This window comes from Butyricimonas sp. (assembly GCF_019423355.1).
GTDB lineage: Bacteria > Bacteroidota > Bacteroidia > Bacteroidales > Marinifilaceae > Butyricimonas > Butyricimonas faecihominis.
On sequence record NZ_JAHZBP010000007.1, the window covers coordinates 230,685 to 278,445 of the forward strand.

The window sequence follows — 47,761 nt, forward strand, 5'->3', positions numbered from 1 at the left end:
GTATGGAGAAATACCAGTTCTCGGGGGTCGAGATTAACGGTTTCGCTTCCCCTGAGGGAGGTTTGGAATTGAATACCCGCCTAGGACAGAAACGTGCGGAACGTTTGAAGGAGTATATCCAAAGCCAGATGCCGGATTTGACAAGCGATGATTTCATCCTGATCAACGGGGTGGAGAACTGGGATGGGTTGCGTCGTTTGGTGGAGGCCTCCGACATGGAGTACAAGGCGGAGGTTTTACGGGTACTGGATCTCCCGTTGGAACAGGGTCGTAAACGAGAGTTGCTGAACCTTGAAGGTGGCAAGCCTTACCGTTACATGTTGAAGACGTTTTACCCGGAGTTGCGTAACGCTTGTTACATCTCGTTGATTTACGACGAGCTGGCAGACAAGGGGGCTGACGCGATCAACGCGGCCGTGAAGTTGATCAACGAGCAGAAGTACGATGAGGCCTTGAAGATGTTGGAGGCTTGGGAGAATGATGACCGGGCTTACAACGCTATCGGTGTTTGCCTGATGATGCGGGAACGGGAGGAAGAGGCTATCGTCTGGTTCGAGAAGGCGATCAAGGCGGGTCATGCGGAGGCCGCGAAGAATCTGGAGCAAATTAAATGACATGGAAGGATAATAAATACATACATAGTCTGAATTTTTGAAATTAAATCTGAAATTATGAAGTTAAACAAATTAGTATTGGTTGCATTGTTGGCTCTAGGAGCAACAGCTTGTGACAAAAATGATGAAAACGATGCATTGACGGCCGGAAAGAAAAGCGTGGTTTTGAAAATTGATGGAATTACATCTGGTTCTCGTAGCACTGGAGCTGCTTCAGGAGAAACCGATAAAAAGATCACGTTAAGCAACGTAGCAATCTTCTTTGCAGGGGATGACAATATTTACAAGGTTGAAACTCTTGAAAACACGGAAACTGAGAAATGGGAAAAATTAATTGGGCAAGAGGGGGTGGAGTATCATAATTTACCAAAAGACGTAAATGCGGTGTATATTGTTGGTAATGTAAAAGAAGATTTGACTAAATTGGGTAGTGTTCAAACTTTGAAAAAGCAAATACTGGATATTGAGGGCGAACAAGCTATGGATAACATCACGTTATTTGGAGAAGATAAAGAATTGAAATCTGTAGGTGCATCACATTCGGGAGAAGCACATGAGGAAGAGCTCACAATGTATAATGCGGTGGTGAAATTGACTCCTCGCGTAGCCCGTATCGAGATTGGGAATATCACTTGTACCGATTTAGGATCTGAATTCTCAAAATTAGATTTGAAGGTTATTGGTTTGTTAAACTTTTACGAGAGCGTACAATTGGATGGAACGAATCCTACATTGTTAATTACAGAAGATAACGTACTCGAGCCGACTCCTGATGCTGTGGCAGAAGAAGGTGAATATATTTTTGGTAAAGGTGACAAAACTTGGGGATGGGATGAATTTTCTGCTTCGTTAGACGACACTACACCGTACAACCCGATAATAGACGACGAAAAACAAATAGAAGGTAAATTCGTTTACAATTTTATCCCGAATGATGATCTTAAAGTTAGAATGTATTTTAACGCAACTACAGCAACAGGAGTTCCTCATTCTGATAACACGCTTACTGCTAAATTTGCCCCGCAGAATGGATTCCAAGCCGGATACATATACCAGGTGGATCTTGAATTTACAGAAAAAGATCTGAAACCGTGGGATCCAAATGCACAGATTTGTGTAAACGTGTCAGTAACGGTTAAAGACTGGGAAATCACTTCTTTGGATCCTATCTACGAATAATTTCAATTGAGAACTAATTGAAAAATTCATAATGATAAAGGGGAGTAAAGGGGAGAACTCTCTCCTTTACTCTTGATAAAGTAAAACATACAGATATGAAAGTGATAAAAAATATTTTATTCATGCTACTGGCGGTAGGGATGTTTGGCAGTTGTATCAAGGAGGATATGGATGATTGTCCGAAGTACGGCGTGAACACCTTGTCGTTGAGTTACAAGGGCGACGGTACTACCGAGATTTTTAACGATAAGATCGAGAAAGTGGTCCTGTATGTTTTCGATCATAACGAGCAACTTGTAACAACGAAGGAATTGACCTCAGAGGAGGTAAAACAACGTAACACGACGTTGCCGGAATTAGAACTAGGCTCCTATCGAGTGGTTTGTTTCGGAAACATGGAAAAATGTCAAGTGAATGACTTGACGTGCGGGGATTGCGACAAGATGTATTGTGCGGCCCCGGAATACTTTAAAGGAGAAACAATTTCTGGGAACGATCCTCTTTACTATGCCTCATTGCAGTTGATGGTAACGGAAGAAGATCAACATCAAGTGGCCAACTTTGAAAGTTCCCACTATAACGTGGCGGTAGAGGTTGTTAATTTGCACATGGAAGGAGGCGTTCACCCCACGATCGAGATGTGTGGTGTGTCACCTTACACGACTTTCGAGAATGTGGCGGGGGGAGAGCCTGTTGATTATGTACTTGGATGTGAAAAAAATGGAGGGCAATTTGATGCCCTATGCAATATAATGCGCCACACGAACCACGAGGGAGTGAATTTGTGCGTGAAAGATAATGAAGGCAACGAGCTGGCCAAGGTTAGTCTGGTCGAATTCTTGACAGCCCACCCGGAAATAGATTGCTCGAAAAACGAGGTAACAATCGCTATACGTATCGAGTTCAAGTCCGTGGGTGTAGAGGTGAGTGTGCCGGATTGGGCGATAGAAGATATTAAACCTGAATACTAAAATGAATTTGAGGTATGAATAAGATATTAAGAAGACCAGTTGCAATTGTTTTATTGGCAGGGATACTTGTTACATGTTTTTCTTGTGTCCGGGATAAAATAGATATGGCGCAGCAAGATGGTGATATAGACTTACATATAACCATTAAACAGTCAGAAGAAAGTAGGTTAGGGCGTGCTAAAAGTGACCGTGTGGATCGAAATCGTATCGAGGATATGAATATTGTGATGGCAAAAAGCGGGACGATAATGGATATTCTTTACATACCAGCGAATTCATCTGCTGTTGCTGCGGGAGATGAGGGAACTACAGGACTCGTGTCTGGAAGTTTGCCGGCAGAGGGAGGAGAACTTCGTTACCATATAGCTAAGGATCGTGTTGCCGGAGATGAGATTTATGTTGTGGCCAATTATCGACGGACAACAGACGACGAACAAACCTCTGATGAAGGAGACCTTAGCGTTTATTTTAAAAAAGGAACTGTGACCACGATTGAGCAGTTAAAAGCGATGAGGCAAGGAACGCGTTTTGTCAGTGGAATTCGAACCTCTACTCTGTTTGGAGAAGCGGTAAAAGTTGGAGATGATGCTCACGGTGGAAGTAGTTATTCGGTTAGCTTGGAACGGACGACAGCGATGATTACAGTGGAAATTAGAGAGGAGGAGAATGAGGGGTTGAAGGCTGGTGTCCGCGTGATTCCACGACAGATATGCTTGCATAATGTTCCGCGAGCTTGTCATATAGGAATGAATAATGCAATAAACAGTGCCTATACGGCAGGAAATGTGGGGCCGAATGACATCCCGTTACAAGAAGATGGGCTACTCCAATCTATTTCTTGGGGAGAAATCCGAGGTGGCGATGATGTTATAACCGTTTTGGGAGGGCATGGTAATGAAGAGGAGGTATTACCTCTATTTATGTTTGAAAATCTTCAAGGAAAAACAGAGGGGAATAGTGAGGAAGTAACAAAAGATCCTGAGAAAGGTGAGTTAAATCCTTTATTTTGTACTTATTTAGAAATAGAGGCTGATTATTACTATATACCAAGTGATGGTGGTAATCAATATGCGGGTCCGATAAAATACAGACTTTATCTTGGGGAAGATATCTATAACGATTTCAATATATATCGAAATAAGCATTATCAAGTTACATTAACACTAAAAGGGATGGCGGGACTTGTTGAGGACGGTCAGTTCGATAAAGATGGGAAGCCTATTGCAGGAGCGGAAGGTGGTGCTAGTTGGAGGATTGAGAGCGAGGTATCGACTGCAGGTTTTATCGGTGGAACGACAAATGTTGACGTGAGTGGCTACGAGGTTAAAATTCCGTTTGTGAGAGAAGAGGGGAAAGAATACGTGATTTATTGTACGGAAAATGCTAGTACATCGTGGTTAATGACACAATGTTCTATTGATGGACAACCTCTTGATGGTATGCAATCTCCGACTAAAGATTTTCCTGCGGTACCTAAACAAGATGCTAATGGGCAATGGTATATAGAGATGTTTGCAAAGGCTTATATTCATGATGACTGGAAAAAACTTAGTGACATTGAAAATTGGGACTTGGAAAAATGGATCAACGAAGGGTATCGAGAACAGGATCTTATCTTGGCCGAGAAAGGTGGTAAGGAAGTCAGTAAAATTGCATTGCGCCAATGGTTACCTTTGCCTGTGATGGAACCACAGAAAGATAAAAATGGAAACCTTATTGAAATAACTAAGCCTTGGGATGCGAATCTTTATTTCAGTCGAATTGATGTGTACGAGGGAAAAATGCTTCCGTGGGGACCGAAGGTTTATGACGATTGGAATAATGAAAATTTAATAACAAGTGGGGATAAGTTTGGAACGTTAGCAGCTGGTGGGGATTCTCAAACATATAGTGCTGCTTTTGGTTTCCATAATGTTGTTGCAATGTATGTGACGGATCGTTTTGGAAAGAGGTATTTTGCATATGAAAACCCTCAAAGTGCTATGGAAGTAGCGGCGTTTAGGGGTGGCAATAGTACGGGTAATTCTACGAAAGTAAATGCTCCTTATCCGCAAATGGATTATTACGGTTTACCCTCAAAAGAAGAATGGGATAAAATCAAACAATATGGAGTTGAAGATTGGCGTTTCCCGTTCTCTGCAACAGAGTATTGGACATCAAGTATGGATGGTACTAAAAGTTATACTTACGATTACATTTTTGGCCAAGCAGAATTGCGGAATAGATCCGAAAAACATAGAGTACGTTTGGTATATCATAAGAATGATAGGTGGACTGCTCCTTCCTCTACAGACTATTGGAAAAATTAATTCAGTGGTTTACAGAAGTTTATGCTTGAGTTTATAAAAGGGAAAATAAATATACTACAATAAAGTACTTTGCAAGGAAAATCTGAAGGGTCGTGCTACTACTCAAAATAGAGTTTGGCACGACGCTTTTTTTGAGTAGTAATTCCATTTGACGATACAACCTGTAGGATTTTTACATTTTAGTATGTAAATTGAGAAATATTGGTAATAGTTATTCACAGCTTTATCAAAAAGATGAAGAAGGCTCTCTTGAAAGAAATTGCTAAAGTAGAAATGACGAAAAAAGAAAGTCTTGACATGAAATTATGTGCCTACGTAGAATTATTAGATACGATAAAAGAGATGCATATCAATAATAAAAAGCAATTAGAGAATTTGAAAAGTATTCAAACTTTCAAGTGTTAAAAATGGTAAACTTTGATTTAGGTTTTTAGATAGAATGGCTCTTTGATAATTCATTATTTTTAGTTTGATTATTGAACGTAATTTCGACATAAAGATTATTTTTCTTTATATTAAGTCTAAATAAATATTGGAATATTTGATTAATGTACTATATTTGTTCTTCGGAGATATTATTCTTGATATGGATTATACGAATACGGGAATTTTAGTATCAGCTTTAAACGAGGGAAATGTACTTGCTTTCGAGTATATCTATAAGACTTATTATAAAAATCTACTGAATTATGCTAGCCGTATTTTGAAAGATGTAGAGGCCTCAAAAGATGCTGTTCAGCAGGCGTATTATCGACTTTGGGAAAATCGTTCGATGTTAACGATTACGATTTCCCCGCGAGCATATTTATATCGGGCCGTGTATAATAATTGTATAAATTCTATTACTCGGAAGGATATGATTCGGAAGTACGAGGAGGAACAGTTGAAAGAATTGTATTTTTCGACCATCGTACAAACCCCGGAAGCCGAGTTGCTGTTGGAACGTTCGGAGATTGAAAAGGCTATAATGACTTCTGTCGGGGCGTTACCGAAGAAATGTCAGGAAATATTTATGCTGAGCAAGGTGGAAGGATTGAAAAACAGGGAAATTGCAGAGCGATTAGGTGTTTCCTTGAAAACGGTAGAGGCTCAGATGACCATAGCGATCAAGCGGTTACGTAAAGATTTAGGCTGGTTGCTTCAAATTTTTATTTTTTTTCGATTAGATTTTTAGGGGTAAATCGGGAGTTGTTTGTCTAAGGGGTATGAAGGATAAAATTATGAATCATACTTCGGGAAATATAGATGAATTACTGATCCGGATTTTGGATGATACTGCAATGCGTGCGGATGTGCGAATGTTTGCGGAATGGATTCGTGCGGAAGAGAATCGAAAGTATTTTGAACAATATAAAAAAATATGGCACACGACGACAGGTGTTCAGTGTGATGACCAAGTCGTGGAAGAGGGATGGCAGGACTACAAGCAGTTTATGCTGGCTTTGCCGGAAAGAAAAAAAAGAATGGTTGTTTTGCGAAGAGTGTTGCGATATGCGGCGATCGTGGCGGTGATCCTGTCATGTGTCTATTTCTTTTTGAAACCGACTGGAAACATGGATGATCAAGCAATCGCCTATGTGGACATAACGATTCCGAATGAACGGGGGGTGATGTTGACTTTGGCTGATGGTGAAAAGGTGGTTGTGGGAAATGAGAAACGGGGAGTGATATACGAGAAAACGGGTAATGTAAATATTAAGCAAGAGGGGAGGAATGAATTGGTGTACGAGGATGTGGAAACATCGGAGAACCGAGATGTGAAAGAAGGAGCAATGAATGAGATCACGGTTCCGGCAGGAGAGCGTATTTCGATCATTCTTTCTGATGGAACGAAGGTTTGGTTGAATTCGGAGAGTGCTATTCGTTATCCTGTACGATTTGAAATGGGGAAAAGAGTGGTAACGGTAAAAGGGAACGTGTATTTTGAAGTGACGAAGGATGTGGATAGGCCTTTTTTCGTGGTGATGAAGGATATGGAGACGGAGGTTTTGGGAACTTCTTTCGAGGTGAATACCTATGGTGATCGTGGTGAGATTTATATGGCTTTAGTGGAGGGATCTGTCCGGGTAAGATCGGGTAATCATGTTGTAATAGCGAAACCGAATGAGCAGATTGCATTGGATCTGGGATCACGTGAAATTTCTACCAAAGAAGTGGATGCAGCCCGTTTGGTTGCATGGAAGGATGGCGTGTTGGTGATTAAGAATGAACCCTTTGCGGATGTGATACGCAAATTGGAACGTTGGTTCGGGGTGGAAATTGAAAATCAGTGTTTACATTCAAGTGCGTTGTTATTTAGTGGGGTATTTGAACGAAGTGAGCTTGAGATTGTTTTACAGACAATATGTGCAAATTTAAATATTAATTATATGATTGATGGAAACCGTGTTATATTGAAGAACTAAAAAAGAAAAGAGTACCAGATGCGACCAAACATATAGATACTCTTTACTGAAGTAGTTTAATAATTATTATTATCAACTAGTTTTTACAAATCTATGAAAAAAATCAAGAAGTATTGTAGGAACCGGATAAAAATTTTAGACCCAAGATTTTTGTTGGTATCTACGTTAGTAGGAATTTTATTTTGCGTGTCAACTGCCGGATTCGCTCAACAGACCGGACGTCAGTATGTGACATTGGATTTGAAAGGTGTTACTCTCTCCGTGTTGTTCGAGGAGATGATGAAACAGACGGATTACAGGTTCTTTTTTAATGATGCTCAAGAGAAGAGTGTGAAAGAGGTGAATATTTCCGTGAAGAATGTTCGAGTGGATAGCGTGTTGAACCAGGTGTTTAAGAATAGTCGCTATACCTATCGAATCATTGGAACTCAGGTAGCGATTGTGGATAAACCCGTGCAATTACCCGGGCAGAGCGTGCGGCGTACGAACGTGACGTTACTCGTGAAAGATAGCGTGGCAGGAATCCCACTTGTGGGCGTCGCGTGTATTTTGAAAGAATTGGGTATATACGCTGTAACGGATATAAACGGTGTCGCGGTTCTGAAACAAGTTCCATTAGGAAAAACGGAATTGGAACTTCAGATTTTAGGATATGAAGATTACAGGAAGGGAATAAATGTGGAGGTTGATTTTTCCTTGGAAATTCGTATGGTTGAAACTTCTTTGGCGTTGGATGAGGTGAATGTGGTGGCTACTAAAAATGAGGCGGGGCAGGCTACAAGTTCTAAGATTGGGCGGCAGGCGATTGATCATTTGCAGGCTACGAGCCTGGCGGATTTAATGCAGTTACTACCCGGACAATTGTTGAGACAGAATAGTGATATGACAAGTCCCGAACAGTTTTATTTGCGGACGTTGAATGCGGACAAAAATAATGCTTTCGGGGTATCGATAATGGTGGATGGCATTCCGATGTCGAATGATGTGAATTTGAATTCAAACGAGTTTAATGTTGTAGGAGGTGGTTATGACTTGCGGAAAATCGGGACCGATAATATTGAATCGGTAGAGGTGATTCGAGGTGTTCCTTCCGTGGAGTACGGAGATTTGAGTGCGGGGGCCGTGATCGTGAAAACTAGCGTGGGGAAAAGCCCCTATCAGGCACGGGTGAAAGTGAATCCCTCGATCGTGCAGGCCTCTTTGGGCAAAGGATGGAGATTGGGAAATGACGGTGGCTTTTTGAATGGTAGTTTTGATTATTTGAAATCCTCGGGAGATCCCCGTAAGAAAACAAATTCGTTTGACCGGATCAATGCTTCTGTCGCTTACATGAACACGTTCGGGGTATGGCGTATGACAACCCGTTTCGGGTATTCCGGTATTATTGATAATATTCAGCAAGATCCGGATGAGGTGGAAGATGGAACATATACTGAAAATAAAGATTATACATTGAAATTCAGTCATGAGGGGACTTTTTCTTTTAACAAGGCATTGAGTAGGACATTGAGGTACAATGTGGGGGTTACGACGGGGCATTCTGATTATTTCACGTCTAAAATCGTGTCCAGTTCCACGGGACGGGCTCCGATTTTTACGGCCAAGGAGGAAGGAATTCATGAGGCGATATTGTTGCCGGCTTCGTACGCGACTTCCGGAGGTACGATAGGTAAGCCTTTGAGTGTCTTTGCCAAAGTGAGTAATGATTTCTTCGTGAAGGTTGGGCCGTTGAATCAGCGTTTTAACTTGGGAGTGGAGTATCGTTACAGCAAGAATCGCGGGAAAGGGGATTATAACACGAACGACGCGTTGCCGCTGAGACCAACCAGCGCCCGCCCGAGAGGATTTAACGAGATCCCGGCCTTGAATCAACTGGCAGCTTATTTTGAGGATAATATCATGCTTAATATTAACGAGTGTCCGATTACGATACAAGCAGGACTTCGATACACGGTGTTACAACCGGGGAAGAGTGAGAGCGTGTGGTCGTTATCTCCGCGAGTGAACTTATCTTTCTCTCCACTAAAATGGTTGGATGTGAAAGCCGCTTATGGAAAGAATGCCAAGACTCCGGGATTGACTCATTTGTACCCGGATTTGAAATACGTGGATCGGATGATCGTAAATTACGGAACGGGTAATCCTGACGAGCAATATATGTTGTACGATACGAGAATTATACATGTAAATAATTCCAGTTTGAAAAACTCAACGACGACTCGTTACGAGGTGGGATTTGATGTAAAGTTGCCTAAGGATAGGATGGTATCAATATCTGCATTCCGGGATAAAAATGATTTGGGATTCGGAAGTTTATCCAAGTATGTGACGTATGCTTTTGATTATTATGATACTTCTAACGGTGGAGTTGTCCCGAATCAGGGAGAAGGAAAGCCAACCGTGGATTACACCAAGCCTTATAAACGGGATACGGTGATGACAACCACGGGAGAGACGGGAAACACGAGCGGAAGTGTGAATGAAGGAGTTGAGTTGGAAATCAACTTGGGTAAAATCAATCCCATTCGGACGGATCTCTACTTGAGAGGAGGTTACACCCGTTCGGAACTTTATTCATCGGCTCCTTTGTATTCTCGTCCGGTTGGGTATTCCGGGGATGTGGATGTTTCTCCTTTAAGGATGGTTTATTCGTCTAAGTTACAAAAGGATATTGACAAACAATTCAGTACTCAGTTACAAGCTGTTTGCCATATTCCCAAGTTAAAAATGGTTGGTTCTGCCACGTTACAGGTTATCTGGTACAATTATTCGAGATCTACGAATCCGAAACGGGTACCCATGGGATACTTGACTAATAAGTTGGAATATCATGAAATTACTCAGGATATGTGGAATGACCCGGAGTATCGGGTGGAAGGATATAAGTTGCAGGATCAAATTATAGAGCCGACCGTGAAAGGAGCAACGAAAGAGCCTGTGCTATGGTTGATGAATTTCCGATTGACAAAGAGTATATCTGATTTTGCCGGTTTTTCGTTTTACGTGAATAATTTGCCTTATTATGAGCCTTGGCAACATAATAATCAGTCGAAGACTTTAGGCGAACGAAATAAAAACACGTTTGCTTTTGGCGTGGAACTTTCTATTAAATTGTAATGTTGATTGCTATGAAAATAATAGATATATTTCGATATTTAATCGTTTTTTGTGGGCTTGGCGGAGTGTTTACAGGATGTATGCCGTCGACAGATGATATTGAGTCGGTGCAAAGGGTCGAGATTAAGATTAGTCTGGGACAAGATGATTTTATAGATACTCGTTTTGCTAACAAGGAAGTTGTGATTCGAGGGACAGAAAGTTCCTATAAGGCTGTGACGAACGAGGATGGGGTGGCCGTTTTCCAGAATCTTTTGCCCGGTGTGTATAGTTTAGCCGTTTCTTACGTGTTGCCCCGGGAGGAGTATGATAATATGGTGGAACCTCCTATTGAAGCAAATGATGTGTTGCTCAACGGGACATTACCGGGTTTGAGAATTTACGAGAATTATAGCGGGGAATTGACTTTGCAGGTGGGAATACGTCAAAGTTTGATATTTAGTAAAATTTATTATTCCGGTACGAAGAATGCGAATAATAAGAATTATGACGTGGATCAGTACATCGAGTTGTATAATAATTCAGATCAGACAATCTCAACGGAGAATGTGCATATCGCTATATTGGAGACCGAGAGTACCCCTTGGTTTGCAGATGAAAAAGAACAGTACATTTATGCAAAGGATGTCTTCAGGTTGCCGACTCGTGATTTGGGACCGGGCGAAAGTATATTAATTGCCCGGCAGGCGATAAATCATACAATAGACGCTCCTCTGTCATTGGATTTAACCGTCGCGGATTACGAGGTAAAAGCGATCAATAAACCACAGAACAGTCTGGTTGAACAGTTACCGCATGTTTACAAGGCATACCCGAATATAGATTGGTTGAATATGGTGGTTGGCGGTGGAAATCAGCTGGTGCTATTCCGATATGAAGGGGATGTGAATGATTTAGAGAAAAAACAAAAACCGGATGCCAAGCCTTCTCAACCTTGGTATTTACAGATTGCAACAAGTACCATTTTGGACGGGGTGGAATGTTTGAAGTATAATGCGAAGGAAATTGATCTTTCGAAAAAGAGGATGCCGGCGAGAATTGACGCTTCATACCAGACTTTGTCCACGGCAGCGGGGAGAACCGGTGAAAGTATCGAGAGAAAGGTGGCAAGAGTGGAAGAAGATGGACGTGTCGTTTTGCAGGATACCAATAATTCTCTGGAAGATTTCGTGTGTACATCCGACATTAGGCCTTTGATCTACACGAAACCAGAATTACAACCTCAGGAATAATTAAAATAAGAAAGTGATGTATAAGAAATATATATACTTGTGTTTTGCACTCTTCACGAGTGTGGTTGGAAGAAGTCAGACTTCGACAGACACGATGAGTGTGGTTACTCCGGAGATGCAACAATTGGAGTTGGTGCGACAATTGTGGTTGCCTACTCGCAATGCTTCCGGATTGGGATTTGATCCGGTGGCAAATCACGGGAACGCGTGGTTTGGTGTGTTCCATTCTTCCGGAGATTATCATAAAGCTCAAGAAGGCAGTCGGATGAATGGATTGAATTTTTTTGCGGAACGTTATACTAAAATTGCTCGTAATCTCTATGTTTGGGGAAGTTTCAAGTTCACGATGGATCGGGAGAGCGAGCGGGCATGGTCGGATGTGATCTTGAAAGAATATACAAGTCCTTACCAATATGGAGGGAGTGTAAAGGGAAGTTATGATAGGCAATTGTTCGATTTGAAAGTGAAACTTGCAACGGGGAGCCTCGGACGTTTTACTTTGGGAGTGGGGTTGGATTATTCCGTGGGCGATTTGTCCCGGTTGCGAGATCCGCGTTCCCGGGTTATGTTAGCTGATTATGCTGTTATCCCGTCAATGACTTATCGGCTTTCAGAGAGGCATGCGTTAGGATTGGATTTTTATTATCGTTTCCGGAAACAACGTTTGGATAATATAACGACCGTGCAAAGGGAGAAACAGTTTGAATATTATTTGTTCGAGGGGTTGGAAAATTATTGGATGACAACGGAATTGGGGAAGGTGGCCCGTCGTACCGTGGCAGATGTCGTTGGGGGAGATTTACAATACAAGTTAACGGGGGAACGTGGGTCTTGGCTGGTTTCTTTGGGGTACGAGCGGTTGATGGAAGAGGTCGTGGACAATGAGCGAAAAGAGCCGGGAGATTATAATGCTCGGAAAGTGACTTTTTACTCGGGATATAAAAACGAGCGGGTGAATGTTCTTCATGCTTGGGATCTTCAAGCGAGTTATGTCGGGGGACAAGCAGAAGAGTTTGTACAGGAGCAAGTAAACATTACTCATGACAACGGAATGGTTTCAAGCAAATGGGTGACGTTGTATAATTTCGTGACGTATAAAGATGATGTTTTAAATGTCCGGACTAATTATACTTTTTACAAGGGAGATATTTCGGGTAAAGATTATAACTGGCTTGTGGGAGTAAATGGTGAATATGAATATTTGAAAGATCATTACTTGCTGCCTGAGTCTACGCGTGAGATTTCTTCTTTGCGTGTAGGTCTGAAGGGTGCGGTTCGAGTAGTAAATAAAAATGCACGTAAACTTTGGGTGCATGCAGGTTTGAAGGGTTCGCTACCGTTGGAAACCAAAATGAACTTGTCTAAAGAGAATACTTTTACTGAAAATGTTTTGCATCCGGATTTGAAATATTTCGATGCCAAGACTTTAGACACGAAAATAGATGTTCAATATTCTTTTCCGATGAAATTGAAAAAAACGGCCTTGACCGGATATGTAAAAGCGTATGCTGGGAATATTTTTACCGATAAATTCGGATCTCGTTTTAATGGAGGCATATCTATTGGAATATTAACTCTTTAATGGCGAGGTGATGTCCGAGGTGGATGATGTTTGAAAATATCATTTAGTATTTTGTGTCATGATATGTATTTAAAATGAATAGAATGAAGTTTTTGTGTGAATTCGTGCTTATTTGCGGACAGTTGATTTGTGGTTTGTATGCTTGGGCCGGAGAACCTTTGAGAATTGTAAAGCAGAATAATACTTATTTTTTGGAGGTGGCGGATTCTTTATTAGGGAGGGACTTGCTTTTTGGTTCTCGGGTGGTGAATTTGAGCGTGCAGAAGAATATATCGGCAGGGCAGACCATGAGTGACCCTATCGTGGTGCGATTCGTTCCGAATGGGAAATACCTGAATATGGAAAGAAGAATCTCTAATGCCGTGTGGGATGAGGCGGATGTTGCCGCAGAATTGATTGCACGTAATCATGTGATTCCGGTAATGCAGGTTTTTGATCTTGTCCGTCGGGATGAAAGTCGAGGAGTTTACGTGATAGATGTGACTCGTTATTTTAATGATGAGATTAGCGAGTTGTCGCCATTACCCGGGGGAATGAAACAGGGGAAGTTGGAGTCGAAGGCTTCCGGTATCGTCCGTTTTTCAAACCACGAGAACCGGGTTAATGTAACGACTCGCTATGCTTATGTGGGAGGAAAGACTCCTTTGGTTGTAACAATTAATTACACGTTACTTGTGCTTCCCAAGGAACCTATGAGACCCCGTTACGAGGATGAACGAATGGGATATTTTTCAAGTGTAAAAACGGTCTATAATACGGCAAAACGAGTGTATCGTCCGAAATATGTTTCCCGTTGGAGAATTGAACCTCGTCCGGAGGATGTGGTACGTTATCAGGCGGGAGAGTTGGTGGAACCCGCCCGTCCAATTGTGTTCTATTTTGACCCGGCAACACCGGAGTTGATAAAGAAGTATGCCCGGTTGGGAATATTGGATTGGAATAAGGCGTTCGAGGCCATTGGTTTTAAAAATGCCATACAAGTGCGGGATTTTCCCGGGGAAGATTTTAATAGTGAAGATTTAACGGTAAGTTGTTTTCGCTATATCCCCACGGAAGAGGCAAATGCTGCCGGTCGAATTTGGACTGATCCCCGTTCGGGAGAAATCATTCAAGCAGATATTTTGTGGTACCATAACGTGGTGCGTTTATTACAGGAATGGCGTTTCATACAGACGGCAGCCGCAGATCCTAGAGCGAGAAACAAGGAGTTGAGTGAAGAGATCATGGGAGAATTGATTCGGTATGCGGTGGCTCACGAAACCGGGCATACGTTAGGAATGAAACACAATATGAGAGCCTCGTTTGCTTATCCGGTGGATTCATTACGTTCGCCTTCTTTCACACGAAAATATGGGACGACAGCGTCGATAATGGATTATGCCCGAAATAATTATGTGGCGCAGCCGGGTGATTTTGAACGAGGAGTGAAAATGACTCCCCCGATTTTGGGGCCTTTTGATTATTTTTCCGTGCAATGGGCTTATACTCCAATATTTGGCGTGAAGACCCCGGAAGAAGAGCTCCCCGTGTTGGACCGGATGTTTCGGGAAAAAGGACATGATCCATTGTATTTATATGCCAATATGGCCATGGGACCAGTCGTCCCGGATCCTTCCGGGCAGTCTGATATGCTGGGGGATGATTTATTAAAGTCATCGACTTACGGGATATTGAATTTACGGTATATCATGAGTCACTTGATTGATTGGTGTTCTGACGAAGGAGGTTCTTATGACCGGATGATCGAGATGTATGATGCAGGTGTCAAACAATTTTTCAAGTATATGAATAATTGTGCCTCTTATATTGGAGGGGTCTATTATTTCCCGGGAACCGTGGGACAGTACGAGGCTCGCCACGTGGAAGTGGATAAAGAACAGCAAAAGAAAGCGGTACACTTTATTATAGATGAATTACAGGAGAGCGAGCAGTGGTTATGCGACCGGAGATTATTCGGTTTGATCGGGAATAAAACCGAGACGTTGATGAACCGTCAAGGGGAAATGCTGGCAACGCTGGTATCTCCGAATCTTTTGAGTCGATTGATAGGTTCTGTTTATCCTATCGAGGAGTATTTGCGGGATATATCAACGCATTTATTTCCGGATAAAAAATCATGGAGTGAGTATGAAAAGAATAGGCAAATTGCCTATGTGCTGGCATTGAAGAAAATCAATGACGAAAAGGGAGGACCGGGAAAGGCAAATGATTATTTAAAAAGAACAGCGGTGCATGTCGAGATCGTGCGATTGAGTAAAAAATTAGAACGTCAAGTAAAATATTCCGAACATATCGGATTTATAATGGATTTATTAAAGAGATAAGGTTATGTATAGAACGCTATTGTTAGGATTGATTGTATTAATGGTTGCGGTGGGGCGAGTGAAAGCGGATGAGGGGATGTGGTTACCGATATTATTGAAAGAACAGAAATTCGCGGAGATGCGTAAAAAGGGATTAAAGCTATCTGCCGAGGAGATATATAGTGTGAATCAGGCTTGTTTGAAAGATGCGATTATCGGCCTTGTGTCGGAAGGACCTGATAACTTGAGGAGTTTTTGTTCCGCTAGTTTTGTTTCGGATGAAGGGTTGTTGATTACGAATTTTCATTGCATCATGAGTTATATTGAACGCTTTTCAACACCGGAGAATGATTTTTTGAAATACGGGTATTGGGCGTCTAAGAGAGAAGAGGAAAGTTTGTGTAGAGGTTTGATGGTGAAACAATTAGTACGTATGGAGGATGTGACCGACCGGATTATGGAAGGAACGGAAGGATTGAGTGGAGCGGAATATTCTCGTAAGATTGATGAGAATGGGAAGAAATTGGCGGAAGAGGTCACGAAAGGGAAAAAGTTGGAAATGCGGGTGCAAAGTTTGTTTGCCAATAATCAGTATATCATGTCGGTGTATCGTTTGTTTAAAGATGTGCGTATGGTGGCTGCCCCCCCAATGTCAATCAGTAAATTCGGAGGTTTGAGTGATAACTGGAGTTGGCCTCGGCATACAGGTGATTTTGCATTTTTGCGGGTGTATGTGAATGACCAGAATGAGCCTAGGGCTTATAACCAGAAAAATGTGCCATATAAAACGACGAATTATTTAAAGATCTCATTGAAGGGAGTGAAAGAGAATGATTTTGCCATGGTGCTCGGTTACCCGGCCTCCACGAAACAATATATTCCATCTTTTGGTTTGGAGGCGATCATTGAGAAAGAAAATGCGGCAAAGGTGCAGATTCGTGGGGAGAAGCTAGCTATTTTGAAACAGGAAATGGAAGCTGATCCCGGATTGAGATTGCGTTATTCTACCCGGATTTCGTCGATTTCCAATTCTTATCTGAAGTGGAAAGGTGAGATTCAAGGGGTACGCCATATGAATTTGATCGAGGAAAAGAGGCGGGAAGAGGAAGCGTTTCAACAATGGGTGGAGGCGTCTCCTGAACGTAGGGCGAAGTATGGAACCGTACTGGAGGATATGAGGGAGGTGTACAAGGAGCTTTCCGAGTATAATTTAGCCAACGACTATTTTTCGGAAGCCGGGTTAAATGGTGCGGAAATTGTACCTTTTATTGGAAAATTCGAGAAATTGGTTGCCATGTATAATGGCCGGAAACCAGTGAAAGAAGCAAGTCAAAAAAGTGAATCCAATCGTCTTATTGGGCTGACAAAACAGTTTTTCGGCAATTGGTCATACGAAATTGATCGTAAGACTTTCCGTAATATGTTAGTGCGTTATTATGAAGGGATGCCCATGAAATTTCATACGGAAGTTATGGAGAATGCGATGAAGCGATATGGCGGGGATGTGGAAAAATTGTCTCAAGATTTGTTCGCTAATTCGATTTTCACGAAACAGCAGGATTTATTAAACTTTTTGATGTCAGATAAAGAGAACGGTGTAAAGGTGATCACGGAAGATCCTTTGTATCAGTTATCCATAAATTATTATCGTGTTTTTGTAGAGCGAATTTCACGTCAGCGGGGAGCGTGGCAGATGAAAATGTTACCCTTGTATAAGGTTTTTCAAGAAGGTATGCTGGAGATGAAACAAGACCAAGTACTATATCCGGATGCAAACGGTTCATTACGGGTATCTTTCGGGACGGTAAGAGGATGTGAACCGGAAGATGGATTATCATATCGTTATTATACAACTATGGATGGTATGTATGATAAGTATTTGAATAATCCCAATGATTCGGAATACTATCTTCCAAAGAAAATGCGGGATTTATATCAAAAACAAGATTATGGTCGTTATGGCGATAAAGATGGACGATTGAGAGTTTGTTTCTTGACCGATGCGCATACTACTAGTGGAAATTCCGGTAGCGCTGTCGTGAATGCTAAGGGTGAATTGGTGGGTATTAATTTTGATCGGTTGTGGCAAGGGGTTGCTTCCGATTATCGCTATAATCGGGATATTTGTCGAAATATTGTCGTGGATATTCGCTATATTCTGTTTGTATTGGAGAAATATGCACCTTCATCTTATGTATTTGACGAAATTCATATTGAATGAGTGTATAGTCCTAAGTGTAGGTTAAAATAGAAAATTCAAGGTAACAATACGAATCGTTTTCATAAAAAGTCATATTGTCCCAGTAAAACGTAATTTAACGTGAGTTCGATATAATAAAGCATATTTGCCTTATTCGTTAAGAAAAAGGCCGGGAATATACTGGTGTTCCGCTACCCCGGAAGCGCCGGAATAGGTGATGTATCTCTTATCCCGGCCCTTTACCGGGGATATAGTGGCCCGAAATTTTATTTCTGAGCGTGAATAGGCTTGTTATTGGCCCGCTTGACGGGATATTTGAGTATGTTATTTTTGTTTTCTATCTGTTAAAATGGCGGCGATAATCGGGCGAGCATCGGGCGACAATCGGGCGATGGCGCCTAACAGTCACCCAATAGCCGCCCTGCCGTCATGTAACAGGCAGGGATATCCCCGGGAAAAGGGATGCTAAACCCTGTTAATTTTAGATTTAATGATTTTAGATTCCAATCTAAACTTCTTTCATTTTTAGTTTTAGGGTACAATCCCTCTTGTGGAGTCGTATAGGAACGTGAGAGAAAAAAAATTGGGATTTACACACTTTTTGAAACACTATCAAGAGTAACCTCATTCTAGCAAAAAATGCCGGGGTTACTTTTAAGTTACTTTCTCCACATGCAAATGGGCATTATTCAGTCAAAAATTGGTGGGGATAAAAGAAAAAAGTCTTGTAAACCCGATGATTTACAAGACTTAGGCATTTTTTTGTCGCCTTTTGACGTTTGTTCCGTGGGCGCTGAGGGATTCGAACCCCCGACCCTCTGGGTGTAAACCAGATGCTCTGAACCAGCTGAGCTAAGCGCCCGTGTTGCTTGATTGCGGATGCAAATGTAGTGCAATTTTTGAACTCTGCAAAGGATTGATAGATTTTTTTCGAAAAAAATGAAGTTACTGGTAAACTTGAAGACGAAGAGATATTTTTTTTAATGAAATTGTGGTATTTTGGAATTGTAATATGCTGTAAGTCATTATTTATAAATTTATTAAATCTATTTATAAAAACAATCAATTTGATTTATATTGTTATATGTTCTATATTTGTATCAAAAAAATAAGAGAATAGTAATAAATAAAAATCAAATAATATGAAAACACTAAATTTAATCGGATTAGACAAAGAGAAATCAAAAGAGTTAGTAAACCATTTGAATGATTTGTTGGCAAATTACCAAATATTTTACCAGAATTTGAGAGGATTCCACTGGAACGTGAAAGGAAGTAACTTCTTCGAGTTACATGCTAAGTTTGAAGAGTACTATAATGATGCTATCGAGAAGGTGGACGAGATTGCTGAACGCGTGCTTACGTTGGAGGGTACCCCGTTACATTCGTATTCCGCTTACATGAAACAGGCTGAGATTAAAGAGGTAACGGGGGTTTCCGACGGGAATCGTTGCGTAAAGGAGATTGTGGGGAATTTGGGGATATTGATCCGGAAAGAACGTGAAATATTGGCTTTGGCCGCAGAAATCGGTGATGATGGAACTCAAGATATGATTAATCCTTACATTTCCGAGCAAGAGAAGAATTTATGGATGCTACGTGCATATTTAAGTGAATAAGTTTAAGTTTTAATTTGTACCTAGAAAGCCGTGCTGATGTCAGCACGGCTTTTTAATTCGATCATGGTGCGATAAAGGGATTGTTTGGTAATTTATTATTGTTATATTTGCAATATATTGCGTAAAAATTAAATCTGATTGCCATGTGGGGATATGTTATAGCTGGAGTAGTGATTTTGGGAAATCTCATCTTCTTTTTTTCTCGTAGGAGAAAAATCTTTATTCCGCAAGAGAATATGGAAAATCTTATGGCAGAAAAGGTTATTGCCTCTGTTCCCGATATGATTTTCATGGTAGATAACCAGTTTAATATACAAAAAATTTATAATGCAGATCCTGTGAAACTTTCTTTACCGGTGGAGGCATTGATTGGTAGGAATTTGAAGGATTGTGTTGATCCCCCGTTTGTTGACATCGTGATATCCAATTTGCGGGAAGCGTTGATTTCGGATAAAGTGTACGAGGTGGAGTATACCGTGTCGGTTCATGGTAAGATAACCTATTACGAGGGGCGGTTCAAGCGTGTACAGGAAAATTTGGTGGCTTGTTTTGAACGGGATATTACGGGACGGAAAAAGAACGAAGTTGCGATAAAACAGAATCAGCGATTGTTGAATGCGGTGCTGGACAATATGCCAATGCCTCTGATCATAAAGGATATAGATGATGATTTGAAGTATGTTTTCTGGAATAAGCAGTGTGAGTTACAGGGTGGATATTCCCGGGAAGAAATTATCGGTAAGACTGATATAGAGGTATATGGAAAGGAACGAGGCGAGCATTACCGAGATGTCGATTTTAAAATTATTGAAGAAGGAAGTTCTTATCAAGTGCAAGAAGTATACGAGACTCCTGACGGCGAGAGACACGTTTCTATCGTGAATAAAAATGTGGTGTCCAACGATATACACCATTGGTTACTGGCCACTCGCTGGGATATAACAGATCTTATTCGTATACAAGAACAACTTCAAGAGGTGAATCAGCAATTGCGGATGGCTTTCTCGGTTACGAACACGGTTCCGATGGTTTGGGATTTGGAAGAAGACTTAATCCGGTTTAAATATCCTGAATTTAAGGTTGGAAATAAAGGTTTTTGTAAAGAACGGGATGGTCAGTCCTCGTTAGAGGCTGTCGGTAATATGCATCCGGATGACCGGGAAGTCATGTCTCAGCTTTTTGCTGATATAAAGGCCGGGAAGATAGATAATTTGCATCGGGAGATTCGTTATGATGTTTTGGGGCTATATGAAGATTACTATGATTTGTATTTGACGATTGAGAAAAAGGATATTGCAGGAAAACCTCTGCGGGTTGTCGGGACGTTACGAAATATAACCGAGAGTAAGCTATACGAGAAAACCTTGATGGAAGCGAAACAAAATGTGGAGAAGATTCAGGAGATCAACCAGCTTATTCTTGATCATTCGAATAATGGATTAGTATATCTTCACCCGGATTACATGATCGAGTGGGAGAACTTGGCCCAGTATTCCGAGCATCCGCTAGCCGGTAGGTATAAAGCCGGGTTGTGTTGCTACAAAAGTGTAATGCATCGGGATTCTCCTTGTCCGGGTTGTGTGATGCAGAAGGCGTTGGAGACGGGAAAACGGGAAATGAAGGAAGTCACTTTTGATGACGGGTTTACGGTGGAGATCACGGCCACGCCTGTTTATGATATAAAGAACGAGAGGCAGATTCGGGGAGTTGTGTTGAAATACGAGGATGTTTCCGAACGCACCCGGGTTGCTAATGAATGGAAACGGGCGAAGGAAGCGGCTGAGATGTCCGATCGGTTGAAGTCGATGTTCCTGTCCAATATGAGTCACGAGATTCGTACCCCCCTGAATGCTATCGTGGGGTTCAGTGAATTACTGGTTAACACGGATGATCCGAAGGATAAAGAGGAGTACATGGCTATTATTAATCGAAATAATGAGTTACTGTTGCAGTTGATTAGTGACATTCTGGATTTATCAAAGATCGAGGCGGGAACGTTGGAGTTTATTTATGATATGGTTGATATAAACGAGATGTTGCGGGGATTGGAAATGAGTTATCGCCAGAAGAATATAGAACATCCTAATATTGATATTTCTTTTACTTCCCATATGGATAAATGTGTTATTTACACGGAAAAGAACCGGGTGATGCAGGTGATTTCGAATTTCCTGAATAATGCGCTTAAATTTACCGACGAGGGACATATCCATTTTGGTTACGAGGAGCGGGAGAACGGGTTGCGTTTCTTTGTTTCCGACACGGGGAAAGGAATTCCTGCGGAAAAGCAAGATGAAATCTTCAAACGTTTTGTCAAATTGGATAGTTTTACAAACGGAACTGGGTTGGGATTAGCCATTTGTCAGACGATTGTCCATAAGTTGGGGGGAGAGATCGGGGTGATTTCCGAGGAAAATCAAGGAAGTACTTTTTGGTTTACCTTGCCTGTTAAACCGGGACAATAGTTCATGCTGACATTCCAAGAGTGTCCTACTTGCTTTCTTGCCCGTGGGTAATTTTTCTTTTATCATCCGAGTAAATAAAAATTGTTAGAGACAAAAGTAGCATTAAAAAAAGGTTTTGTTTTAGATTTTATTATTTTTGAGAAATCAATTCAATGGATGCGATAGGTGGTTTTTAGGTGGTGAATATTTTGTATTGTTGGGTTAATACGATGGAAGATAGTCAGAAATATTATGAAATAGAAATATTGACTAGAGAGTTAAAAGAAGGAAAAGAAGCTGCCTTTGATTACCTTTTCAGAACTCGCTACAAAAACCTGTGTCGTTTTGCAGCCACGTTTGTCGTGCAGTTTGACGTGGCGGAAGACATTGTGCAGGAAGTTTTTGAAAAGATCTGGAAAAAAAGTACTCGGATTGACGAGAGGGCGTCTATTGATAGTTATTTGTTTGTTGCCGTGCGTAATGCTTGTTTTACGTTTTTGAAGAATAAACGGGAACGTGTTGATCTGGAGGATGTGAAACAAAATTTAAAGGTTTCGGAAGAAGTCGTAGAATTTGAAACGCCGGAATTGAACCGTTTGTGGGGAGAGATTGAGAATTTGCCTTTACAATGTAAAGTTGTTTTTAAACTGGTGATTCTGGAAGATATGAAATACAAGGACGTGGCTGACTCGTTGGGAATTTCGGTCAACACGGTAAAAACACAAATGAAAATCGCTTACAAGACCTTGCGGGAAAAATTGAAACAGGAACAATTCTCGTTATTACTATTTCTTTTTGGGATAAAAGAAGATTAAAATCTTTTTTTCAAAAAATCTGTTTTTTCTTCACCCTGTTTTTCATTTTTGAAGTACTCTATGTAAAAATATGAAGATGAAAATAGATGATCGAATATATGAGTTGATTTCCGGAAAGTTGGATGATCACCTGTCACCAATGGAGGAAGCCGAGCTTTCAAGTTGGTTGGCAGAAGATGTGGGACATGAGGAAGTGTATGCCGAGATAAAGAAAATACGTGATCAGGTAAAACTTTTACATCGGGATTTTGCTCCTGATACGGAGAATGTATTAAAACGAGTGAAACGGGGAAGAGGAAGGCAAATAGGTTTCCGTTATTGGTGGAAATACGCGGCTCTCTTTATTTTGCCGTTAGGCGTGGCTTTGGTTTTGTGGCAGGGTATGAAGAATGAGTCGGTGGGGGTACATCGTCAATTTAGTGCAGTTTCTCGTCCGGGGGGAGAACGAGCAATATTGAAGTTGTATGATGGAAAAACGGTTATGCTGGATAGTACAATGAAGAGTTCATTGATCGCTCACGAGGCAAATGTCCGGATAGAGATGGATTCTAATCATCTGTTACGTTATTCTTCACACGATTCTATCGGGATGGCTAATGTCAATAAAAATAATGAATTAATTATTCCTAAGGGTGGAGAGTACCAAGTCATGTTAGCCGACGGGACAAAGGTTTGGTTGAATTCGGCATCACGATTAATATATCCTCAATCTTTCATGGGAAAAGAGAGACGGGTCGTGTTATCCGGGGAGGCTTTTTTTGACGTGGCACACGATGCAGAAAGGCCTTTTATCGTGGAAACATCCCGGATGAACGTGAAGGTGTTGGGTACTCGTTTTAACGTGAATGATTACGATGATAATGAGGAGGTTTCGACCACGCTGGTAAATGGTAGCGTGGAAATTGTTTCAGGTGGTCAGCAAGCGTTTCGACTGGTTCCGGGGGAACAGGCTTATGGGAAAGAAAACGAGTTAGAGAAACGGGAAGTCAATGTTCGTCTTTACACGTCTTGGATCGACGGGAAGTTCTTGTTTAATAACACGGAACTGGAAGAGATTGCCAAGCAGATTTCCCGCTGGTATGACGTGGAAATATTTTTTAGTAATGAAAGCGTGAAAAAGGTGCGGTTCACGGGGGCGATCGTGAAGTTTAAGCCTTTGGATGATTTGGTTCGGATGATCGAGAGTACAAGTCAAGTCCGGTTTAGCGTGAAAGGGAAAACAATTGTAATTTCAGAGTAAATTAAAAATACCGGAAAAGTATAGCGACTTCTCCGGCATTTATAAAAGTTAGCAGTCTTGCCCGACATTTGGCGATAGAGGACAAGACTCATTGTAAACCTTTAAAAAACAAATGTATGAAAAAAAATTGTGATTTGGGGCTTTATCCCCCCAGATGGCTAAAAAAAATTCTATTAGTTATGCGAATGACAGGAGTTCTATGTTTGGTGTGCGTGATGCACTTGTCTGCGGCCGTCTATTCTCAAACGGCACGGATTAATTTGAAAATGAAAGATGCGACAATTGAGCAGGTGCTGAATAAGATTTCTGAATCTACACAGTTAGATTTTTTTTACAGTAATTCTAAGATTGACGTGTCGAAACGAGTGAACGTAAACTTTTTGGATGCTACGATTGAACAAGCATTACAAATGATTTTTAAAGGGTATGACGTAAAGTTCGAGATTAATGACAATTTCGTGGTGATACATTACGTGCGGGCCTTAGTTGCTGCTGACACGTTGAAGAAAAAGATCACGGTTACAGGAATCGTGAAGGATGTGGATGGCATGACATTACCGGGAGTGACGATTCAAGTGAAGGGTACAACAATTGGGTTTGTGACAAACGCTGAGGGAAAGTTCGATTTTGATTTACCGAAACAAGAAAATTTGGTGTTAATATTTTCATTTGTAGGTTTCCAAAAGCAAGAAGTTCAAGTAAAGGATAGTAAACCAATGAATATCGTGATGAAAAACGATATGGCAGAGATTGATGAGGTGGTGGTGACGGGAATCTTTAATAAACCGAAAGGAAGTTTTACAGGATCAGTAACGCATATTACGAAGGAAGAGATAATGTCAATGGGTAATCGTAATTTGTTGCAAACATTGAATAATATTGATCCGGCCTTTGTGATACAGGAAAATAATACATATGGTTCTAATCCAAATGTTTTACCGGAGATTCAAATTCGGGGAATTTCTAGTTTGCCAGAGATTACAAATCTTCAAACTCAAGCACGTGCAGAGTTGAATCAACCATTGTTTATCTTGGATGGGTTTGAAGTTTCTTTGGAGAGAGTGATGGACTTGAACCAGTCGGATGTTGAAAGTGTGACAATCTTGAAAGACGCAAGTTCTACTGCTATTTATGGTTCCCGTGGCGCAAATGGTGTAGTGGTGATCACTTCTTCAAAGCCTCGGCAAGGAAAATTACGTGTTACGGCTACAGCCGGAATGAACTTGGAAATACCTGATCTATCCAGTTATAATTTATTGAATGCGAAAGAAAAGTTAGATTTGGAGGTACGTGCAGGACTGTATAATAGTGTGAAACGTAAAGAATTATATCGACAGAATGCGAAATCTATTGCCGAAGGGGTTGATACTTATTGGATTGGGAAACCGGTACGAACGGGTGTCGGTCAAATGTATATGTTGAATTTTGGTGGTGGCGATGAACAATTTCGCTACACGATGAATTTGTCTTATAATTGTGTAGCGGGAGCGATGAAGGGTTCTTTTCGGAATAATTTCAATGGTTCTTTGACGATCAGTTATTTATTAAAAACGATTCGTTTCACAAATACATTTTCTTTAGGATTGAATAATTCTGAAGAAAGTCCGTACGGGGACTTTTATACATATGTTTCCATGAATCCTTATTTTTATCCTTATGATGAGAATGGACAGGTTGTGAAATCATTTATAACATTCGGATCCACGACAGGTACGACTACTCTTGAAAATCCACTATGGGAAGCTTCAATTAATAAGTTTAACAAGGAAAAGTATACGAATATCCGAAATACGTTCCAAATGGAGTGGAATGTGTTGAAAGGTTTGAAATTGGCGACCAGAGTGGGATATTCTAGTCAAACAAATCGATCTGATCAATTTTCTCCGAAATCCAGTAATGATTTTAATAACATACAGGATCCTAATGCCAAGGGAAGTTATACGTGGGGTTATGGAGAGACTCAATCTTGGCAATGGAGTATTACCGGTAATTACGGGAATACCTTTGGATTGCATAGCGTGTTTGTTGGAGTAGACGGTAGTTTGAATGAAACTAGAAGTTTGAATTATATGTTGTGGGTACGTGGATTTGCCAATGATCATTTGACAGATATATCTAATGCGGCAGGATTTGCCACAGAACGTCCGTCTGCAACAGATTCAAAATCTCGCCAAGTCGGACTTACGATAACGGGAAATTACAATTATGATGATCGTTATTTTGCTGATTTCTCCTATCGATTGGATGGGTCATCTTCTTTCGGTTCAAATAATCGTTTCGCTCCATTTTGGTCTGTCGGAGTTGGTTACACGATTAGTAAAGAGAACTTTTTTCAAGAACGATTACCATGGATGAATTTACTTCGTTTGCGTTATTCTTATGGAGTGACGAGTTCTTTACCGGTTAATCCATATCAGGCGTTGACGACGTACGAATACGATCGGGATCAACGTTATAATGGAGATATGGGTGCTTATCTACAAGGGCTTGGTAATGATGATTTACGTTGGCAGGATACTTATCAGCATAATATTGGCTTGGATATATCATTGTTTAACGAGATACTATCTCTGCAAGGGAACTATTATCGCAAGGAAACAAAAAATTATATCTCGTCGTTAGGTTTGACTTATTCTCATGGATTTCCCGAGTATAAGGAGAATGTTGGAACCATTCGGAATGTAGGAGGAGAATTGAATATTTCTGTTAATTTATTACGCACAAATGATATTACATGGTCGGCACGAGGAGGTTTTGCATGGAACAAGAATACAATCGTGAAACTTTCAGATGAGATGAAAAGGCAAAATGAAGAGACCGTGAATAATCAGACCGGGGACTTTATTTATCTGCAATATAAAGAGGGAGAATCGATGAATGCGATTTATACTTTCATCTCCCCGGGGATTGATGTCACGACGGGAGAGGTCCTTTACGTGGATCGCAATGGGAAGGTATCTTCTACGGTGGATATGTTGGCTAAAGTTAAGGTTGGTAATGGAGTTCCGAAGGTAAACGGACGTTTTAGTACTTCGTTTCGTTATAAATCTTTTTCTTTAACAACAGGTTTTGAATTAAGATTGGGAGGACAGAAATTGAATCAGACATTGTTGTCTAAAGTGGAAAATGCTTATGTCGAGAATAACGTTGACAAACGGGTGCTGTCAGAACGCTGGGAAAAGCCCGGAGACATAACCCGTTACAAGGGATTAAATAATAAAGTGAACACGCAAGCAAATAATCGTTTTGTCGCGGATGAATCGACTTTTATTTGGAGAAATATTAATATACAATACGATTTCCCGCGACGGATTTGTAAATATTTAAAAATGGAGCGGTTAAGCTTGTCTGCCAGTATGATGGATTTATTGTATTTGTCCACGATAGAACAAGAACGGGGAACGAATTATCCATATTCTGTAAAACCGTCATTTTCATTATCATGTACATTTTAATTAATACAGGAACATTATGAAGAAAATCAAGAGTTTATTGTTTATGTCCTGCGTGATATTCAGCCTATTCGGTTGCACAGACTGGTTGACAATTCAACCGGAAACTCAAGTGACAAAGGAAGATATGTTTAAAACTCAGGCTGGATTTTATGATGCCCTGACAGGTTCATATATTCTTATGCGGGATAATTATTCCCCGAGCGGACAAATGGTGCTTGGTGGTGTAGAGTATATGGCAAATTTGTGGGAAACAACCGAAGGTTTGGGTGTTGCGTATTATTATGCATCGCATGATTATCGGGTTGAAAGAGTTGAACGAGAGTTAGGAAATATGTTTTTGAAGCAATACGAAATTATTGCGAACTTGAATATTTTAATCAAGTATATTGATAACCAACAGCGAGTGTTGACAGATAAAGAGGAAAAATTGTATAAAGGGGAGGCTTTGGGATTGCGTGCTTTTATCCATTTTGATTTGATTCGTCTGTGGGGACCAATGCCAACTCAAGTAGATGAGAGTTATAAATATTTGCCCTACGAGACTACGGTTCAGTTGGAAAATTATCCGTATTCTAATTATCGGGAGTATATGAATAAACTTTGTGCGGATTTGGATTCGGCAGAACTCTTGTTGAAGCAAGTGGATCCCATTCTGTCTGCCGGTAAGTCTAGCGGGTATCGTCCGAATCGAATGAATTACTATGCCGTGTTAGGTTTACAGGCCCGGGTTCATTTGTGGCTTGGCGAAAAAGATGAAGCATTACGTTATGCGCGAATGGTGAAAGATGCGACTTCTGTGGATGGGAAAAAACTATTTTCTTTGGGGTCGCAAGCTGATCTAAATAGAAATGATAGGGTCTTTTACGCTAGTGAGCAGTTGTTTGGAGTAGCAATTGAAGAATTTGATGACAGTAGGATACCTGATGGTTTTAAACAGTTAACGACCGAGGTGGATGCATTGTATACGATAAAAGATATTCGGCTTTCATTATGGTTTGCTAATAATGGAGGGTATCGTTCTCCTAATAAGTATGATAATATGGCTTCTTCTGATTCACAACAGACGAAAGCTCCGAGTCTTAGTGTCCCGATGATTCGTTTGGCTGAAATGTATTTGATTATAGCGGAATGTGCGGATTTGTCGGAGGCCAATGGGATGTATAAAGAATTTTTAGCATCTCGGGGGTTAGTAACTACGGAATTGACTGAAAGTAACCGAAAAGAAGTGATTCAATTGGAATATCTCAAAGAATTTTATGCTGAAGGGCAAATGTTTTACGTCTACAAGCGTTTGGGAACTGTTACCATGCATTGGGGAACAAAAGAATGTGGAGAGGATGTTTACGTGTTACCATTGCCATTACGAGAGTTGAATACGACTGAAAATTATTAAAAAGAGAAGTTATGATACGTAAATTTATATTCGCTTTATGCATGGGTTTATGTTGTATGGCATGCGAGGAAGCATTACCTGGTTATAATACTTCATGGAAAGGAGTACAATTTGTATTACCTGCCGTTCTTCATCCAGAGGTTTATAGTTATTCTTTTGTGGGAAAAGGGGATATATCGGTGGATACCGTTTGGTTTACGGTACGTCCTCAAGGTATGGTTCCGGAGGAAAATTGTCGTATTAAATTAGAGCAGTATGAGAAACGTGAATGGAAATATATTTATGGGAATGATGGGATAATTGCGGATTCAGTCTTGACGGTTTATCCCCGCCAAGCTGTTCCGGGAGTGCATTATATACCTTTTGATGACGAGCGGATGAAGGAACACTTGATCTTGAAACCGGGGGAACTGAGTACTCAAATTCCCGTGATCATGTTAAGGGATGAATCTTTGCGGGATACCACGTATACACTTTTCTTCCGGATCGTAGATTCGGAGGATCTGATGGCAGGTGATAATGAATATTGTCATATCCAATTGAAAATAGCGGATTGTTTGACGACGCCAGCCGCTTGGGATCGATATTTTTTTGCCGGAGCATGGAGCCGCACGAAGCATGAGTTTATGATAACGATTTCCGGTAAGGAATGGGATGATGAATTTATCTCGACCTTGAGCATTGATGATAAAAATTACTATTTGTTTATTTTCAACCGGGAATTGAAAAAAGAGAATGCCAAACGTGCCGAACAGGGACTACCGCCTCTGAGAGATAATCCTGGTGATCCTGCCACGGAAATCACGTTCCCGACAATAGCACGTTAAATAATAAAGAGAAATGATATGAAACATATATATTATTTGATAATGATTCTTGTGGTAGGGGTTGTGCTTACCGCTTGTTATGATAAAGATAACACGATTCATCGTATTCCGGATTTGGTGATTGAAAATGTTAAGAATGCTTCTGTTCAGACCGGGGAAATTATTGATATCACGCCTGTTTGCACGATGGGAGGGGAAGAGGTTGAGTGTACCTATAATTGGTATCGTTATCATGATACAGTGCCGGAATTAATCTCGCAAGATGCCCGTCTACAATGGCGTGTTGACACGACGGATAACGTGACGTTGGAAGTCGAAGCAACTCATGTTGAGACCGGACTTCAAGCCGTTTTAGCGTTTAGTTATACAATTATTCCTCGAATTAATAATGGTTGGTTAATTCTGAAAGAAACAGCAGATGGGAATACGGATATGGATGTTTCACTGATTCAAAATGGGAAGATCGAGTTTGCTGCAGACCAGTTATCTCTATCTTTGGGCGAGCCAATGGAAGGAAAACCGATTTCTATACTTTATACGGAGAGTTTCAAGTGGTATAATCCGGAAACGGGAAAAACAGAGGCTTCCCAAAAGTGCCTGATTCCTGTGAGTGAGAAAGATATTCTGATGTATCGAGTGAATGATGAAAATATTTTAGTAAAAAAAGAAGATTTATTCTATGAAATGCCGGATTTTGCTTCAGGTTCTATAGAAGCTTTCATGAGCCACTCTTCTTTTTCAGGGTTGATATATAATGGTAAGGCTTATTTGATGAATTCTGGTCTTTCTGCTTTTATGCCGGCTTTAATGGGAGATTATCATCTTGCACCTTATATTGTTTGTTGGGGGTATGGCTATTCCATGTTGGTATATGATGAACAGAGCTGTTCTTTTGCTATTCTTCCGAAATCGAAAAGTTCATCTATTACAATGGAAATCAAATATTTTAAAGATATTTATAGACCTGAGGATGATTTGAAGATTTCTTCGAACCAGCTAGATGCTGATTTAATTTATTTGGGACAAACAGACAAAAAGATTGCAGGAGAGTATAATTGGGGAACAGCGTATGCCTTGATGCGAAAGAAAGGAGATATGGAAAATTTGCGGCTCTATGGATTACACTCCAAAGAGTTTGATGCGGCTGATTATGCTCCTATTCGTTTTGCCCGAACGATTCCGGTATCTCGTTGCAGTGCGTTTGCCAATGCTGATTTTTACACGATGCATCAGACAAGCAATATTATTTATTTTATAAAAGATAACCGACTTTCTTATTACGATATTGACGAGGATAAATTCGTGATGGATATTCATACTTTTGATGGAGAGATTACTTATTGTAAGTATATTGCTAATAATTATGATTATAATAATGCGGAGTGGATGGGAGATTTGTATGATAATCGATTTGATCGGCTTATTGTTGCGACATCCTCGGGCACCGATTATGCAATATATTCTTTTGATTCCTCTGTGGATGGGTTGAAACTTCTTCCGGAGATTATTCGTGGAAAGGGGAAAGTGAGATTTATGTTCTGGTATAGTCCTGCGTGGTCATTATTTAATAGTATTTATAGATATAGTTAATTTGATCGAAATGCCCCTTGTTGGTATATGTGGGGGCATTTTTATTTTTGGCGTAATGAAGGAAATTTTATGGCTATAAACCTCTTATTGATAGACAAGTAAGGTTTTTAGAGTTATAAATATTAATAATTATGAGATTTGGGAAAGAGTTGTTTATTTGGTGCTTCAGTTTCTTATTAGTGTCTTCACTTGCACATGGAAATCCCGTGGACACGGTGGCCTTGAAAATCGGTGATAAATGTCCGAATTTTATTTTTAAAGATTTGGATGGAAAGGAGCGGACATTGCAAGAGCTTGAAGGGAAGTACGTTTTCATTGACGTGTGGGCATCGTGGTGTAATCCCTGTTTACGAGAATATCCACACTTGGAAAAGTTGGAGGAAAAATTTCGGGATAGGAACATCGAGTTTGTCGGAATTTCTTGTGATGGAATGGAATGGAAATGGCGGGGTGCGGCTTTGTCAATGGTTGGTATGCAATGGTGGTTGGCTGGAGACGAATCTTTTATGAAAGTTTTTCGCGTGGGAGGAATTCCTCGTTTTATCCTGTTGGATCGTAAAGGGCGGGTGTTGCGTTTAGAGATGACACGTCCTTCTGATCCTCGAACGGAAACAATGTTACGGCAATTGAAAGGAATAAAAAATGGCCCGTCTGCCCCACGAAAAGCAAAGAAGACGGTTGACTTGCGGGAGACCGCCTTCGAGTTTCAAATGCCGGAGAATGACACCCGGGAAGTCGCGTTGGAAACTTGCGATGGGGGGAGAATGAAATTGGAATTTGATGGTTCAAATAAGGCCGTTTGGAAAATGGCCCTGTCGGAAGGTGAGTACGGACGGCTTTGGGTGGGAGATAAGAAATATACGGTATGGGTGGAACCCGATAAGCCTTGGCAGGCCAAATCCGAATTTAATGAATTGCATTTTGAAGGAGAAGGTGCGGATATTAATAATTATTTGAATAAAAAATTTTATCGAGATATTCAATGGCGGGAATACGAACTGGAGGAAGAATTTTTCCGGATTAGATTGCAAGAGATGGTGGAAGAGCGGGAGAAAGCGTTATCAACAGCTGGTTTAGATGCAAATTTTATAAAGCGGGAGAAAGAGAGTATCGGTTACGAGCGAAATTACCAGTTGGCTTCTTGGATAATTATGGGGCATGGAGGGAAGCAGGTGTCAGAGGAATCTTGGTCAGAATTGAGGCGTGCGTTGACAGAAGAAAAAGAGGCTTGGGGAATTTTTGAATACCCGGAATCCATAAAAAGGACATTATTTGCTTTACATGCTCAAGGAGAGGGGACAGAAGGTGCTTATGCCTTATTGATAAAGGTATTAAAAGAGTCGGAAAAGTATCGGGATAAGCGATTGGTGGAGAATTTGGTGGTGAAAAGTGTTATGGAATACGTGAGAATGTATGGTATGGAAAACACGGAAGAGATGGATCGAATTTTTCGAAAGAGGGTTCATAGGCTGGATTATGTTGCGGAATATCAGCGTGTGTATGATGCAAATAAGGTTTTGTTCAAGGGACAGCCTGCCGTACCGTTTACTTTTAAGGATATAACAGGAAAAGAAGTGAGCTTGTCGGATTTGAAAGGAAAATACGTGTATATTGATGTATGGGCCACGTGGTGCGGGCCGTGTAATGCCGAGATTCCTCATCTGAAAAAGTTGGAAGAGGAATTTGAGGGGCGCAACATCTGTTTTGTCAGTATTTCTTGTGATGATAGTCAGAAAGCGTGGGAAAGATTTGTTCAAGCGAAACAATTGGGAGGAATCCAGTTACACATGGGAGGCGACAAGAGTTTCATGGAGGCTATTCGTTGCAAGGGGATTCCCCGGTTCCTACTGATTGATCAAGATGGTAAATTTTTAAATGCGAATATGCCACGACCTTCTGATGGGAAAACATTGGAAATATTGAATACTTTGCCCGGATTATAGATTAAATGCGTGTGCTTTATGAACCCGGAATTCTTTGCGTGTAGGAATTCCGGGTTTTGTTTGCGCAGGAATTCTTTTTCTTATACTTTTGGATAAAGTCTTATAACACGTTTATGATCACGAAAGAACAGGTTGAAATTTTTGTGGCTCAAGCCCATCGGTACGGGGAGGCTCGGCTGATGCTTTGCAGTAGTGGTAATTTATCTTGGCGAGTGGGAGACAAGATGCTCGTTTCCGGAACAGGTTCGTGGTTACCGGTTTTGACTCCGGAAAAGGTTGCCGTGTGTGATATTATGTCCGGGCAAGTGGAAAACGGGGTACGTCCTTCTATGGAAAGTGTTTTTCATTTAGGTGTATTGCGGGAGCGTCCGGAAGTAAACGTGGTGTTACACTTCCAGTCGGAATATGCTACGGTGGTGGCTTGTATGAAAAATAAGCCGTCAAATTTTAACGTGACGTTGGAAGTTCCTTACCATGTGGGCGAAGTCGCTGTTGTTCCCTATTATCGTCCCGGCTCTCTTGAATTGGCGAATGCCGTGATCGAGGCGATGAAGGATCATGATGCCGTTTTGTTAAGTAATCACGGACAGGTGGTGTGTGGTCGTGATTTTGATGAAGTGCTTGAACGGGCTCTTTTTTTCGAGATGGCTTGTCGGATTATCGTTCAGAGCCGGATGGATTACACGGTACTTTCCCGGAAAGATGTGGAAGATTTATGGGAACATCTTTAGAGAAAGGTCGATGAATTTGTAGTTATAAAGTTTTATTTGCATCTTTGTATTAAGTGATGTTCAAAACGGGAGATGCATAACTTTATGGATACAGGTCGATTCATCGAAAGTGTTAACAAAAAGCGTGAAAGTGCATGGCGGGAAATGTACCGGAAATACTATCCTGCGATGTGTAATTATGCATCGAAAATTGTGAAAGATGATGCTTCTGCCGAAGATATTGTTCAAGATTGTTTTATTAAAATATGGGATTCCGGTACGCAATTTCCTGATGTGCCTTCGCTGGTTGGTTATCTGTACCGGATGGTTTACACGCGGGCGCTTAATTCGGTTCGGAATAAGGGAATTGCACAAGCTTTATATGAAAAATGGGGAGATGCCGTTTTAGACGGGCAAGATGACGAGGTGATTCTGGAACTTGCCGTTGAAGAGGATGTTGTGAATAAATTCTACGAGGCGATAGATAAATTGTCGGAACAGCAACGGCAAGTATTGTTTATGAGCATGGAGGGGGCCAAAGTGAAGGATATTGCGGAGCGACTTGGGATTAGCGAGAATTCCGTGAAAACCCAGAAGAAACGGGCCTATGCGTTTGTTCGCAATGAATTAGGAGAGAGTTTGGCGATGTTGATTTTCATTTTATTCTCGTGAGTGAACGTGATTATTCGATTTTCTTACATAAATTTGTCCATACAATTTGGATGTACTCATGGATGCAGAAGAGGATTTGATTTTAGCTCGTATAAAAAAACGCGACAAAGAGGCGTTTCGATACCTCTATGAGTATTATTTTGCCAAAATGGTTCTGTTTGCCGAGAGTTATTTATATGATGAAGAAGAGGCAAGGGATTTAGTGCAGGATCTATTTTTCCATTTATGGAATCATGCCGGGACATTACAAGTGGCTACTTCCGTGAAAGCTTACTTGTTCACGTCGGTTCGAAATCGTTGTTTGAATGCGATACGGGATCGGAAGATCAGGGATGAGCATAACAATAAATTGATTGAGGCACAGCTTTTCTCCGGAACCGAGGACGTGGTTATTGATGAGGATGTGCATCGACGCCTTCAAGAAGCTTTGGATGCGTTACCCGATAAGTGTCGGGAGATTATTTTATTAAAAGTGGTGGAAGGAAAGAAGAACAAAGAGATTGCCGAACAATTAAATATTGCCGAGACAACAGTGAAAACTCAGGTTCAGCGAGCGTATCGTATGTTGCGTGAGAGGCTGGTTCCCATTTTCCTACTTATTGAATATTTACAACAGGGTTTCTAAAGATTTTTAAAGAAAATCATATTTCTTGTACTCCGTTTTTCAAATGGATGTGTCTTATACGTGAATGATTAATTGAAAGTATCATGACAGATGATAGAAGGCACATAAATTGGGATATGATCGTGAGACATCTCATGGATGTTGCCACGAGTGAGGAGAAGGAAGAGGTCGAGAGATGGCTGGCAGAAGATGAGGGTAACCGGGAATATTACCGTAAGGCAAAACGATATTTTGAAACCTATTACACGGGGGAAGAAACTCGTGTGGTGGATTCCAAGGGAGCGTGGGATGAATTTGTCGTTTATGCGGATAAATCCCGGAAAACACATATCTGGAGAATGATTGTTAAATATGCGGCAATTCTGTTGTTCCCTCTATGTGTGGGACTTGGCTACTGGTTGCTGGGAAATGATACCCCCCAAACGACCTTCGTCTCGGGGGGCATATCCATTGAGCCGGGGACGACAAAGGCCGTGTTGGTCTTTAATTCCGGTCAACAGGTAAAATTAACGGATTCTATTGCCTTTGAACAAGCGATAGAAAAATTTAAACCTAGTGGTCAGGTTGAACAAGCGATAGAATATAACAAAATTATCGTACCTAGAGGTGGTGAGTATAATTTGGTTTTGGCGGATGGTACAAGCGTGATGATAAACTCCGATTCAAAATTAAGTGTTCCGGATCGTTTCGAGGGGAAAGAACGACGTGTTCGTTTGGAGGGAGAGGCATTGTTTCACGTGGCTCAAGATGTGGAACATCCTTTTATTGTTGAAACGGATGGCGGTGATGTCACGGTTTTGGGAACCGTATTTAATGTAAATGCTTATTTGGGTGAAGATTATGTACAAACCACCTTGGTAGAAGGGCGTGTCGCTTTTCAAGGAAAAGGGATGACAGATGCAAGGACAATAGCTCCCGGAGAACAGATTACCTATGATGTCCAGACAAATAGCGTGAACGTGGAAAAAGTGGATACTAGGGTATACACGGCGTGGACCGAAGGAAAGTGGATAATAGAGGGTGAGCGTTTGGATGAGATCATGAAACAATTGGCTCGATGGTATGATGTTACTGTATTTTATCAAAATGCGGAGGCTAAAGACCTTGTGTTCACCGGGGATTTGGAGAAGTATAGTAATTGTAATGTAATCTTGGATATTATATCCATGACTACGAATGTTGAATTTGAACTGAAAGATAGAGTGATTATTGTGAAAATGAAATAAGAAAAACCGGTAGGTGTTGGTACCACCTATCCGGTTGCTGTGTCAATTAAATTTAGTAATCTTTACATTAACAAGACAAATGTATGAAAAAAAAACGAGATGATGGCATCCCTGTTAGGGAGGCGTGTGTAAAAAAATGGTTTCTGGTTATGAGATTAATATGTGTTTTTACGCTGTTTCTATTGCTGAAGGTTTCCGGGAATGGATTCTCCCAAAAGAAGATAAACTTGGATCTGGAGCGAGTGAGTATGTTGGAGATTATTCAGGAATTGAGACAACAAACGGGTTACAAGTTTTTTTTCAATCACAATGAATTGAAGAAAGTGAAAGACGTGTCTGCGAAATTTGTTGATGAAGATTTGGAACGAGTGTTGGATGCGGTTTTGGGCAAGGTGAATTTATCTTATCGGATAGAACAAGGAGTTATTATTATTGTTCCGGGAGAGGTGAAAGAGGGGGAAAAAGAAGTTCGCATTGTGGGGAGCGTGACGGATGAGAAGAAACATCCTCTGCCCGGGGTCACGGTTATCGTGAAAGGTTTAACCTTGGGTACGTCAACAGATGTAAAGGGAAGGTTTTCGTTGACACTGCCTAAGATGCAGAACGTGTCGTTACTTTTCTCATTTATAGGAATGGAAACGCAAGAGGTGCGGTACACCGGGCAGGATTCGATTCACGTGGTTCTGAAAGAGTCTGCGGAACAATTGGAAGAAGTGATCGTGAGAACCGGGTATCAGAATATTGATAAGCGGAAATTGACAAGTGCCGTGCAAACAATTAAAATGGACGATATAAAGGTGTCGGGAGTAAACACGATTGACCAAATGTTGGAAGGACGTATACCCGGTATGATTTTTATGCAGAATTCCGGACAGGTTGGTGCCGCTCCGAAATTAAGAATACGAGGAACTTCGACCGTTTTGGGTAATCGAGAACCGCTATGGGTGTTAGATGGGGTGGTTTTGACCGATCCGGTGAATGTTGACCCTGCCCAGATTAACGATTTAGACTTCGTGAACTTGCTGGGTAATGCGATTTCGGGTTTGAATCCGGATGACATCGAACAGATTGACGTGTTAAAAGATGCTTCTGCAACAGCTCTTTACGGGGCAAAAGCGGGTAATGGCGTTATCGTGATCACGACGAAAAAAGGAAAAGCCGGTCCGCCTAGTGTTACTTATTCTGGAACAGCTTCCTATACGAGAAGACCTCGTTACAGCGACCGGGCTATTTACTTGATGAATTCGAAAGAGCGGGTGGATGTTTCGCGGGAGTTGGTAGAACGGGGAGTTTATTACAATAATGTTGATAGTTGGACCGGATACGAGGCCGCGATACAGGATTATTACAATGGGGCAATCGATTATAAAGAGTTCAATCGTTTGGTTGGATATTACGAAACATTGAACACGGACTGGTTTGATGTTGTTTGTCAGGATGTGTTTTCACATAACCACACGTTGAGCTTGTCGGGAGGTTCGGCCAATATCCGTTATTATGCCTCTCTCGGAATGAGCGATGAGAAAGGTGCGATAAAGGGTGAGAGCAATAGACGGTATTCGACAACATTAAATTTATCAGCGAATTACGAGCGTTTTGCCGCACGGTTCCAACTTCAAGGGAATGTATCGAAGCGTGATTACAATCCCTCGGAATTAGGTGTGTTGGACTACGCCTATAATATGAACCGTGCCATTCCGGCTTTTAATCCCGATGGATCTCGTTACCTCTATCAACGAGCATCAAGTGGTTCGATGCCGATGTATGCTTTCAACGTGTTGAACGAAATGGATAATTCCGGGGATGAAACCAACGGAAGTGCAATTAATATGCAGGCGCATGTTAGTTACAATGTCATAGATGATTTGAAATTGGAAGGAACATTGTCTTACGGTGTAAGTAACACAAATCAAGAGATTTATTTTACGGAAGATACCTATTACGTGCATCAGTTGCGTGCCGAACAGACCGTGCAGAATGATATGTGTCCCATTGGTGGAGAATTACGGAAGAGTGAGGTACGCAATACTAATTGGATGGCACGTGTGCAAGCGAATTACGCCAAGAATGTGGGAGGAGAAGGTAAGCATAATGTGAGTGGTTCTGCCGGATTGGAATTGAATTCTCAAAGATACGATGGTTTTAATATTACACGACGGGGGTATCATCGAGATCGGGGTAAATTGTTTTCTTCTATTCCCACGACTTACACGAAATATCACAGTCAATTTATGATTTCCCCAAATGCTTTAGGTGTTATCACGGAAAATTTAACGAATTCCGTGGCATGGTATGCGATGGCCGGGTACGATTATGACAATCGCTATATGCTGAATTTACATATTAGGGGAGAAGCTTCCAACTTATTCGGATCACGGGCGAATGATCGCATGATGCCGATTTGGGCTTTGTCCGGTCGTTGGAATGTAAAGCGGGATATTTTGGAATCTGTTGATTGGGTGGATGATTTGGCATTAAGGGGATCTTTTGGTTATCAGGGGAATATGCTGAGCAACCAGACTCCTAATATGATTATCACGCAAGGAGTTGATTACACCGGGAAATATGGTGAATTTAATTCGAAAGTTGCTCATTACCCGAATCCGGACTTAAGGTGGGAAAAGACGGCATCCACGAATGTGACTTTGGATTTCTCGTTTTTAAAGAATAAGATTAACGGCTCGTTTTCTTGGTATTATAAAAAGACTCGGGATGCATTTCTGACAAAGACTATTTCTGAAATTAACGGTATCAAACAATATGTGGTGAATAGCGGAACGCTTGTAAACAAAGGTATCGAGGTGAGTTTAAATTTCACCCCGATCAACCGTGTCGGTCTTGATGGAGGAAAGAGAGGATTTGTTTGGCGAATTGATCCCCAGTTGGGACAAGTGTTGAACGAATTGGTGAACAGTGCGATAAATAACCGGAATAATGTCTTGCGGGATGAGATTGAGTATGACGATATGTTGACTGGGGACGTGGAGATTGCTGGGGAACCTTTGAATACGTTCTATTCATACCGTTTTAAAGGATTAAGCTCTGTGGACGGTTCCCCCATTTTTTACGGAGCAGAGGATGAATTGCAAGAGGAGTTGTCTAAAAAATACAACGGAATGGAACGAGAAGATGTCTTTTTAGAAGTGATGGAAAGATCGGGACGGCGTGAACCTTATCTTCAAGGAGGAATCTCGAACTATTTAGGGTATCGTAATTTTAGTTTATCGTTTAATTTGACTTATAGCTTGGGTAATAAAATCCGGTTACTGAAATTGTGTACTGAATACGGAACAACCAATCCTAACCCGCATAGTAACCTAAGACGGGAATTTGTGAATCGTTGGAGAAAACCGGGTGATGAGGAACATACCAATATTCCCGGGTTGAATACCGTTGCAGGAACTCACTCCAACCCGTGGTGGACTAGTGGAACGAATATGACACATCGAATCGCGAATAATATTTACGAGATGTATGACAATTCGGATATTCGGGTGGTGAGTGGAAATTATCTGCGGTTGTCTTCCCTCTCTTTCCGCTACAATGTTGATGAGCGATTCTGTAAGAAGTTAGGTCTCAAGTCGGCTTATATCAACCTGACCGGAACGAACCTGTTTACCATTGCCCATAAAAAGTTACGGGGACAAGATCCTACTCAGTCAGGATCGTCACCGAATGTCAATCTTTCGGTACGTCCTACTTACTCATGTAATCTTAGTATCACTTTCTAAAATTTGAGCGATGAAAAAAAGAGTTTTAATCTATATTTTAAGTGTATTCACCCTTGGTTGTGTTTCTTGCGGTGATTTTTTGGATGAGTATTCGCAGAATCAACGTTACGCCGAGACTGCACAGGATTTGGACGAGTTACTTAGAGGGGAGTGTTTTATGGCATTTCAGAGTAGTTATTATGTAGGTAACCAGGAGACGATGAGTTACAGTAGCGGGCTTTCGATGAATTATCCTTGGTTACACGTGATGGATGATGATGCGGAAGAATTTGTATCCGGGGGATTACCTTACACGGATAGTTACCCGCGTAACGTGCTGGGTTCTTTTTATCATTGGGGAGCCGACCCGTTTTTGACATTAGAGAACACTCAGTACAAGGATAATGATTGGGAAAAATTTTACAAAAATATAGGTGTGTTGAACTCAATCATTTATATGGCAGATGATTTCCGTTCGAAAGAGAAGGATATTGAATTATTAAACAGGGTGGAAGGAGAAGCACGTTTTCTCCGGGCCGGTTACTACTTTTTGTTGGTGAATATTTATGGCATGCCTTATTGCAAGGCTACGGCGTCAAAGGATGCCGGAGTCCCATTGAAAATTGCAGAGCATGTGGAAGATAAATATTTTAGCCGTAGTTCGGTAGAGTCTGTGTATTCGCTGATTATTGCGGATCTTCAACGGGCTGCCGTTTGTTTGAAAGGAATCACACCTTCTTCAACATTGCGAGTAGGAGAAACTGCCGCTAATGCATTACTGTCAAGAGTTTATTTGTACATGGAAAACTACGAGGCTTGTATTGCGGCAGCCAATGAGGCTATGGGCGGAGCTTATTCGGTGATGGATTTGAATAATTGGACAAGCGGGCAAAATGTGGTCTCTTGGACATCGCCCGAAACAATCTTCACTCAAGGAGGAAATTCAATGATCCTGACTTTCTTGAGCTATACATCAGGTTGGAGTGGTTCGACCCCAGTTAATCAAGCATTTTCATTTCAAGCGTCAGAAGATTTGTTGGAATGTTATGCTGCAGGGGATTTGCGTAGAACAGCATTCTTTAAGAGTTCTTTACATGCAGCGATACCCGATAAATATAAGACTTGGGTAGACTACAGTGATACGGATGAGGTCGGTATGGATTTTCTGATTCGTTTGCCTGAGGTGATTTTAAATAAGGCGGAGGCGTTGGCGATGTTAAATCGGGATGGGGAAGCGAAAACCGAGTTGGAAAAACTTCTTTCTAAACGATTTGCTGTTGCACCGTCGGTGACAGAAACGGGGGAGGCATTGATTGATTTTATCCGTGATGAACGCCGCCGGGAACTTTGTTTCGAGGGGCATCGCTGGTTTGACCTGCGCCGTTATGCTGTAAATAGCATTCGTCCTCTTCCGGAGAATTTCCGTATTCGTCATCAGAATAATGATTACGAGGCGAATTCAATGACTTGGTATGAAAACGGTTACTATGAATTAAATGCTTACACTCAGGATCATGCCGCTTGGATAGTGCCAATTCCAAATTATGCAATTGAATTTAACAGGGGAGAACTTCAGAATGAGATTCGTCCGAATAGAGAACTTATAAGAAATTGAGTATGAAAAAGAATAATTTCCTTTATATATTATTTTTGTCCGTCTTGTTCACGGCTTGTGATAAGGAAGATCATTTGACACCGTCGAATGTTGGTCGAGATTGGTTCACGATAGAGGATTCAAATGATCCGGTAGATCATGCGATTTATCAATTTTACACGGAGACAGGTATTCCCGTGTTTTATAATGATACGATTGGAGAAGAAACCCGTGTTGATCATTGGGGAAATTCTTATACACATTATGAAATCTTGCAATTTGGAAGTTCTTCTCTTGGAGGAACAGAAACACCAAATCCTTTCAGCTCTTATGAGTTGTGTCCGAAAGAGGACGTTGTCGACGGATTAGAATTTTTACGTGAGGAGATCGTGCCTGTTTTACCTGAGAGCATCAAGATTACTAGTTTCTTGTTGCTGAAATCTTTGACTCCTTGGAACCCGGCGGTGGTAAGTAATGAGGCTTTTAAAGGATTGAATACGGTGCTTATTTCCCGTGTTTCAGAGTTAAAGGATATGAGCGATGCGGAACGTCTGAATATGAAGGGTGCCATTTTTAATGCCGTTCTTGCCACGCCTGTTTCCGGTTATACGGAAGAGTTGGCTGCATTTTATCAGGCAACCCGCAGTTGTTACACGGAGAATTTATACGGTTGTGCTGGTTGGTATTTTTACAATAGGTATGGATTCTCTGACCCGAGAGCCGTTGGCTTCTTGAAGGATCCGAATCCTAGTGATTATGGTAGTATGCCCACAGAGGTTCAAGATGTAGGTATGTATATCAAGGCGATGTTTATTTACACGCCGGAAGAATTTGAAGCGTTGTATGGGGCGTTTAGTGTCGTGATGACGAAATATGAAATTATGAAAACGGTATTGCGGGATATCGGGGTTTCTATATAGGTTATTAATTTATTTATAGAATATTACTACCCTATGGAAGAGAGTTTTACACTCTCCCATAGAGGGACGTATCGCCTTATTGGTAGGAAATGAATGTTTTGTATTGTATAATTTAGAAAGAACTGAAATGAAAAAATTGTTATTGATTTATGTCGGGATTTTTTGTTCTGTGCTGGCTTTCGGACAGACAAATTTCCAGAAATTGACATTAGATGAGGCTTGTACGAAAGCAAAAGCGGAGAAAAAGCTGGTTTTCGTGGATCTTTATACCTCTTGGTGTGCCCCGTGTAAGATGATGGCGGACAAGGTGTTCCCAGATGTAAAGTTAGGAGCGTTTATGAACGAGCGTTTCGTGTGTGTGAAATATGACACGGGAGCTGATAAGGATGGCTCGGAATTGGCGAAGATGTTTAATGTTCAGGCCTATCCCACGTTTTTGATCTTGAACGTGGATAAGGGATTGGAAAACCAGATTGTTGGGGCAACCCTTGAACCATCGGATTTCATGAACCAAGTCGAGGCGGCGCTGAAAGCTTCGCTTGCCAGTTTGGGACAGCAATACGAGAACGGGAATAGAGACGTTTCGTTCCTTACCGATTATTTAAAAGCGTTGTTAACGGCCTCCATGAACGAGAAAGCTAAGGAAGTGTGTCTCTCTCTTTTCAAAGTATTGCCTGATACAGAAAAATCAAATCGGGAGTATTGGTTTATTTTTAAAGATCAGGCTTTATCTCCGGTGGGTTCTCCTTTCATGGATTTCTTGTTTTCCCATTTTGAACAATTTACCCGGAGCATGGGAGAAGAAAAAGTGTTGAACCGGATCGCTGAAGCCTTCGAGATTAAACTACGTGACATGATCCGTGGACGTGAGCCTATGGATGATTTGGATAAGGTTGCCAAACAGATGGCCCCGCATCATTTTAATTCACGGGAGCGTATGGATACGTATGTCGCTTTGGGGAAAGCTTTGCGTGAGGCCAGAAAGGATAATAGCGAAAAAGGGGTGGAGAAATTACTGGAATTATGCGAGAATGAATTTCCCAAGATTGACGGGGAACATCTGGTGTATTTTTATTTTCCCGTGACAATTTACATTGCCAATGTTGGGACGGAGGCGCAGTACAAACGGGTATGTAAACTTCACGAGTACGTGTATGAACATACCGAGCATAATCCTTTGAAGATAGGCTTGGGAAATATGCTTTCTGGGACGAAGAAAAACAAGTAAGATTAATTTTATAAAAAGAAGGAAATGAAAAAATTATTATCGGTGTTTGTGGGACTATTATGCTCCGTCGCTGTTTTTGCTCAAACAGATTTTCAAGAGTTGTCTTTAGAGGAAGCTTGCAAGAAGGCAAAAACGGAAAATAAACCTATATTCTTGGATTGTTATACCTCTTGGTGTGGCCCGTGTAAAATGATGGCAAATGAGGTCTTCACGCTGAAAGAGGCCGGTGATTATTTTAATAAGAACTTTGTCTGTGTGAAAACGGACATGGAAAAAGGAGGCGGACCGGCTATTGGTAAGCAATACGGTGTTGATGCGTATCCGACCTTTTTGATTATCAATGCGGATGGTAAGTTAATGCATAAAGTGGTTGGAGCGATGCCTCTTGAAAAGTTAATAGAGAGTGTAGAGATCGGCTTAAAAGCCAGTAGTCTTGCTGAATACGAGGCATTATACCAAGCCGGGAAACTGGATTTGACAGAACAAATGGCGTACTGGAAATTACTTTCTGTTTCAGGTGATGTTGTCAAGGCTCAAAGTGTAGGTGATAATCTTTGGGGAAAGCTTACGGAGAAAGATAAATTGAGTGCCGCTTATTGGCCTTTGTTACAATCAAGAGCGACCTCTTTGGAGAGTGAGGAACTGAAATTTGTTTGTGCCAACCGGGGGCATTTTGAAAAGGAGATAGGAAAAGAAGAGGTTGGAGATTTGATTTATAATTCTTTTATGTCGGAATTAAACTTGATGATCGTGTACCAATTGCCCGCAAAGAAATATGATAAGATTCCGGGTATTCGAGATTTACTTGAGAATAACGACGTACCTCGTAAGGATGCACTTTTTAAAATGATAGACTTGGCGGAAGCCCGGGGAAAATATGATGCAACCGGCTTTATGGATGCTCTTGATACAAATTTGGATGTATTGAATGACTCCGAAAAAAGTTGGGTATTTGAAGGTGCAAATCTGTTTATTTCGATGTTCAAAGATAAAGCACAACTGAAGAGACTGGGAGAGATCGCTATTCGTGAAAAAGAATTGATCAGAGACGAGGTCGCTAAAAGCAAGGTTACTAAAATAGCTTTTAACTTTAGACGTGCGGGCAATGATGGGGTATATTGGGAGGATTTGAAGACATTAAGAGAGGTTCTGGCACAAGCTGAAGTGGAAGACAAGTATGTATTTTTGGATTGTCACAACAATGGGCAGACCACAAAGGCGATTGATGATCAACTCTTTACGCAGAAAGAAGTAGAGGATTTACTGAATAAATTTTTTATAAATTACAGGGTGAATCTTGAGGAAGGAGAAGGGGCCAAGGTTATCAGAAGATACGGTATAAATATTCCTAATGTAATGCTTGTGCTTGATAAGGAAGGGAATGTTCGACACATGATATCTAATGTCATGAATGGTAATTTTATCGAACGCGTACAGGAGACTTTCGATGATAATAAAGCTTTTGGTGTTCTTGAGGCTAGGTACGTTAGTGGAGATCGCTCTCCGGAGTTTATGGTCCAATATTTAACGGCATTGAGTAAGGTGGCTAATAGTTCTAAGATGGCCCTTGTTGCCGTAGAGTTATTTGCCTCGTTAAATGACGAACAGAGAACCTCTCCTGAATTTTGGATGTTGTATAATCCTCAATTTTCTGGGATAAGTTCTGAAATGAAGAATTATTTATTTTCTCATCTTCAAGAATTCAGAGAGAAAATAGGTACAGAAAAGGTGGATCAAACTGTTGTCAATCAAATCTATTCTGATCTTTCCTGCGTTCTTTATACTCAGGGATCAAGATATACTGTTGATGATATTAATAATATCATACAATTTATTAAACGTCATGATATACAGGATTCGCAGCAATTACTCTGTATTGCAAATATTACCAAGCTATTTAAGAGTAAGGTTCATAGTGTTAAGGATTATAAGAAAGCATGCAAAGGGTTGAAACCGGAAAATATTCCGTTTGCTGATTTATATGCGAATATTCTTGCCGTGGAGCCGGAAAGAACGGATGAGTGGAACGCATGGGGAAAAGAGATTGTAGAGTCTCTGACAGATCCCGGATATATACAATGGTATAAGCAATTCCTTCAACTCTAAAGAATGTGTGTAGTTGTATGTCAAGTGGATTTTATCGGGAGTTCTATAAATAATTTTGTATTATAACGTGATCACTACCTGATGACAACCGTAAGTAACATTCTCGTTAAACTATTAATATATTTTATGAACCTTATTATATATAAGGTTCATATAAGGTTTCTATAAGGTATCTATAAGGTTCATGACGGTAGTGTTCAGGTAGTGATCATGTTATAATTATCTTTTCGGGATAGAATCGGCAATAACTTATGACTTATTATAGAATCAATTACGATTGATCCGGGTAAAAAATTGAAATTCCCATCCTCGAGAGTCTTTGTAAAGGGCAAACGGGATGGGAATAAATATTTATTTATTTTTTTCAAAAATATTTGTCACCCGTTTTTTGGGGTCATGTGTTCTATTTATGAAAGACACATGAAAAAAATGAAAAGATGGAGTCAAATATATGAATGGTCCAAAAGAGTCAGGACTTATTTGGAGGAAGATTTTTCCTCTTCGTCTCTTGATGAGGAAAATATTATCGTTCGCCGTGTTACGGAACGATTGTCTGATCCGGATTATCTGCGGGGGAAAGGACTGGAACAAGGGCGTTTCGATGCGGAGGCGGCTTTTAGGAAATTACGACGGAGAAATTCACGTCGGGTTATGATTCGAGTGGGAAGCGTTGCCGCTGTTTTGGTATTGATCGTGGGGATCGTTGTTTTATATAAGGGAAATCTTTCTCAGAAGAAGAACGTACCGGACTTGACACTAGGAGTAATTTCGGCTCTTCAACCGGGAACAAACAAGGCGATTTTGCATTTGGCGGATGGTCGGGAGCTTGTTTTGAATGATGCTTTGCGGGCGAAAATCGAGACAAAAGAGGGCGTGGTGGAAGTGGATTCGATGGGGGTAGTTTATGGAATAAAAGTGGATTCCGTGGCAACGGAAAAGGTGCAGGAATATCACGTTATGACGATACCACGCGGGGGTGAATTTCATTTGACTTTGGCCGATGGAACTCAAGTGTGGCTGAATTCAGAGACGGAATTACGTTTCCCGGTTCATTTTGCGGGGGGAGAGCGAAAAGTGTATCTGAAAGGGGAGGCTTATTTTGACGTGACCGAGGATGCCGCTCATCCTTTCGTGGTGGAGACTTCGATGGGTGATATAAAAGTGTTGGGAACAGCGTTTAATGTTTCGGTTTATGATGAGCGAACGATGGCGGCGACGCTGGAAAAGGGGAGTATTTGTTATTTGAAAGATTCTCGAAAGGGGGTGCTGATCAAGCCGGGAGAACAGTTGGTTTGTACGGAAGGTTCCGATTTACCCGTGGTTCGAAAGGTGAATACCCGGTTGTACACGGCTTGGAAAGATAATCTGTTCTGTTTCGAGGAACAGTATTTGGATCAGATCATGTTGACGTTGGCCCGTTGGTACGATTTTCAGGTGAAGTTTGAATCCGAGGAATTGAAAAAACTGGAATTATCGGGAACATTGGATAAATATTCGGATATACAGCCTTTATTGCGGTTGTTTGAATTGGGTACGGATGTAAAATTTGTAATTCAAAATAAAGTTATTTATGTGCGAAAAGTAAAATAAAAGGATTCGATTCGCCAGCGACCAAACTATAGAATCAAATCCTTTGTATTTAGAGTTTATAAACCCTTTAAACTGAAACAAAGTTATGAAAAATCTCTGGAATAACCTCGAAAAACGGGAAAAATGACGCTAAATGACTTAA

At 41.0% G+C, this 47,761-nt stretch carries 30 protein-coding genes, 1 tRNA gene and 1 pseudogene (1 of these 32 running past the window's edge); 31 read left to right on the forward strand and 1 reads right to left on the reverse strand.

Annotated features, from left to right (window positions below; translation table 11 throughout):
* The 12 genes and pseudogenes from QVC79_RS11585 to QVC79_RS11640 form a co-directional block, all read left to right on the forward strand.
* Positions 1-614: the 3' end of a hypothetical protein gene (locus QVC79_RS11585; RefSeq protein WP_270594501.1), read on the forward strand. It extends 655 nt beyond the left edge of the window; only the last 614 of its 1,269 coding nucleotides appear in the window; its start codon lies off the left edge, out of view; its stop codon occupies positions 612-614.
* Between the two features lie 57 nt (positions 615-671).
* Positions 672-1,793 carry a hypothetical protein gene (locus QVC79_RS11590; protein WP_270594498.1) on the forward strand — a complete coding sequence of 374 codons (1,122 nt, stop codon included), beginning with the start codon at positions 672-674 and terminating at the stop codon, positions 1,791-1,793.
* Between the two features lie 95 nt (positions 1,794-1,888).
* Positions 1,889-2,764 carry a FimB/Mfa2 family fimbrial subunit gene (locus tag QVC79_RS11595; RefSeq protein ID WP_270594497.1) on the forward strand — a complete coding sequence of 292 codons (876 nt, stop codon included), beginning with the start codon at positions 1,889-1,891 and terminating at the stop codon, positions 2,762-2,764.
* Between the two features lie 920 nt (positions 2,765-3,684).
* A pseudogene (locus QVC79_RS17820) lies at positions 3,685-3,912 on the forward strand (DUF4906 domain-containing protein); the annotation flags it as partial.
* A gap of 1,395 nt (positions 3,913-5,307) precedes the next feature.
* The gene (locus tag QVC79_RS11605) at positions 5,308-5,478 is read left to right on the forward strand and encodes a hypothetical protein (RefSeq protein WP_270594494.1); all 171 of its coding nucleotides are present in this window, start codon (positions 5,308-5,310) and stop codon (positions 5,476-5,478) included.
* Between the two features lie 136 nt (positions 5,479-5,614).
* On the forward strand, positions 5,615-6,247 hold the full coding sequence (locus QVC79_RS11610) for an RNA polymerase sigma-70 factor (protein ID WP_270594492.1): 633 nt from the start codon (positions 5,615-5,617) through the stop codon (positions 6,245-6,247).
* 31 nt (positions 6,248-6,278) lie between these two features.
* Complete coding sequence (locus QVC79_RS11615; RefSeq protein WP_287642486.1) at positions 6,279-7,478, forward strand: FecR family protein; 1,200 nt, start codon at positions 6,279-6,281, stop codon at positions 7,476-7,478.
* Between the two features lie 93 nt (positions 7,479-7,571).
* Positions 7,572-10,595: a TonB-dependent receptor gene (locus QVC79_RS11620; RefSeq protein WP_270594490.1), complete on the forward strand. Its 3,024-nt coding sequence runs from the start codon at positions 7,572-7,574 to the stop codon at positions 10,593-10,595.
* Positions 10,596-10,606: 11 nt separating this feature from the next.
* Positions 10,607-11,827, forward strand: a complete 1,221-nt coding sequence (locus QVC79_RS11625) for a DUF4876 domain-containing protein (RefSeq protein WP_270594489.1) — start codon at positions 10,607-10,609, stop codon at positions 11,825-11,827.
* Between the two features lie 16 nt (positions 11,828-11,843).
* A complete protein-coding gene (locus QVC79_RS11630; RefSeq protein WP_270594488.1) occupies positions 11,844-13,409 on the forward strand; it encodes a DUF6850 family outer membrane beta-barrel protein in 1,566 nt (521 codons plus the stop codon).
* A gap of 83 nt (positions 13,410-13,492) precedes the next feature.
* Positions 13,493-15,733: a zinc-dependent metalloprotease gene (locus QVC79_RS11635; protein WP_270594487.1), complete on the forward strand. Its 2,241-nt coding sequence runs from the start codon at positions 13,493-13,495 to the stop codon at positions 15,731-15,733.
* A gap of 4 nt (positions 15,734-15,737) precedes the next feature.
* A complete protein-coding gene (locus QVC79_RS11640; protein WP_270594486.1) occupies positions 15,738-17,933 on the forward strand; it encodes a S46 family peptidase in 2,196 nt (731 codons plus the stop codon).
* 766 nt (positions 17,934-18,699) lie between these two features.
* On the opposite strand, the gene QVC79_RS11645 is transcribed toward QVC79_RS11640, so the two are convergent.
* Positions 18,700-18,774: transfer RNA gene (locus QVC79_RS11645), tRNA-Val, on the reverse strand.
* Positions 18,775-19,054: 280 nt separating this feature from the next.
* On the opposite strand from QVC79_RS11645, the gene QVC79_RS11650 reads away from it, so the two are divergent.
* From QVC79_RS11650 to QVC79_RS11740, 19 genes are all read left to right on the forward strand, one after another.
* Complete coding sequence (locus QVC79_RS11650) at positions 19,055-19,531, forward strand: Dps family protein (RefSeq protein ID WP_087419436.1); 477 nt, start codon at positions 19,055-19,057, stop codon at positions 19,529-19,531.
* A 248-nt stretch (positions 19,532-19,779) separates the two neighbouring features.
* Positions 19,780-21,996 carry a PAS domain-containing sensor histidine kinase gene (locus QVC79_RS11655; RefSeq protein ID WP_270594484.1) on the forward strand — a complete coding sequence of 739 codons (2,217 nt, stop codon included), beginning with the start codon at positions 19,780-19,782 and terminating at the stop codon, positions 21,994-21,996.
* A 209-nt stretch (positions 21,997-22,205) separates the two neighbouring features.
* Entirely contained in the window at positions 22,206-22,790 is a 585-nt protein-coding gene (locus QVC79_RS11660; RefSeq protein ID WP_151412055.1) for an RNA polymerase sigma-70 factor, read from the forward strand.
* Between the two features lie 76 nt (positions 22,791-22,866).
* Positions 22,867-24,030 carry a FecR domain-containing protein gene (locus QVC79_RS11665; RefSeq protein ID WP_270594483.1) on the forward strand — a complete coding sequence of 388 codons (1,164 nt, stop codon included), beginning with the start codon at positions 22,867-22,869 and terminating at the stop codon, positions 24,028-24,030.
* A gap of 116 nt (positions 24,031-24,146) precedes the next feature.
* Positions 24,147-27,485, forward strand: coding sequence for a SusC/RagA family TonB-linked outer membrane protein (locus tag QVC79_RS11670; protein ID WP_270594482.1), 3,339 nt, complete (start codon positions 24,147-24,149; stop codon positions 27,483-27,485).
* A 16-nt stretch (positions 27,486-27,501) separates the two neighbouring features.
* Positions 27,502-28,878 (forward strand): RagB/SusD family nutrient uptake outer membrane protein, encoded by a 1,377-nt coding sequence (locus QVC79_RS11675; protein ID WP_270594481.1) that lies wholly within the window; start codon positions 27,502-27,504, stop codon positions 28,876-28,878.
* An 11-nt stretch (positions 28,879-28,889) separates the two neighbouring features.
* A complete protein-coding gene (locus QVC79_RS11680) occupies positions 28,890-29,705 on the forward strand; it encodes a DUF4843 domain-containing protein (protein ID WP_270594480.1) in 816 nt (271 codons plus the stop codon).
* Between the two features lie 18 nt (positions 29,706-29,723).
* Positions 29,724-31,295, forward strand: coding sequence for a PKD-like family lipoprotein (locus QVC79_RS11685; RefSeq protein WP_270594479.1), 1,572 nt, complete (start codon positions 29,724-29,726; stop codon positions 31,293-31,295).
* 131 nt (positions 31,296-31,426) lie between these two features.
* Complete coding sequence (locus tag QVC79_RS11690; protein WP_270594477.1) at positions 31,427-33,238, forward strand: TlpA family protein disulfide reductase; 1,812 nt, start codon at positions 31,427-31,429, stop codon at positions 33,236-33,238.
* Between the two features lie 113 nt (positions 33,239-33,351).
* A complete protein-coding gene (locus tag QVC79_RS11695; protein ID WP_270594475.1) occupies positions 33,352-33,969 on the forward strand; it encodes a class II aldolase/adducin family protein in 618 nt (205 codons plus the stop codon).
* A gap of 84 nt (positions 33,970-34,053) precedes the next feature.
* Positions 34,054-34,620 (forward strand): RNA polymerase sigma-70 factor, encoded by a 567-nt coding sequence (locus QVC79_RS11700; protein ID WP_270594474.1) that lies wholly within the window; start codon positions 34,054-34,056, stop codon positions 34,618-34,620.
* 58 nt (positions 34,621-34,678) lie between these two features.
* Positions 34,679-35,245: an RNA polymerase sigma-70 factor gene (locus QVC79_RS11705; RefSeq protein WP_270594473.1), complete on the forward strand. Its 567-nt coding sequence runs from the start codon at positions 34,679-34,681 to the stop codon at positions 35,243-35,245.
* A gap of 83 nt (positions 35,246-35,328) precedes the next feature.
* Entirely contained in the window at positions 35,329-36,471 is a 1,143-nt protein-coding gene (locus QVC79_RS11710; protein WP_270594472.1) for a FecR family protein, read from the forward strand.
* A gap of 149 nt (positions 36,472-36,620) precedes the next feature.
* Positions 36,621-40,202: a SusC/RagA family TonB-linked outer membrane protein gene (locus QVC79_RS11715; RefSeq protein ID WP_333562709.1), complete on the forward strand. Its 3,582-nt coding sequence runs from the start codon at positions 36,621-36,623 to the stop codon at positions 40,200-40,202.
* A gap of 10 nt (positions 40,203-40,212) precedes the next feature.
* Complete coding sequence (locus tag QVC79_RS11720) at positions 40,213-41,796, forward strand: RagB/SusD family nutrient uptake outer membrane protein (protein ID WP_270594469.1); 1,584 nt, start codon at positions 40,213-40,215, stop codon at positions 41,794-41,796.
* Between the two features lie 2 nt (positions 41,797-41,798).
* A complete protein-coding gene (locus tag QVC79_RS11725; RefSeq protein WP_270594466.1) occupies positions 41,799-42,695 on the forward strand; it encodes a hypothetical protein in 897 nt (298 codons plus the stop codon).
* A gap of 127 nt (positions 42,696-42,822) precedes the next feature.
* Complete coding sequence (locus QVC79_RS11730) at positions 42,823-43,923, forward strand: thioredoxin family protein (RefSeq protein ID WP_270594464.1); 1,101 nt, start codon at positions 42,823-42,825, stop codon at positions 43,921-43,923.
* 24 nt (positions 43,924-43,947) lie between these two features.
* Entirely contained in the window at positions 43,948-46,029 is a 2,082-nt protein-coding gene (locus tag QVC79_RS11735; RefSeq protein ID WP_270594463.1) for a thioredoxin family protein, read from the forward strand.
* A 429-nt stretch (positions 46,030-46,458) separates the two neighbouring features.
* Entirely contained in the window at positions 46,459-47,619 is a 1,161-nt protein-coding gene (locus QVC79_RS11740; RefSeq protein ID WP_270594462.1) for a FecR family protein, read from the forward strand.
* Positions 47,620-47,761 lie beyond the last annotated feature (142 nt).

What these genes read in the sequence shown, in the direction of transcription:
- QVC79_RS11700 (WP_270594474.1), top strand. Translation starts at nt 34,054, where the DNA reads ATGGATACAGGTCGATTCATCGAAAGTGTTAACAAAAAGCGTGAAAGT.
- QVC79_RS11655 (WP_270594484.1), top strand. Translation starts at nt 19,780, where the DNA reads ATGGCAGAAAAGGTTATTGCCTCTGTTCCCGATATGATTTTCATGGTA.
- QVC79_RS11590 (WP_270594498.1), top strand. Translation starts at nt 672, where the DNA reads ATGAAGTTAAACAAATTAGTATTGGTTGCATTGTTGGCTCTAGGAGCA.
- QVC79_RS11690 (WP_270594477.1), top strand. Translation starts at nt 31,427, where the DNA reads ATGAGATTTGGGAAAGAGTTGTTTATTTGGTGCTTCAGTTTCTTATTA.
- QVC79_RS11670 (WP_270594482.1), top strand. Translation starts at nt 24,147, where the DNA reads ATGAAAAAAAATTGTGATTTGGGGCTTTATCCCCCCAGATGGCTAAAA.
- QVC79_RS11675 (WP_270594481.1), top strand. Translation starts at nt 27,502, where the DNA reads ATGAAGAAAATCAAGAGTTTATTGTTTATGTCCTGCGTGATATTCAGC.
- QVC79_RS11710 (WP_270594472.1), top strand. Translation starts at nt 35,329, where the DNA reads ATGACAGATGATAGAAGGCACATAAATTGGGATATGATCGTGAGACAT.
- QVC79_RS11620 (WP_270594490.1), top strand. Translation starts at nt 7,572, where the DNA reads ATGAAAAAAATCAAGAAGTATTGTAGGAACCGGATAAAAATTTTAGAC.
- QVC79_RS11665 (WP_270594483.1), top strand. Translation starts at nt 22,867, where the DNA reads ATGAAAATAGATGATCGAATATATGAGTTGATTTCCGGAAAGTTGGAT.
- QVC79_RS11615 (WP_287642486.1), top strand. Translation starts at nt 6,279, where the DNA reads ATGAAGGATAAAATTATGAATCATACTTCGGGAAATATAGATGAATTA.
- QVC79_RS11740 (WP_270594462.1), top strand. Translation starts at nt 46,459, where the DNA reads ATGAAAAGATGGAGTCAAATATATGAATGGTCCAAAAGAGTCAGGACT.
- QVC79_RS11680 (WP_270594480.1), top strand. Translation starts at nt 28,890, where the DNA reads ATGATACGTAAATTTATATTCGCTTTATGCATGGGTTTATGTTGTATG.
- QVC79_RS11640 (WP_270594486.1), top strand. Translation starts at nt 15,738, where the DNA reads ATGTATAGAACGCTATTGTTAGGATTGATTGTATTAATGGTTGCGGTG.
- QVC79_RS11725 (WP_270594466.1), top strand. Translation starts at nt 41,799, where the DNA reads ATGAAAAAGAATAATTTCCTTTATATATTATTTTTGTCCGTCTTGTTC.
- QVC79_RS11730 (WP_270594464.1), top strand. Translation starts at nt 42,823, where the DNA reads ATGAAAAAATTGTTATTGATTTATGTCGGGATTTTTTGTTCTGTGCTG.
- QVC79_RS11625 (WP_270594489.1), top strand. Translation starts at nt 10,607, where the DNA reads ATGAAAATAATAGATATATTTCGATATTTAATCGTTTTTTGTGGGCTT.
- QVC79_RS11705 (WP_270594473.1), top strand. Translation starts at nt 34,679, where the DNA reads ATGGATGCAGAAGAGGATTTGATTTTAGCTCGTATAAAAAAACGCGAC.
- QVC79_RS11715 (WP_333562709.1), top strand. Translation starts at nt 36,621, where the DNA reads ATGAGATTAATATGTGTTTTTACGCTGTTTCTATTGCTGAAGGTTTCC.
- QVC79_RS11605 (WP_270594494.1), top strand. Translation starts at nt 5,308, where the DNA reads ATGAAGAAGGCTCTCTTGAAAGAAATTGCTAAAGTAGAAATGACGAAA.
- QVC79_RS11735 (WP_270594463.1), top strand. Translation starts at nt 43,948, where the DNA reads ATGAAAAAATTATTATCGGTGTTTGTGGGACTATTATGCTCCGTCGCT.
- QVC79_RS11660 (WP_151412055.1), top strand. Translation starts at nt 22,206, where the DNA reads ATGGAAGATAGTCAGAAATATTATGAAATAGAAATATTGACTAGAGAG.
- QVC79_RS11635 (WP_270594487.1), top strand. Translation starts at nt 13,493, where the DNA reads ATGAAGTTTTTGTGTGAATTCGTGCTTATTTGCGGACAGTTGATTTGT.
- QVC79_RS11695 (WP_270594475.1), top strand. Translation starts at nt 33,352, where the DNA reads ATGATCACGAAAGAACAGGTTGAAATTTTTGTGGCTCAAGCCCATCGG.
- QVC79_RS11650 (WP_087419436.1), top strand. Translation starts at nt 19,055, where the DNA reads ATGAAAACACTAAATTTAATCGGATTAGACAAAGAGAAATCAAAAGAG.
- QVC79_RS11630 (WP_270594488.1), top strand. Translation starts at nt 11,844, where the DNA reads ATGTATAAGAAATATATATACTTGTGTTTTGCACTCTTCACGAGTGTG.
- QVC79_RS11720 (WP_270594469.1), top strand. Translation starts at nt 40,213, where the DNA reads ATGAAAAAAAGAGTTTTAATCTATATTTTAAGTGTATTCACCCTTGGT.
- QVC79_RS11685 (WP_270594479.1), top strand. Translation starts at nt 29,724, where the DNA reads ATGAAACATATATATTATTTGATAATGATTCTTGTGGTAGGGGTTGTG.
- QVC79_RS11595 (WP_270594497.1), top strand. Translation starts at nt 1,889, where the DNA reads ATGAAAGTGATAAAAAATATTTTATTCATGCTACTGGCGGTAGGGATG.